58 protein-coding genes and 1 other RNA gene (1 of these 59 cut by a window edge) are annotated in these 55456 nt (G+C 65.2%); 38 read left to right on the top strand and 21 right to left on the bottom strand.

Features of this window, described 5'->3' with window-relative positions; genetic code table 11:
• Positions 1 to 50: 50 nt before the first annotated feature.
• The 3 genes from IPG14_RS02910 (at position 51) to IPG14_RS02900 (ending at position 2140) form a co-directional block, all read left to right on the top strand.
• Positions 51 to 458 (top strand): VOC family protein, encoded by a 408-nt coding sequence (locus IPG14_RS02910; RefSeq protein ID WP_343390838.1) that lies wholly within the window; start codon positions 51 to 53, stop codon positions 456 to 458.
• Between the two features lie 92 nt (positions 459 to 550).
• Entirely contained in the window at positions 551 to 1363 is an 813-nt protein-coding gene (locus IPG14_RS02905; RefSeq protein WP_343390837.1) for an MBL fold metallo-hydrolase, read from the top strand.
• A gap of 45 nt (positions 1364 to 1408) precedes the next feature.
• Positions 1409 to 2140, top strand: a complete 732-nt coding sequence (locus IPG14_RS02900) for a glycerophosphodiester phosphodiesterase (protein WP_343390836.1) — start codon at positions 1409 to 1411, stop codon at positions 2138 to 2140.
• 5 nt (positions 2141 to 2145) lie between these two features.
• On the opposite strand, the gene IPG14_RS02895 is transcribed toward IPG14_RS02900, so the two are convergent.
• Complete coding sequence (locus IPG14_RS02895; RefSeq protein WP_343390835.1) at positions 2146 to 3978, bottom strand: DUF2207 domain-containing protein; 1833 nt, start codon at positions 3976 to 3978, stop codon at positions 2146 to 2148.
• A gap of 129 nt (positions 3979 to 4107) precedes the next feature.
• Here IPG14_RS02895 and IPG14_RS02890 point away from each other — a divergent pair, with 129 nt between their 5' ends.
• The 4 genes from IPG14_RS02890 to IPG14_RS02875 are packed head-to-tail and all read left to right on the top strand — an operon-like array spanning position 4108 to position 7992.
• The gene (locus IPG14_RS02890; protein ID WP_343388025.1) at positions 4108 to 4980 is read left to right on the top strand and encodes a xanthine dehydrogenase family protein subunit M; all 873 of its coding nucleotides are present in this window, start codon (positions 4108 to 4110) and stop codon (positions 4978 to 4980) included.
• A gap of 2 nt (positions 4981 to 4982) precedes the next feature.
• Positions 4983 to 5465, top strand: a complete 483-nt coding sequence (locus IPG14_RS02885; RefSeq protein WP_343385012.1) for a (2Fe-2S)-binding protein — start codon at positions 4983 to 4985, stop codon at positions 5463 to 5465.
• Positions 5462 to 7729, top strand: a complete 2268-nt coding sequence (locus IPG14_RS02880) for a xanthine dehydrogenase family protein molybdopterin-binding subunit (protein ID WP_343390834.1) — start codon at positions 5462 to 5464, stop codon at positions 7727 to 7729. The genes IPG14_RS02885 and IPG14_RS02880 overlap by 4 nt, the downstream gene beginning before the upstream one ends.
• The gene (locus IPG14_RS02875; protein ID WP_343385010.1) at positions 7729 to 7992 is read left to right on the top strand and encodes a MoaD/ThiS family protein; all 264 of its coding nucleotides are present in this window, start codon (positions 7729 to 7731) and stop codon (positions 7990 to 7992) included. Before IPG14_RS02880 ends, IPG14_RS02875 begins: the two co-directional genes overlap by 1 nt.
• A 4-nt stretch (positions 7993 to 7996) precedes the next feature.
• Here IPG14_RS02875 and IPG14_RS02870 read toward each other — a convergent pair whose 3' ends face one another.
• From IPG14_RS02870 to IPG14_RS02855, 4 genes are all read right to left on the bottom strand, one after another.
• A complete protein-coding gene (locus tag IPG14_RS02870) occupies positions 7997 to 8461 on the bottom strand; it encodes a DinB family protein (RefSeq protein WP_343390833.1) in 465 nt (154 codons plus the stop codon).
• Between the two features lie 68 nt (positions 8462 to 8529).
• Positions 8530 to 9705 carry an acyl-CoA dehydrogenase family protein gene (locus IPG14_RS02865; RefSeq protein ID WP_343385008.1) on the bottom strand — a complete coding sequence of 392 codons (1176 nt, stop codon included), beginning with the start codon at positions 9703 to 9705 and terminating at the stop codon, positions 8530 to 8532.
• A gap of 135 nt (positions 9706 to 9840) precedes the next feature.
• Positions 9841 to 10500 carry an HAD family phosphatase gene (locus IPG14_RS02860; protein WP_343388022.1) on the bottom strand — a complete coding sequence of 220 codons (660 nt, stop codon included), beginning with the start codon at positions 10498 to 10500 and terminating at the stop codon, positions 9841 to 9843.
• Positions 10501 to 10505: 5 nt separating this feature from the next.
• A complete protein-coding gene (locus tag IPG14_RS02855; RefSeq protein WP_343390832.1) occupies positions 10506 to 11777 on the bottom strand; it encodes an FAD-dependent oxidoreductase in 1272 nt (423 codons plus the stop codon).
• Between the two features lie 129 nt (positions 11778 to 11906).
• Between IPG14_RS02855 and IPG14_RS02850 the strand changes: the two genes are divergently transcribed.
• On the top strand, positions 11907 to 12653 hold the full coding sequence (locus IPG14_RS02850; protein ID WP_343390831.1) for a dienelactone hydrolase family protein: 747 nt from the start codon (positions 11907 to 11909) through the stop codon (positions 12651 to 12653).
• Between the two features lie 7 nt (positions 12654 to 12660).
• On the opposite strand, the gene IPG14_RS02845 is transcribed toward IPG14_RS02850, so the two are convergent.
• Positions 12661 to 12960 (bottom strand): flagellar biosynthesis anti-sigma factor FlgM, encoded by a 300-nt coding sequence (locus IPG14_RS02845; RefSeq protein WP_343388020.1) that lies wholly within the window; start codon positions 12958 to 12960, stop codon positions 12661 to 12663.
• A 165-nt stretch (positions 12961 to 13125) separates the two neighbouring features.
• Entirely contained in the window at positions 13126 to 14277 is a 1152-nt protein-coding gene (locus IPG14_RS02840; RefSeq protein ID WP_343385003.1) for an acyl-CoA dehydrogenase family protein, read from the bottom strand.
• 192 nt (positions 14278 to 14469) lie between these two features.
• Here IPG14_RS02840 and IPG14_RS02835 point away from each other — a divergent pair, with 192 nt between their 5' ends.
• The 8 genes from IPG14_RS02835 to IPG14_RS02800 all read left to right on the top strand — a co-directional run bounded on the left by IPG14_RS02835 (position 14470) and on the right by IPG14_RS02800 (position 22258).
• Positions 14470 to 15090 carry an RDD family protein gene (locus IPG14_RS02835; protein WP_343390830.1) on the top strand — a complete coding sequence of 207 codons (621 nt, stop codon included), beginning with the start codon at positions 14470 to 14472 and terminating at the stop codon, positions 15088 to 15090.
• Positions 15091 to 15257: 167 nt separating this feature from the next.
• The gene (locus IPG14_RS02830; protein WP_343385001.1) at positions 15258 to 15623 is read left to right on the top strand and encodes a hypothetical protein; all 366 of its coding nucleotides are present in this window, start codon (positions 15258 to 15260) and stop codon (positions 15621 to 15623) included.
• Between the two features lie 77 nt (positions 15624 to 15700).
• On the top strand, positions 15701 to 18433 hold the full coding sequence (polA, locus tag IPG14_RS02825) for a DNA polymerase I (RefSeq protein ID WP_343390829.1): 2733 nt from the start codon (positions 15701 to 15703) through the stop codon (positions 18431 to 18433).
• Between the two features lie 180 nt (positions 18434 to 18613).
• Positions 18614 to 18970, top strand: an RNA gene (gene rnpB / locus IPG14_RS02820) — RNase P RNA component class A.
• Positions 18971 to 19001: 31 nt separating this feature from the next.
• Positions 19002 to 19403 carry a thioesterase family protein gene (locus tag IPG14_RS02815; protein ID WP_343390828.1) on the top strand — a complete coding sequence of 134 codons (402 nt, stop codon included), beginning with the start codon at positions 19002 to 19004 and terminating at the stop codon, positions 19401 to 19403.
• Positions 19404 to 19467: 64 nt separating this feature from the next.
• On the top strand, positions 19468 to 20313 hold the full coding sequence (trxA, locus tag IPG14_RS02810; protein WP_343388015.1) for a thioredoxin: 846 nt from the start codon (positions 19468 to 19470) through the stop codon (positions 20311 to 20313).
• A gap of 83 nt (positions 20314 to 20396) precedes the next feature.
• Positions 20397 to 21044: a CHRD domain-containing protein gene (locus IPG14_RS02805; RefSeq protein WP_343388014.1), complete on the top strand. Its 648-nt coding sequence runs from the start codon at positions 20397 to 20399 to the stop codon at positions 21042 to 21044.
• 140 nt (positions 21045 to 21184) lie between these two features.
• A complete protein-coding gene (locus IPG14_RS02800) occupies positions 21185 to 22258 on the top strand; it encodes a 3-deoxy-7-phosphoheptulonate synthase (RefSeq protein ID WP_343384996.1) in 1074 nt (357 codons plus the stop codon).
• Between the two features lie 54 nt (positions 22259 to 22312).
• On the opposite strand, the gene IPG14_RS02795 is transcribed toward IPG14_RS02800, so the two are convergent.
• A complete protein-coding gene (locus tag IPG14_RS02795) occupies positions 22313 to 23395 on the bottom strand; it encodes a M20/M25/M40 family metallo-hydrolase (protein WP_343390827.1) in 1083 nt (360 codons plus the stop codon).
• A 90-nt stretch (positions 23396 to 23485) separates the two neighbouring features.
• Between IPG14_RS02795 and IPG14_RS02790 the strand changes: the two genes are divergently transcribed.
• Complete coding sequence (locus IPG14_RS02790; RefSeq protein WP_343384994.1) at positions 23486 to 24223, top strand: tyrosine-protein phosphatase; 738 nt, start codon at positions 23486 to 23488, stop codon at positions 24221 to 24223.
• Here the strand turns inward: IPG14_RS02790 and IPG14_RS02785 are convergent.
• Both IPG14_RS02785 and IPG14_RS02780 read right to left on the bottom strand, forming a co-directional pair.
• Positions 24220 to 25545 (bottom strand): hypothetical protein, encoded by a 1326-nt coding sequence (locus IPG14_RS02785; protein WP_343390826.1) that lies wholly within the window; start codon positions 25543 to 25545, stop codon positions 24220 to 24222. The genes IPG14_RS02790 and IPG14_RS02785 overlap by 4 nt on opposite strands.
• 68 nt (positions 25546 to 25613) lie before the next feature.
• Complete coding sequence (locus IPG14_RS02780) at positions 25614 to 26288, bottom strand: hypothetical protein (RefSeq protein ID WP_343390825.1); 675 nt, start codon at positions 26286 to 26288, stop codon at positions 25614 to 25616.
• Between the two features lie 66 nt (positions 26289 to 26354).
• Between IPG14_RS02780 and IPG14_RS02775 the strand changes: the two genes are divergently transcribed.
• Positions 26355 to 27119: a crotonase/enoyl-CoA hydratase family protein gene (locus tag IPG14_RS02775; RefSeq protein ID WP_343390824.1), complete on the top strand. Its 765-nt coding sequence runs from the start codon at positions 26355 to 26357 to the stop codon at positions 27117 to 27119.
• On the opposite strand, the gene IPG14_RS02770 is transcribed toward IPG14_RS02775, so the two are convergent.
• On the bottom strand, positions 27120 to 27725 hold the full coding sequence (locus IPG14_RS02770; protein WP_343390823.1) for a class F sortase: 606 nt from the start codon (positions 27723 to 27725) through the stop codon (positions 27120 to 27122).
• A gap of 460 nt (positions 27726 to 28185) precedes the next feature.
• On the opposite strand from IPG14_RS02770, the gene IPG14_RS02765 reads away from it, so the two are divergent.
• The 6 genes from IPG14_RS02765 (at position 28186) to IPG14_RS02740 (ending at position 31631) form a co-directional block, all read left to right on the top strand.
• Positions 28186 to 28374: a hypothetical protein gene (locus tag IPG14_RS02765; protein ID WP_343390822.1), complete on the top strand. Its 189-nt coding sequence runs from the start codon at positions 28186 to 28188 to the stop codon at positions 28372 to 28374.
• 53 nt (positions 28375 to 28427) lie between these two features.
• Positions 28428 to 28649, top strand: coding sequence for a hypothetical protein (locus IPG14_RS02760; RefSeq protein WP_343384988.1), 222 nt, complete (start codon positions 28428 to 28430; stop codon positions 28647 to 28649).
• 160 nt (positions 28650 to 28809) lie between these two features.
• Entirely contained in the window at positions 28810 to 28998 is a 189-nt protein-coding gene (locus IPG14_RS02755) for a hypothetical protein (RefSeq protein ID WP_343384987.1), read from the top strand.
• Between the two features lie 169 nt (positions 28999 to 29167).
• Positions 29168 to 29836, top strand: a complete 669-nt coding sequence (locus IPG14_RS02750) for a metal-dependent transcriptional regulator (RefSeq protein WP_343388008.1) — start codon at positions 29168 to 29170, stop codon at positions 29834 to 29836.
• A gap of 59 nt (positions 29837 to 29895) precedes the next feature.
• Entirely contained in the window at positions 29896 to 31431 is a 1536-nt protein-coding gene (locus IPG14_RS02745) for a diguanylate cyclase (protein WP_343388007.1), read from the top strand.
• A complete protein-coding gene (locus IPG14_RS02740) occupies positions 31428 to 31631 on the top strand; it encodes a hypothetical protein (RefSeq protein WP_343390821.1) in 204 nt (67 codons plus the stop codon). Before IPG14_RS02745 ends, IPG14_RS02740 begins: the two co-directional genes overlap by 4 nt.
• Positions 31632 to 31654: 23 nt before the next feature.
• Here IPG14_RS02740 and IPG14_RS02735 read toward each other — a convergent pair whose 3' ends face one another.
• Entirely contained in the window at positions 31655 to 32560 is a 906-nt protein-coding gene (locus IPG14_RS02735; RefSeq protein WP_343384983.1) for an alpha/beta hydrolase, read from the bottom strand.
• Positions 32561 to 32718: 158 nt separating this feature from the next.
• Here IPG14_RS02735 and IPG14_RS02730 point away from each other — a divergent pair, with 158 nt between their 5' ends.
• The 7 genes from IPG14_RS02730 to IPG14_RS02700 all read left to right on the top strand — a co-directional run bounded on the left by IPG14_RS02730 (position 32719) and on the right by IPG14_RS02700 (position 39140).
• On the top strand, positions 32719 to 33039 hold the full coding sequence (locus IPG14_RS02730; protein WP_343384982.1) for a hypothetical protein: 321 nt from the start codon (positions 32719 to 32721) through the stop codon (positions 33037 to 33039).
• Between the two features lie 5 nt (positions 33040 to 33044).
• On the top strand, positions 33045 to 33623 hold the full coding sequence (locus IPG14_RS02725) for a hypothetical protein (protein ID WP_343384981.1): 579 nt from the start codon (positions 33045 to 33047) through the stop codon (positions 33621 to 33623).
• An 82-nt stretch (positions 33624 to 33705) separates the two neighbouring features.
• Positions 33706 to 34221 (top strand): hypothetical protein, encoded by a 516-nt coding sequence (locus tag IPG14_RS02720; protein ID WP_343390820.1) that lies wholly within the window; start codon positions 33706 to 33708, stop codon positions 34219 to 34221.
• Between the two features lie 169 nt (positions 34222 to 34390).
• A complete protein-coding gene (gene nrdR / locus IPG14_RS02715) occupies positions 34391 to 34993 on the top strand; it encodes a transcriptional regulator NrdR (protein ID WP_343388004.1) in 603 nt (200 codons plus the stop codon).
• A 2-nt stretch (positions 34994 to 34995) separates the two neighbouring features.
• Positions 34996 to 35316: a hypothetical protein gene (locus tag IPG14_RS02710; protein ID WP_343384978.1), complete on the top strand. Its 321-nt coding sequence runs from the start codon at positions 34996 to 34998 to the stop codon at positions 35314 to 35316.
• A gap of 84 nt (positions 35317 to 35400) precedes the next feature.
• The gene (locus tag IPG14_RS02705) at positions 35401 to 37800 is read left to right on the top strand and encodes a vitamin B12-dependent ribonucleotide reductase (protein WP_343384977.1); all 2400 of its coding nucleotides are present in this window, start codon (positions 35401 to 35403) and stop codon (positions 37798 to 37800) included.
• Positions 37801 to 37937: 137 nt separating this feature from the next.
• Positions 37938 to 39140, top strand: coding sequence for a CoA transferase (locus IPG14_RS02700; protein ID WP_343390819.1), 1203 nt, complete (start codon positions 37938 to 37940; stop codon positions 39138 to 39140).
• Here IPG14_RS02700 and IPG14_RS02695 read toward each other — a convergent pair.
• Positions 39089 to 40099: a hypothetical protein gene (locus tag IPG14_RS02695; RefSeq protein WP_343390818.1), complete on the bottom strand. Its 1011-nt coding sequence runs from the start codon at positions 40097 to 40099 to the stop codon at positions 39089 to 39091. The genes IPG14_RS02700 and IPG14_RS02695 overlap by 52 nt on opposite strands.
• A 186-nt stretch (positions 40100 to 40285) precedes the next feature.
• Complete coding sequence (locus IPG14_RS02690) at positions 40286 to 40855, bottom strand: hypothetical protein (protein WP_343390817.1); 570 nt, start codon at positions 40853 to 40855, stop codon at positions 40286 to 40288.
• Between the two features lie 292 nt (positions 40856 to 41147).
• On the opposite strand from IPG14_RS02690, the gene IPG14_RS02685 reads away from it, so the two are divergent.
• Positions 41148 to 41486: an acetyl-CoA carboxylase biotin carboxyl carrier protein subunit gene (locus IPG14_RS02685; RefSeq protein WP_343390816.1), complete on the top strand. Its 339-nt coding sequence runs from the start codon at positions 41148 to 41150 to the stop codon at positions 41484 to 41486.
• A 12-nt stretch (positions 41487 to 41498) separates the two neighbouring features.
• Here IPG14_RS02685 and IPG14_RS02680 read toward each other — a convergent pair whose 3' ends face one another.
• The 4 genes from IPG14_RS02680 to IPG14_RS02665 form a co-directional block, all read right to left on the bottom strand.
• Positions 41499 to 43115 (bottom strand): hypothetical protein, encoded by a 1617-nt coding sequence (locus IPG14_RS02680; protein ID WP_343390815.1) that lies wholly within the window; start codon positions 43113 to 43115, stop codon positions 41499 to 41501.
• 90 nt (positions 43116 to 43205) lie between these two features.
• The gene (locus IPG14_RS02675; RefSeq protein ID WP_343387998.1) at positions 43206 to 43784 is read right to left on the bottom strand and encodes a Uma2 family endonuclease; all 579 of its coding nucleotides are present in this window, start codon (positions 43782 to 43784) and stop codon (positions 43206 to 43208) included.
• 19 nt (positions 43785 to 43803) lie between these two features.
• A complete protein-coding gene (locus IPG14_RS02670) occupies positions 43804 to 45414 on the bottom strand; it encodes a carboxyl transferase domain-containing protein (protein ID WP_343390814.1) in 1611 nt (536 codons plus the stop codon).
• 80 nt (positions 45415 to 45494) lie between these two features.
• Positions 45495 to 46226 (bottom strand): sulfite exporter TauE/SafE family protein, encoded by a 732-nt coding sequence (locus IPG14_RS02665; protein ID WP_343390813.1) that lies wholly within the window; start codon positions 46224 to 46226, stop codon positions 45495 to 45497.
• Between the two features lie 75 nt (positions 46227 to 46301).
• On the opposite strand from IPG14_RS02665, the gene IPG14_RS02660 reads away from it, so the two are divergent.
• Genes IPG14_RS02660 through IPG14_RS02650 form a run of 3 tightly spaced genes read left to right on the top strand, consistent with a single transcriptional unit; the run spans position 46302 to position 49673 of the window.
• Entirely contained in the window at positions 46302 to 46994 is a 693-nt protein-coding gene (locus IPG14_RS02660) for an MBL fold metallo-hydrolase (RefSeq protein WP_343387995.1), read from the top strand.
• A complete protein-coding gene (locus IPG14_RS02655) occupies positions 46991 to 48406 on the top strand; it encodes an MBL fold metallo-hydrolase (protein ID WP_343390812.1) in 1416 nt (471 codons plus the stop codon). The genes IPG14_RS02660 and IPG14_RS02655 overlap by 4 nt, the downstream gene beginning before the upstream one ends.
• 37 nt (positions 48407 to 48443) lie before the next feature.
• Entirely contained in the window at positions 48444 to 49673 is a 1230-nt protein-coding gene (locus tag IPG14_RS02650) for a hypothetical protein (protein WP_343387993.1), read from the top strand.
• A gap of 1 nt (position 49674) precedes the next feature.
• On the opposite strand, the gene IPG14_RS02645 is transcribed toward IPG14_RS02650, so the two are convergent.
• On the bottom strand, positions 49675 to 50520 hold the full coding sequence (locus tag IPG14_RS02645) for an alpha/beta hydrolase (protein WP_343390811.1): 846 nt from the start codon (positions 50518 to 50520) through the stop codon (positions 49675 to 49677).
• A gap of 83 nt (positions 50521 to 50603) precedes the next feature.
• Between IPG14_RS02645 and IPG14_RS02640 the strand changes: the two genes are divergently transcribed.
• From IPG14_RS02640 to IPG14_RS02630, 3 genes are all read left to right on the top strand, one after another.
• Positions 50604 to 51767: an NAD(P)/FAD-dependent oxidoreductase gene (locus IPG14_RS02640; RefSeq protein ID WP_343390810.1), complete on the top strand. Its 1164-nt coding sequence runs from the start codon at positions 50604 to 50606 to the stop codon at positions 51765 to 51767.
• Positions 51768 to 51831: 64 nt separating this feature from the next.
• The gene (locus IPG14_RS02635; protein ID WP_343390809.1) at positions 51832 to 52074 is read left to right on the top strand and encodes an AbrB/MazE/SpoVT family DNA-binding domain-containing protein; all 243 of its coding nucleotides are present in this window, start codon (positions 51832 to 51834) and stop codon (positions 52072 to 52074) included.
• Complete coding sequence (locus IPG14_RS02630; RefSeq protein WP_343384962.1) at positions 52071 to 52286, top strand: type II toxin-antitoxin system PemK/MazF family toxin; 216 nt, start codon at positions 52071 to 52073, stop codon at positions 52284 to 52286. The genes IPG14_RS02635 and IPG14_RS02630 overlap by 4 nt, the downstream gene beginning before the upstream one ends.
• A 71-nt stretch (positions 52287 to 52357) precedes the next feature.
• Here the strand turns inward: IPG14_RS02630 and oxc are convergent, their stop codons facing one another.
• Both oxc and IPG14_RS02620 read right to left on the bottom strand, forming a co-directional pair.
• On the bottom strand, positions 52358 to 54013 hold the full coding sequence (gene oxc, locus IPG14_RS02625; RefSeq protein WP_343384961.1) for an oxalyl-CoA decarboxylase: 1656 nt from the start codon (positions 54011 to 54013) through the stop codon (positions 52358 to 52360).
• A gap of 925 nt (positions 54014 to 54938) precedes the next feature.
• Positions 54939 to 55456: the final stretch of a serine hydrolase domain-containing protein gene (locus tag IPG14_RS02620; protein WP_343390808.1), read on the bottom strand. The gene runs 694 nt beyond the window's last position; 518 of the gene's 1212 nt are visible here — the last part of the coding sequence; its start codon lies off the right edge, out of view; the stop codon is at positions 54939 to 54941.

The following is a 55456-nucleotide window of genomic DNA, read 5'->3' as shown; positions in this document are numbered from 1 at the left end:
GCCTCGCCACGTTTACCGCGGGCACACCACTTCGCAAGGAACACGCAACAGTGAAAAGCAAACTCGGACACATCGAACTCAAGATCGATACCGCCAACACCGGCTTCTACAAGGAGCTCCTGGGCTTCCTCGGCTGGGACACCATTTGGGAAGGCGAGGGAATGCTCGGTCTTGGCGGCAGCGACGGCGCCAGCCTCTGGTTTGGGAGCGGCGCCAACGCTGCAGTCAACGACTACGACGGCCGAGGCGTGAACCACCTCGGGATCTCGGTCGATTCCCAGGCCGATGTTGATGCATTCGCGGCGTACCTCAGCGGAAAGGGCGTGCCGGCGCTGTTCGAGACCCCTCGCCACCGGCCCGAGTTTGCGGGCGCCGAAGACCAGACGTACTACCAGGTCATGTTCGAATCGCCGGACCGCATCCTCTTTGAAGTGGTTTACTCCGGCCCGAAGCAGTAGCTCCCGACCCTCAGCAGCTAGCGGCCGGAGACCACCAGGTCCGTTCGCCTGTGCTCGCTACAAACCGTTACGCTGGAAGCCGGAGGTGGCGGTTGGCTGATGTCCTCGCACCCGGGCTTTGGTGGCTCCACGGCACTCGTGGTTCGAACGTCTACCTCGTTGAGGCCGACGACGGTCGCCTGGCTCTTGTCGATACGGGTTTCGGATCGAGCTCGGGAGCGATCCTCGAGGAGATCCAGGCTCTCGGCGGTAAGCTCGCCGCCGTACTGCTGACGCACCTCCACCGCGATCACACCGGCGCGGCCGCCGCCGTGCGAGCGGCGACCGGTGCCCTCGTCCACCTCGGGCGCGGCGACTGTCTCCAGCGCGGCGACGGCTACATCCTTCACCCGGCGGTTGGCCGGACGCATGTCCTGCGGCGAATGAGCGGCCGCACCCACCGCGTCCCGAGGGAAGATACCGTCGTCGATGTCGTGATGACCGGGGAAGTGGAAGTCCTTCCCGGCATTCGTGCCGTGCCCGTGGCCGGTCACACCCCCGGAGCCTACTGCTTCCTTGTCGACCGGCTGGATGCGGCATTCGTTGGCGACCTCGTCATCAGCCATGGGGGAGAGATCACGCGTTCGATGAAGTTCGCTAACAGCGACGATGCCGCCTACCTGGAGTCCATTCGCCAGTTCGCGGTCATCGCGCCGGGTGCAGGTCTGCCGGGCCACGGTGCTCCCGTCATGCAGGGCTTCGGCGATGCTCTCCGCGGGCTGGCGGAACTCCCCCGGCGGCGCGGGATTGCCCCCAGCATCGAGCGCGCCCTGCGGCTGGCACGTTTCACGAAGGGAATGTCGGCCACGCGCTCTGCTCCGGAGTCGCAGGGCGAAGGACGGGCGACCGGCCCCCGCGAAAACTGAGTCACTGCGTTCCGCCGATAACCGGCGCCGCGTAAAGTGCGCCGCATGAAGCCCTACGTGCTCGTGATCGGCCATGCCTGCGCAGCAGGCGAAGCCCCTGCCAACACCCTCGCCGGCCTGCGTTCCTGCCTCGAATGCGGCGCCGAAGCGATGGAAATCGACGTCCAGCTCTGCGCCGATGGCGTCCCCATCTTGATGCATGACGACACCGTCGACCGTACGACCAACCTGTCCGGGCCTGTACGCGAAAGGACGCTTGCCGAACTGCAGGCCGCGGATGCAGGCGCCGGTGAGTTCGTCCCCACACTTGACCAGGTCCTCGCCCTCGCTGCCGGGAAGCTCACCGTCATGTGCGAACTCAAGGCGACGCCGGGCGCTCCCGAGCAGGATCAGGCCTGTGTCGATGCGGTTGTCGAGGTGATCCGCCGGCACAATGCCGAGTCGTGGACCGCGATCCACTCGTTCAACCCGGTCATGGTCGAACGCGCCCGTGCAACCGAGCCGCGCGTTTCGGCGACGATCATCACCGGCCCGGTCCAGGGCGACCTGGTCGACCGCCTACTGGGTGGGTTGCTGAAACGCGATGGCCAGGCAATCTCCGTCGAGCACCATTGCGTCGACCGGTCGCTGGTTGAGAAGGCGAAACGGCGCCAGGTGAGCGTCTGGACCTGGACTGTGGACAACCCGGATGACTGGGCGCGAGTGGTGGAAGCCGGAGTCGACGGGATCATCACGAATGTGCCGCACAAGCTCCGCGAGTGGCTTGGCGCGTTGTAACGCTGTTACCAGCTCCCGCCGCCACCGCCGCCGCCACCACCACCCGACGAGCCGCCTGAGAAGCCGGAGCCCCCGCTGCTCGAACGCGTGCTGCTCAGCGTGCTTCCCACCGAGCTGGAGAAGCCCTGGAGGTCTCGCGAGAACGTCGTTGGCTGGAACGGGTGGGTCCCGCTGTACCAGGCTGCGGTTGAAGCCGCCGCCGTCGCTTCGAGCCCTTCGAATGCCTTCGCCCACTTCCCGACTGAGCCGAACACGATTGCGAACGGGAGGTAACGGGCGAAGATGTTCTCCTGCTCGTTGAACTGTTGGCGGTACTTTTCCGCGGTCTCGATATAGAGGCGGAACCCGAGCACCCGTCTGAGGATTTCGCTTCCGTGCGCCGTCCGGCGCGCCATGGACCGCGACATGAGCATCAGGAACAGCCCCGCCGGGACAAGGCCCAGGAAGAAGAGCCCGCGGTGGAGATACAACGCCGCGAAACACGAAAGGCCAACCCCGAAGATCATCATCGCGAGGGCTGCCACAACCCACATCCCCCGGGCGCTCTCTGGCCTCACTTCAAACCACTTTTGTTTCACCGCGTCGTCGTAGAGCAACTCCTTCGACTTCGCCAGGTCGTCTGCGAACTTGTACCGCAGGTCCGACATCTCGACTTCTGTCTTGGAATTGAACAGCCCTGCGAGGACGCGCCGCTCGAATGGGGTGAGGTCAGTGTCGTCCTTGAGCTTCGTCAGTTTCCAGTCGTTGCTCCCGAACCAGCCCTTCTTCGGCAGCTCGGTGATGTGGAGATACCCCCGGACGGCGAGGTCGACGATCGTCGCCGTGACGTCCAGCGTGTCGGCTCGTTCGTCCATCAGCACGCCCATCTGGGCAGGGTGGAGGCCTTCCGGTGGCAGGAACTCGACGACGATTGGCGGGCCGCCCCGGATTGGCTTGGTCTGTTGCGCCGTTTCGCTGGTGAGGTAGTGGACGGTGAGGTAGGCCTTGTCGCGTCCATACCGCCACCACGAAGCCAGGACCGCGAGGACGCCAAGCACCCCGCTCGCAATGATGCCTCCGAACTCCAGGGCGTCGAGCGTGAAGAAGTCGCGGAAGTTCGCGCGGTCGGCCAGCACCGGAGGCGCCACCTCCACGAGTCCGCGCTGCCACCCCGCCACGATGGTTACCTGTTCAGTCTCCGAAAGTGCGCGCGGCGCCGCATAGGTAATGGTTGAGCCGCTCGCTTGCGCCCCGCACTGCTCGTTGGATCCGGCGTAACCCTCGTAGCACACGGCCCGCGCATCGGCGCCTTCAGGCAGGTCCACAGTCAGGGTGAATGCCTCGATCGTGACGGGCCACTCCCCGCTCGCATCCCAGTAGAGTTCGTCATGGTCGTCGTAGGCATCGAGAGCGCCCTTGACGGTGTACTTGATGATGTAATCCTGGGCTCCCGTGATGAAGATGTCGCCGTCGCCGATCTTCACGATCACTTTGCCCTGTTCGTTGCTGACGTCGTACTTCCACTTCGAGCCGTCGGCCTTGGTGACGCTCTTGATCGAGTAGTCGTACTTCCGGTACTGCCCCGTTGGACACGGGTAAATCGGCTGCTGAGCCCCGGAGATCGGCTCTCCACAGGGCACGCTGGTGTTGAAGTACCGGAAGATACCGTGCTTCGAAAGGGAGCCGAAGTCCGCGTTGATCGTCTCGGTCGCCTGTATCGTCCCGTCCGTCTGCAGGTCGTAGACGATGTTGAAACTCGTGATGACCCAGCCTTCGTCGGCCCGCGCGATACCTGGCCTGGCGATAGCGAGCACAAGAAGCAGGGCCACGGCCGTCGCAAAGGTTGGAACCCGTCTCATCTGCCAGGATTGTAACGCCCTGTGCGCTGAGGCGAGCGTTCAAGACAACCTTCCGTCCGCCGCTTATCATTCAGCGCAACACGCGGCCCGCCGCTCTGCGGGCCTCCGCTCAATCCCGAAGGACGGTTCATGGACTCCTTTACCTACCTCGCGCCCCGCTCATTGGGCGAAGCGTTCACCGCGCTTGGCAACGGCAAACGGTCGCTGCTGCTCGCCGGAGGCACCGATGTCATCGTCCAGTTGCGAGAAGGCCGCCGTCACTGCGACCAGTTGATCGACCTGAAGCACATTCCCGAACTGATGGCCTACCGCATCACCGATGACGGCGCCCTCGAGGTTGGTGCTTCCGTCCCGTTGGCGCGGATCTACGAAGACGCAGAGATCCAGCGCCGCTTCCCCGCTCTGGTCGATTGCGCGTCGATCATCGGCGGCGTCGCCATCCAATCGAGGGCGACTCTGGGCGGCAACCTCTGCAACGCCAGTCCCGCAGCCGATTCGTCGCCAGCCCTCATCGCCCTCGGCGCGCGGGTCGTCATCGCGTCGAGCGCCGGCCTCCGCGAGATCCCGGTCGAAGAGCTGTTCGCCGGACCCGGAAGCAACACCCTGCGGCCCGGCGAGATCCTGCTCCGAGTGAAAGTCCCCGCTCCGTCCGCGAACTCCGCTGCGTTCTACCACCGCTTCATCCCCCGGAACGAGATGGACATTGCGGTTGCCTCGTCCGGTGTCTCGCTCACGCTCGATGCGGCGGGAACGATTACCGCTGCCCGGGTTGCTCTCGGAGCGGTGGCTGCGACCCCGATCCTGGCACCTGCCGCCGCGGCGGCACTCGTGGGCGCGCAGGCGACCCCTGAGACGTTCGCCGCCGCCGGGGAGGCCGCCGCTGCGGCTGCCTCGCCGATAGACGACATGCGAGGCGGCATCGCCCAGCGACGGCACCTCGCGAAAATCCTCACCATCCGCGCGCTGGAAGGCGCGCTCAAGCGTATCCGGGAGACCCGCTAACCATGGCCCGAAGCCACGTGACCACAACCCTCAACGGCATCGAAACCGATTTCCTCTGCGAGCCCCGCCAGAGTCTCCTTGAGGTCCTGCGCGACGAACTCGGCCTCACCGGAGCAAAGGAAGGATGCAACAACGGCAACTGCGGTGCCTGCGCCGTCCACCTCGATGGGCGCGTCGTGAACTCCTGCTGCGTACTCGCCGTAGAGACCCAGGGCCGGACCGTCGACACCATCGAAAGCCTCGCCCACGGCGATGCCCTTCACCCGCTCCAGCAGGCATTCCTCGATGAAGCAGCCTTGCAGTGCGGCATCTGCACTCCCGGTCTCATCATGTCGGCCAAGGCGTTGCTCGATGCCGAACCGAATCCCGATGAACACCGGATCCGCTTCTGGCTATCCGGGAACCTTTGCCGCTGTACCGGCTACGACAAGATCATCCGCGCAGTGCAGCGCGCGGCCACAGAAATGCAGGAGGCGAACAAATGACCACAATCGAACGCCCCGAATACAAGGTGATCGGCACGCGCCCCGTCCGGCCCGATGGCGTGGAAAAAGTCACAGGACGGGCCCAGTACGGCGCCGACGTCCACCCCGCGGGCCTCATCTACGGGCGGATCTTGCGCTCACCTCACGCCCATGCCCGCATCCTCTCGGTCGATACGAGCGAGGCGGAGAAGCATCCGGGTGTCTTCGCGGTCATCACCGCGAAGGACTTTCCCAGTGCCGAAGACAAGATGGAGGACCTCGGCGAGACGGCCGTGAACCTGAAGGACGCGCTGGATAACATCCTCGCTTCCACAAAGGCGCTCTATCGCGGCCACGCGATCGCTGCCGTCGCTGCGCTGAATGGCCACGTCGCCGAGGAAGCCCTCGCCAAGATCAAGGTCCAGTACGAAGTCCTCCCTCCCGTCCTCAACGTCCGCGACGCAATGCGCGAAGACGCCCCGCTCCTGAACGAGGCACGGCGCACGAAGACGCTGATGACCGGCGAACTCTCCGATAAGCCGTCCAACATCGCGACGTACAACAAGTTCGCCGGGGGCGACGTTGAAGCTGCTTTCGCCGAAGCCGATGCCGTCGTTGAGCGTGAATTCACGACGCAGATGGTCCACCAGGGCTACATCGAGCCGCATAACTCGACCGCCAACTGGAACTCGGATGACACGCTCACCATCTGGACGAGCACGCAGGGGGCGTTCGCGGTCCGCAACCTGACAGCCGACGCGCTCAAGCACCCGATCGCGAGCATCAAGGTCGTGCCGATGGAGATCGGTGGTGGGTTCGGCGGCAAGCTGCCGATCTATCTCGATCCTGTGGCCGCACTGCTCTCCAAGCGGTCGGGGCGCCCCGTGAAGGTCGTCATGAGCCGCACCGAGGTGTTCGAGGGCAGCGGTCCTACCAGCGGCGTCTACATCAAGCTGAAGGCAGCCGCGAAGGGCGACCGGCTCACCGCCGTCCAGGCCACCCTCTGTTACGAAGCAGGAGCGTTCCCCGGCTCGCCCGTCGGGGCGGGCTCCATGACGATGCTCGCTCCGTACAACATCGGGGCTTTCGAACTCAACGGGTACGACGTCGTCGTCAACAAGCCGAAGGTCGCGGCCTATCGCGCACCGGGCTCTGCCGTCGCCGCCTTTGCCATCGAGAGTGTGATCGACGAGCTCTGCAAAAAGCAGGGACAGGATCCGCTTCAGTTCCGCCTGGCCAACGCTTCGAAAGAAGGCACGAAGCAGGTCACGGGGATCTCGTTCCCTCGCATCGGCGCCGAGGAGGCCCTCCAGGCGGCGATCGACTCCCCCCACTGGAAGTCCCCTATCGAAGGCCCGAACCGCGGCCGAGGCGTCGCCTCCGGGTACTGGTTCAACGGCGGCATGCAGTCTTCCGTCGTGGTCAACGTCAACAACGACGGCACCCTGAACCTCGTCGAAGGCTCCACCGACATCGGTGGCTCTCGCGCCTCCCTCGCGATGCAACTCGCCGAGACACTCGGCGTCGGCTACGAGACCATCCGGCCTACGGTCGTTGACACCGACTCGATCGGACATAACGACGTGACAGGCGGGTCGCGGACTACCTTCGCCAGTGGCCTGGCAGTCTTCGAAGCAGGGATGGACATCCGCCGCCAGATGATCGCTCGCGCCGCCAAGCTCTGGGGCGTTCCGGAAGACCAGGTCGTGTACGAATCCGGCAAACTCCACAGCCTGAAGGACTCGACCAGGGAGCTCACCTTCAAGGAGATGGCTGGCCAGTCCGCCCGGACTGGTGGGCCGATCGCCGGGAAGGCGTCGCTCCTCGCCCGTGGCGCCGGCGGCGCATTTGCCACGCACATCGTCGATGTCGAAGTCGACCCGGATACCGGTAAGGTCACGATTCTCCGCTACACCGCGACCCAGGATGTCGGCACGGCCATCCACCCGGCCTACGTCGAGGGACAGATCCAGGGCGCAGTAGCCCAGGGCATCGGCTGGGCGCTGAACGAGGAGTACTTCTTCGACGACAGCGGCCGCATGGTGAACTCGAGCTATCTCGACTACCGCATGCCGACAGCTCTCGATGTCCCGATGATCGACACCGTCCTTGTCGAAGTGCCAAATCCCGGCCACCCGTATGGTGTCCGGGGTGTCGGCGAAGTGCCGATAGTCCCACCGCTGGGAGCCATCGCCAACGCCATCGCCGATGCGACGGGACACCGTTTTACCGACTTGCCGATCTCTCCTCGCCGCGTCGTGGAGGAGCTGAACGGGCTGGCCTAGTGGCCAACGTCATCATCCCCGCCGCTCTGCGCGACTTCTGCGCCGGGGCTTCGAAGCTCGAAGTCTCCGGCGCGACGGTCGGCGAAGTCCTGCGTGGACTGGATCGGCACTGCCCCGGTTTCTACGAACGCGTCGTCGAAGACGGTCGGCTCCGGCCGGACCTGGCCTTCGCCATCAACGGCGAGGTGTACCGGCTCGCACTCCATGACACACTCGCGCCCGGCGTCGAGATCGCCATTGTCCCGGCGCTCGGGGGCGGATGAGCCGCTACCGGAACCGCGCCAGCCACATGATGTAATCGAGGCCGGGAGCTTCGCGTCCCGCCCTGGCGATTCCGGCGGCGACGCCCGCCCGGTGCTGCACGGAGTGGGTCACTACCTGCATCAGCCCTTGCTCCACGGTGAACCTCCGGTCAAACCACTCCAGCTCGAATGTCTCCCCCAATCGGCCAATTAGGGCTGGAAGGGCGGCGCGATAACCGTCCGCGTTGGCTTCCAGCAGTGAGCGGACCTTCGCGTACGGGCGCTCTTCCCGCGGGGGACGCGCCCGGGCCGTCATCACCGCGAGAAACGCCGCTTCTACCTGTGCCGTGTGATCGAGCAGTTGAAGTGCGGAGCCGCCAAGGTCATCCATCGGCGCCGCCAATTCCGCCCCGGTGAGCAGGTCCGTGACTGCGAGGATCTCGCGGTTCGCCCAGGCGTTGTACTCGAAGAGGTCGTCGAAGCTGGTCAAGGTAGTCCTCCGGAATGGAAACGCCCGGCACTGGGCCGGGCGTCCGGGTTCGAGCTCTGCTGAGCAGGTTAACCGCGAGGCAGACCGAGCCCGCGGGTGGCGATGATGTTCCGCTGGATTTCGCTCGTACCGGCGGCGATGGTGGCCGGGACTGTCTGCATGTACTCCTGCGCCGCGTTAATGCTGTGCGCATCCTGGAGGCCGCTCGCCTTCCGTTCCTGGCCGTACATGCCGGCGAGGTGCATCTTCGTCCCCGCAATTCGCTGCGAAAGCTCCGAGCCGTACATCTTGCACATCGACGCTTCCATGTTCGGCACGCCGCCCTTGGCCTGGATGGAGATGACAACGAACGAAAGCAACTGGCAGATCGAGGTCTCGATAGCACGGTCCGCGATCTCGTTCCGGAAGGTCTGCCTGACGGCCGAGCCAGCCGCCGTCCGCGCCTGAGCGTAGCTCACCAGCCGCTCGACATTCTTGCGCGCGGTGATCGCACGGGCGATGTTCGATCGCTCGAAGTCGAGCGTCGTGGTGCCCACGTACCAGCCCCGGTTTTCCTCGCCGATGCGGTTCCGCACAGGCACCCGCACGTCTTCGAAGAAGACCTCGTTGAAAACGTGGCCGTTGGCCATGTTGATCAGCGGGCGGACGGTGACTCCCGGCGCCTTCATGTCGAGCAAGAGATAGCTAATCCCCCGGTGCTTCGGCGCGTTTGGGTCGGTCCGCGTAAGTACGAACATCCAGTTGGCCCGGTGTGCGCCGGACGTCCAGATCTTCTGGCCATTCACCACGTACTCGTCGCCGTCGCGGACGGCCCGGGTCTGGAGGCTCGCGAGGTCCGAGCCCGAACCCGGCTCGCTGAAGCCCTGGCACCAGGCGACTTCGCCCCGCAGCATGGGGGGAAGGTGCTCCGCCTTCTGCTCCTCTGTCCCGTGGAGCATGATCGTCGGCCCAACGAGGTTCAGCATCTGGCGGCTCGTCGGCGCGCCTGCTTCGTGAAGTTCCTGGCTCAGTACGAACTGTTCGAGCACCGACATGTCGGCGCCTCCGTACTTCCGCGGCCACGCCGGCGCAAGCCAGCCGTTTGCACCGAGCTTGTCGAGCCACTTCTTGGCGCGATTCTCGTCGCGTGGGCCTTCCATGCCCTCGTCTTCGTCCCTGACGCCCGCGAGGCGCCAGTTGTCGTCCACGAACTTGCGGACGGTGCCTCGCCACTCGGCGAGTTCAGGTGTGTCCTGGAATCGCATGCACGTTCCTCCGAATTGTTGCGGGCCGATTCTAGCCCGAACCGGCTCGCCGTGCGACACGCGTGTACGAAATGCGCGGTCCGCCGCCTGCGCCGCTCCCGTGTCGGCGGCCGAGACGCGAGCTGAGCTCGGCGGTCACCGTGTTGTGATGCCGAAGCTGCCGAGGTGCCGCAATAGCTGAGAAGCAGTGTCACCCGCGTGGTCGATCTGCCGAGCGTGCCAGCCGGCACGACCGGCGCCGAGGACGTTCTCCGTCCGGTCATCGAAGAAGAGGATGGACGAAGGCGGGAAGCCAGTGGCATTGCCGAAGGCGGTGAAAATGCGGGGATCGGGCTTCGCGACACCGAGCAGGTGGCTCGCATGCGCGTGCTGGAGCCGCGCCACAGTCGGATACTCCGGGCTGTCCGACCCCTGTCCGATGAGCCGCGGCCAGTGCGCGGGGTTCGTGTTGGAGAGGACGCCTGTGCTGACGCCGGCTGCCTGGATGGTGTCGACGATCGCTCCTACCCCCGGGTACTCGTCCATGGAGATGGCATGGTGCACACGCGCAACCTCGCCAGGGGTGTAGGCGCCGCCAGAGGAGGCGGCGACCCGCTCTTCGAACTGGTCCGGTGAGAGCTCGCCGGCGTCGTACGCGCGCGTGAGGTTCGCGAGCTGCTCCGCGAAGTCGGCGTCGTCCAGGATCGCGTGATTCGCGAGGCCCGCGGCCGCATGCGCCTCGGCCCAGCTCTGGGCGATCCGGACCAGCACGCCCCCGAGGTCGAACACGACAATCCGGATCCCGTGTGGCGTCATTGCGCCTAGCCCGGCCCGAACGCTTCGGCTGCTGCTTCGCCTGAGCGGACCGCGCCTTCGATGCACGCCTGGTGCGTCCAGTCCCCGGCGAACACGACCGGGGGCCGCCGCGTGTACGCGGCCATCCGCGTGAAGTGCCCCGGAGCCATGGTCGGCACGGCGTGGCGCCACTTCACCAGGTGCCGCACTTTCCAGGCTCGCAGCGGCGGCAGTTCCGGCACGATTGCGGCAGCGTCCGCCCAGAGCCGTTCAATCGCCTCGAAGTCCGGCAGGTCGATGAGGTCGTTGTTGTATGCCTCGTTCGCGCACACCAGCACCCACTGCCATCCTGGCGGGCAAGCCCCCCACGCCCCGTCGCTCCCGGACTGCCATTCGACGCTAGCGATTCGCCCCATCGGCAGGGGCCGCCGGTGAATCCGCACGGGCGCGTCGCCGGGCATCGCCAGGTAGAGGCGGCACTGCCCGGAATACTCGACGTGCTCGTAGTTGAGCTGCGCGACCCATCGCGGTTCGATCGCCCGCGTGACGAACGCCGCACCTTGCGGCGGAGGCACGGCAACCACGACTCCGTCGACCGCCGCGCCGACGCTGTTGGCCACCACCTCCAGCCTGGAGCCGCCCTGTCGAATCATCTCGACGCGCGCGTTCAGCCGGACATCGACGTGCATGGCGATGCGTTGCCATGGCGCGTCCATTCCATCGCGGACCTGGAAATACCGCGCGCGCGAGGCAGCGATCCACGAACGCAGGAACTCCGCCGATTGCTCCGAGAGCGGTGCAAACAGGCCCTCGAACATCGGCGCGAAGAGAAACCGCTCGGCCGCCGGGCTCACCGGCATCATGTGTTGGCTGGCTGTTTCGTTGTCATTGAACGTGCGAAACCCGAGCGGGGGGTACCCTTCGAGCCAGTGCAGCCAGTTCCGGAGGCGCTCGCGTTCCTCTCCCGGGATGAGGTGTTCGCCCGCCGGAGTCCGAGGCAGACCCGCGCCAATGAACGACTTGCCATCGATCATCAGTTCTGACGGCGCGGATGCTTTCATCGGCTGGAGCCGCCCGGTCTCGCCGAGTTCTTCGAACAGCCGCAACGTGCGCGTGTAGGCGCTCGTCAGCCAGCCTGCTCCAGTATCGAGATAGTGCCCCGGTGCGAACTGCGCACTGTGCGTCCGCCCGCCGACGTACGGCTGTGCTTCATACACCACCACGCGGTGGCCGGCCTGCACGAGCCGGTACGCCGCCGTTAGACCAGCCGCGCCTGCGCCAATCACGGCAATCTGCATCAGTTCGAGTATACGGACAGGTCGATCCCGGTTGACCACCAACAGGGCAATCCGCGGGTAACAACTCGGGAAACATAGGAATTGCCCGTGGCTTAGACTCCTTCCACACCACGCGAATCGGAGGCCCTCATGCACTGGTCAGCAGGCGCGCAGGTCGCCATGGGCGTCTCGGAACGGCCATTTGTCGTCACCCGCGAAGGGGACCGGTTGCCCGGCATTCTCTGGATGCCCGAGCACGCTTCCGGCCCCGTGCCGCTCGTGCTCATCGGACACGGCGGACAGAGCGAGAAGCGAAACCCAAATGGCCTCGCCCTGGCGCGCCGCTTTGTGAGGCGCCACGGCTTCGCCGTCGCTGCCATCGATGCGATCGATCACGGCGAACGCGGACCAATTGTCGTCAGCGAAGATCCGGCAGGACACCCGGACTACATCGCGCTGTGGAAGAAGCCCGAGACCTTCGACCGCATGGTCGCCGACTGGAGTGCGACCCTCGACGCGCTGGTGGTGCAGCCAGGGATCGACGGCTCTCGCGTCGGTTACTGGGGACTCTCGATGGGGACGATGCTCGGACTGCCGTTCGTGGCCGCAGAACCACGAGTGAAGGCGGCCGTCCTCGGGCTTTGTGGCTTCGCTGGCAGGAGCGCGATTCGTGGCCGCTTTGGCGAACGCCACCGGGTCGATGCGCCGCGCGTCACCGTGCCCACGTTGTTCGTCGTTCAGTGGGATGACGAGCGGTTCGACCGGGACGGTGCGTTCGAGCTTTTCGGCCTGCTCGGTTCAGCCGATAAGCGGATGCACGTCTATCCGGGCCTGCACGCGGAAGTCCCGCCGGAAGGCACCGACGCCACACGCGAGTTCCTCGCCGCGCATCTCTAGCAGCAGTTCAGGCCGAACGCGCCTCGTCCGGCTCTGCGTTTGCCTCCCCACTCGCGACGAGGAAACGCCCCGCCGCCGCATGGCGTTGCGGAGCGGTCTCGACCACGGGGACCGCAACATTCGTGCCGAGGGCATCGCCGTTCGCGATCCATTCGCGAAGGATGGCGCGCGCTACCTCGGCAGGGTCGGGCTGATACGTGCCCTCCCGGACCTGCTTGCGGAGTTCCATCACGCGGCGGGTGCGGTCGTCGAACGGGACCGGGTCGTTGGCCGGGTTGCCGTCCGGTGTATGCGTCGTGTCTGCCATGTGAAGTCCCTCCAGAAGGGTTACACCTTAGGAAACGGCAGGTGTTCACGGTGTCTTGAGGGTGTCTAACGCGTTTCTGTCGGTTTCTTCACAAACGTATGCAAGGGTCTGCCCTCATACAGGCCCGTCTGCCTCCCGGCCGCGCACGCCCGGAGATTCGTGATTTCACTCGCGCGGCAGTCCGAGACCGCGTGTGGCGATCACCGAGCGCTGGATCTCGCTCGTGCCGCCCTCGATCGTGTTCGCGACGCTCCGCAGCAGCCCGTAGCGATAGGACGCCGCCCTGGAAACCGGCCGGTGCGCCTGCCCCTCCATCCCGAACACTTGCAGCGCCGTCGCCGCGATCCGCTGCTGAAGCTCCGCCCCGAACAGCTTCGCCATCTGCGCTTCCCGCGTTGGCGCGATCCCGGTCTTCTCCTGCCGTGACGCGATGTAGTACGCCATGTTCCTCAGCAGCGCGACGCCGATCGCCTCATCCACCAGCCGGTGCTTGACCGCGTTGTCAATTCGCGGCTTCTCCGTGCGCAGGTAGGTCACGAGGTCATCGACCATCCGCCGCGAGTTGGAGGTCGCACCGATTGACGAGCGTTCGAAGTCGAGACCGACCGCGACGTTGTACCAGCCCCGGTTCTCTTCGCCCACCAGGTTGGCAGCCGGGACACGCACATCTTCGAAGAAGATCTCGTTGAACTCGTGCGTGCCGGCCATGTTCACCAGCGGTCGAATGGTGATTCCGGGAGTGTCCATCTTGATTGCGAAGGTCGAGAGGCCCTTGTGCTTCGGCACGTCCGGGTCGGTGCGGACTGCCAGCCAACCCCAGTCGGCGTAGTGCCCGAACGACGTCCAGATCTTCTGGCCGTTGATGATGTAGTCATCGCCATCGCGGACCGCTCGTGTCTGCATGGCCGCCAGGTCGCTCCCTGCGCCAGGTTCACTGTAGAGCGTGCACCAGAGGTCGCTCCCGTCGGCAATGCGCGAGAGGTACTGCGCCTTCTGGTCATCGCGCCCGTAAAGCATCACGACCGGGCCTACCCACGCAACGCCCATGTTCATCGTCCCGGGGACGCCGTGGTAGGCCATCTGCTCGTTGAAAATCAGTTGTTGCATCGGCGAAGCCCCAAGCCCGCCGAATTCCTTCGGCCAGGGCAGGGCGAGCCAGTGCTTCGCCGCCAGCCGTGTCATGATCTGGCGCTCGATCCTCAGCGCCTCTGCGAACGACTCGTGCTCGCTGTCCCATCCGTCGGGAAGCCCCTGCTCGATGAAGTCGACCACTTCCTGTTGGAAGGCGGTCTGATCGGCGTCGAGGTGGAAGTTCATGTCGTGGCTCTCTCAGTCAGCGTGTTGCTTCGACAAGTCTACGCGTCACTCCGCCCCTCGGACGCCCGGCGAATGGAAGCTTGCTCGTCGAAGCCGTGTTCGCCGGATCCTGGTCCTCCGGTGGCGGCCCCGTGCGCGAACGCTCTCTCCAACCGCAATCGCCCGTCGATTCTCACTGTAGGAGCGCAATGTATGGAATGCGGCGAATGTGGTTCTTCCATCCGTGACGAGGCGCGCGTGTGCCTTTCCTGCGGGGAGATCGTGCGCCGCCGGGTGGCGGCCGCCGACCGTCTCCAGGCGATTCCCGCCGGGGTACCCCACTGGATCGCCTTCGATGATCCGCGCGGCGCCGAAGTTGGCTTCTACGGCGCCTCTCGTGTCCAGCGCATACTGGCTGGCCTCATCGACGCGCTGATTCTCGGCGCCATCGCCTTCGCGCTCTCGTTCGTCGTCGGCCGCGAGGCCGCAACCCTCAACAGCGATGGGACCGTCACCTTCGACTGGGTCCGCATCGTCCCCTTCGTTGCCATCGGCGCCATCTATCACATCGCCTTCCCGGCTTCGGCCTGGCAGGCGACCCCGGGCAAGAAGTTCATCGGCCTCCGCGTCACCACCCTGGAACACGAACGTCTCACGCTCGTCCAGGCGATAGGCCGCTGGGCAGCCCTGCAAGTTTGTTTCTGCATCGTGTTCCCCCTGGCGGCGATGGTCGCGGTCCTGGGATGCATCGCCGTCCCCCTCGCTTTTCTCATCCTCATGGGCGACGGGCGTTCACCCTGGGACGCCATGGCCGGTACCCAGGTCGTGGACTGAAGGCTGGCCCGCCGCATTGCCGGTCAAATCGCCGCCTCACAGTGTGAAGATTTCGCCCAAATCACGGATTCGCATTGACAGTAGTGGTAGCCTCTCCGATGGCCACGGGGTGACCCGCGACCTGGCGATGAGGTGTTCTGAGGGCGCCAGAATCGAGGTCTTGGTCAATGTCCGTCTATCTTGGGTACTACCGGCCCACCGCAACCTATCGTGAAGCGAACGAAACGCGCGCCCGCCAGGGCGACACAACACTCGATCCGAAGTTCGCCCAGATCGTCGTCGATCTTCCCTTGAAGCTGCCTGCGGGCTGCTCCATCCTCGGGTCCTTCGCGCCGGCCGGCGGCTCGCCCGACAACCCGCCGAACGTGATGATCATCGAGACATCCGACACCGCCCACCTGGGCTTCATTTCCAACTACTACGCCGGATACCTGCAATTCCAGTGGTTCCCGGCCACTTCCGTCGGAGCGAACAAGAACCAGCGCGAAGAGTGGCGGCAGGCTGCGGCCGCGCCGCCGGCTGTCACCCGCTAACGTCACCGCCCTCAGAACACCGCCACCTCCTCGCACCCGAGCACAGATTCAGTCCTCCGCCCGCCTATAATCCCACGGTGCCGTCTCCATCCACCTCGAAACCCCGCCTCGTCGTGCTCGACTCGCATGGCATCCTCTACCGCGCCTTCTTCGCGATGGCGAACTCCGATAACCCGCTCATGACTTCGAAAGGCGAACTCACTTTCGCCACGCACGGTTACGCCGAAACCCTCATCCGCGTGCTCGATCTCTTGAAGCCCACCCACATCTGCGCCGCCTGGGACGCGCACGGGCCGACTTTCCGCCACGAGGCGAGTGCCGCCTACAAGGCAACCAGGCGCGAGACGCCGTCGGAGCTCATCGTCCAGATGAAGCGCGTCCGCGAGATGCTGGACGCCTTCGGCATTCCGGTTTTCGAGATGCCCGGCTACGAGGCCGACGATGTCGCTGGGACCATCGCGAAACAGGTTGCTGCGAACGGCATGGAGACCTACATCGCGACCCTCGATACAGACCTCGTGCAGCTCATCGGCCCCAACATCAACCTCTTCATGTTCCGGCCTTACCAGCGCGATACCGTCGACTACAACGAAGCTCGTGCCGCCGAACGCTACGGTTTCAGCCCGAAGCACATGATCGACTACAAGGCACTCAAGGGAGACACGAGCGACAACGTCGAGGGCATCAAGGGCATCGGCGAAAAGACGGCCACCGACCTCATCCGCCAGTTCGGCGGAGTCCCCCAGATCTACGAAAACATCGAACTGACGAAGGGCGCGCTCAAGCAGAAGCTCGTCGACGGCCGTGAAATCGCCTTCCGCAACCTGGACCTGGTCACCATCCACACCGATCTGCCCATCGACTTCGACCTCGATAAGTGCCGCGTAAAGGACTTCGACCGCGAGAAGGTAATGGCACTCTTCCGCGAGCTGGAATTCCGGATGCTCGCCCAGCGGCTTGATGAAGTGCTCGGTTCGAAACCGGCCCAGGAGCTCGTCGAAGCCGAAACCGACTACGTCACCGTCGGCACCGATGCCGGCCTTGCCGAGCTTGCGGTCAACCTCCGGAACGCCGGGCACTTCGGCGTTGCCACCGTCTCGTCGACTGGCGACACGGCCCATCCCCTGTTGCTCGGTCTCTCCTTCGCCACGGAACCGGGCAAAGCCTGGTATGTACCGGTCGGTCACGCCCCCCGGCTCGATGCGTCCCTGGAACAGGTCCCCATGGCGAGTGTGCGTGCCACGCTCGGGCCGCTTCTCGCCGATCCTGCGCTGAAGAAGACCGCCTACAACACCAAGTACCTCATGCACCAGCTCGAAGCGAACGGGATGTCACTCGCCGGCTACGAGTTCGACATCGCCATCGCGGCCTTCCTCCTCGGGGAGACCTCGTCGACGCTTGGCGCCCTCGTCAACGAACGGCTCGGCGTCGAGCTGGTGACGGTGGCATCGCTCACGGGCAGCGGCCGGAACGCCATCCTGCTCTCGCAAGCCGATCCTGAGCAGGTCGCACGCCACGCCTGCCAGCAGTCCGAGACGCTGCTCCGCGTCCGCCCGCCACTCGAGGCCCAGCTGAACGAACGCGGCCAGTGGCCTCTCTTCAACGACATGGAAATGCCGCTCATGCCCGTGCTTTATCGCATGGAGCAGGCGGGCATCGCTGTCGATGTGAGCGTCCTGCGCGACATCTCCCGCACGCTGGCTACTGATGCTGAGAGGGCAGAGCGAGAGATCTACGCCATCGTCGGGCACGAGTTCAACATCGGCAGCCCGAAGCAACTGAGCGACATCCTCTTCGGAGAGCTCGGCCTTCCCAAGACGCGCAAGACGACGCAGGGCTACAGCACCGACCAGCGCTCGCTCGAGAGTCTCCGCTCCGTTGCGCCGATTATTGACCTCATCTTCAGCTACCGGGAGCTGACCAAGCTCAAGTCCACTTACACCGATGCGCTCCCGGCTACCGTCGCCGCTGACGGGCGCATTCATACGGACTTCCAACAGACCGTGGCGGCCACGGGGCGCCTCAGCAGTACCAACCCCAATCTCCAGAACATCCCCGTCCGCACCGATACCGGCCGCGACATTCGCCGCGCCTTCGTTGCTTCGACATACGACGACCCGTGGTTCGTCGCCGGCGACTACTCCCAGATCGAGCTCCGCGTGCTCGCCCATGTCACGAAGGATGAGGGGCTCGTCTCCGCCTTCCTCGCCGACCAGGACATCCACCGTGCGACGGCCGCCACGGTCTACGGTGTGACCCCGGGAGATGTCACCCGGCAGATGCGTGATACGGCCAAGATGGTGAACTTCGGCATTGCCTACGGCATGGGCGAGTTCGGGCTGGCGAGCCGCACCGGCATGACTCGTGAAGAGGCCGAGGCGTTCATCACCACCTACTACCGGAACTTCCCCGGCATCGCTCTCTGGCAACAGCAGACGCTCTCCTCCACGCGCGAGAAGGGTTACGCCGAGACGCTGTTCGGCCGCCGCCGCTACCTCCCCGCCATCCGCAGCACGAACTTCCAGGTGCGCTCCGCCGCGGAACGCGAAGCCATCAACATGCCCATCCAGGGCACCGCCGCCGACATCATCAAGGTCGCGATGATCGGGGTGGACGCCGAACTGCGCGAGCGCGAACTTCGCAGCCGGATGATCCTCCAGGTCCACGACGAACTCATTTTCGAATGCCCCGCCGATGAGGTGGACGCCATCCGCGAACTGGCAACCCGCATCATGCCCGCCGGCCTGGAGATGAACGTCCCCCTGAAGGTGGACTTGAAACAGGGTAAGAACTGGGGCGGGATGGCGTAGCGCTAGTGCGCAAATTGGGCATGTTCACGTGGAGAGTCGTGTGACGGAGATCAGGTTCAGCCAGCTTCTTCGCGCGGAGTGACCGTTGTGGCTTCGGCCGCAGCGGAAACAATCCCACCCCGGACTCGACTTATGCCCTCGAATCGACAATCGCCGATCGCCAATCAACAATGGTCAGGTTCAGTGGGCCGGGTGACCGCTGGGGAGCGTGCTCCTCAGAGGAAAGTCCGGACTCCTGCGGGCAGGGTGCCAGGTAACGCCTGGGCGGCGTGAGCCGACGGAAAGTGCAACAGAAACATACCGCCTGTCTTCGGATGGGTAAGGTTGAAATGGTGCGGTAAGAGCGCACCGGCGTCCTGGCAACAGTACGGCCGTGAAAACCCCACCCGGAGCAAGGCCAAATAGGGGAGAAGGGCTGCCCGCCCCGTTCGTACTCCCGGGTTGGCTGCTAGAGCGCCGCAGCGATGCGGCGTCGAGAGAAATGGTCACACAGCCCTTCGGGGTGGACAGAATCCGGCTTACAGGCCCGCTGAACCTCTCTATCATTCGCTCCTCAACGGAGGGACCCATGGCACTCGAAGACCTCAAACCTGGAGCGACCGCGTCGCGCTCTGTCACCGCCGCGCCCGAACACTTCGCCAGCAAGATCGTCGCGGGCACGCCCGACGTCTTCAGCACACCCGCGCTCGGCGCCCTCGTCGAAAAGACCGCCGCCGAGTGGGTTGGCGCGCACTTGAACGCGGACCAGATGACCGTCGGCGCCCAGATCGTCATCAATCACACCGCCGCCACGCCCGAGGGGCTCACCGTCACCGCCACGGTCACCCTCGCTGGCGTCGAGGGCCGCAAGCTCGATTTCACCTGGACCGCCACCGATGGCATCGATGAAGTCGGCAACGGGACACACCAGCGCTTCGTCGTCGACCGGCCCCGGTTCGAACAGAGGCTGGCGACCAAGCGCCAGGGGTGACGCCTGACACTCCCGCGCCGGTTCGCTACGATCGGATCACCTGACCCTTAGCCGGAGCCGCTGCATGTTGCCCCACACCTACGTTGAAGTAACCGATGGCAACTTCGCCATCGAGGTCCAGGAAAAGTCGAAAACCGTCCCCGTTGTCGTTGACTTCTGGGCGCCATGGTGCGGGCCGTGCCGTGTGCTCGGGCCGATCATCGAGAAAGTCGCCGAGGAGAACCATGGCAAGGTGGTCCTCGCGAAGCTGAACACCGACGAGAACCCGAAGGTCGCCGCGCTCTTCCGCATCCAGGGGATCCCCGCCGTGAAGGCGTTCAAGGACGGCAAGGTGATCGCTGAGTTCACCGGCGCCTATCCGGAACCCCAGGTCCGTGCGTTCTTCGAAAAGGTCGTCGGCGCGCCGGCCATCCGCGTGACACAGGACGCTGACGACCACCTGCGGGCGGGCAACGTCGATGCGGCCGAGGCGGGTTACCGTGCCATCCTCGCGAAGCAACCATCGCAGCCCGATGCGCTCGTCGGCCTGGCCGCCATCCTCGCCGGAAAGGGCGAAACGGCCGCCGCGGAAGACCTCCTCGACCGCGCCCCGACCGACCGCCGGGCGAAGATCTTGAAGCACCGCATCTTCCTGAACGGCTTCGCCGAGAAGCACGCGGGCGAAGATCTGGAGAGCGCCGCCGCGGCAAACCCCCGTAACCCGCGGGATCGGTATCGCTGGGGTGTGATGCTGGCCGCACGGGAGCAGTACGAGGATGCCCTCGACGAACTGGTCGAATCCGTCCGGATCGATCGGACGTTCGCGGACGGCGCTGCCCGAAAGGCGATGCTCGCGATCTTCGACATCCTCGGACTGGATTCGGAAGTGACGAAGGACTACCAGCGGCGGCTCTCGGGCGCGCTCTTCTAGGACCTGTCTTTCCCGTACCTTTCTCACGAATTTCCAATATGCGCTTGCCGGGCGGATGCCCCCGCGAATTGGAGGAGGTTCGGATGTTTCTGATTTCAACCAGTCGGGGCCTGAGAGTTCTCGCCCTGGTCGTCCTCATGGCGGCTACGGGGCTTGCGATGTTGCTTGCAGCCGCGCCCACGACGAATGCCCAGGCTGGCCGTTCGGCCACCATCAAGCAGGTCACCCTCACCCCCGGCGAAGAAGTCCCCGCCGTCACCGCCAATGCCATCGGTTACTTCAGCGGCACGCTCACCGATGGCAACCTCGAGTTCGACCTCAGCGCCGTCGCGCCCGAGATCACGATGGCCCACATCCATGCCGGTGCGAAGGGGGCGAACGGCCCGGTTGTCGCGTTCCTCTACGGCCCGGTCGACCCAGGAGTTGGCGCGATCCATCCAACTGGCGACATCAAGGTGGCGAACCTCAGCGGGCCCCACGCGGGCAACTGGAAGGCGTTCACCGACGCCATGGCGAAGGGTGAGCTCTACGTGAACGTCCACTCAAAAGCGAATCCGGGTGGTGTCGTCCGCGCTCAGATACCGGCCACAACGCTCGTCCCTGGAGCGCCATCGGCGGGCGATAGCCTGATACCCGGGGGCGGTAACGGGTTTACCTACGCCGCCGGCGTCGCCCTGGTGCTGGCCTCGGTGGTCACGCTCGCGTTCGGTGTTTCGCGCCGACGGGCCTAGACGGCTGAGGTAGTTCGCATCTCTCGGGCGGCCCGATTCGGGCCGCCCGACTTCTTTGCCCTGCTTCGCCTCTAACTCCGAGGCGTTGCACACTGGCTCTCCCAACATAACCATCGCGAGCCAGCTTCATGATTATTCACATGGCCCCCGGGGCCTCTATCGAACAAGTCGAGCGCGTCATCAACCGGATCACCAGTGACTACGGCCTCCGGTGCGAGACCATTGTTTCCGGGACCACGGTCATCGGCGTCAAAGGAATCGCTTCTGTCATCGATGATGGCCGGATCACTGAGCTCCCTGGCGTCGACCGCGTCATCCGCATAACCGAGAAGTACAAGGACGCGAGTCGCAACTTTCACAAGGACGACTCGATCGTCACCATCGGTGGCCGCGTCAACGTCGGTGGCGGGAACCTCACTTTCTTTGGCGGCCCCTGCGCGATCGAATCCGAAAAGCAGTCCATCGAATCCGCCATGATGGCGAAGGAAACGGGCGTCGACGTGCTCCGCGCATTCGTCGACAAGTCCCGTACGAGCCCCTACGACTACCGCGGTCTCGAACTTCAAAAGGGCCTCGAGATCGCCGCGGCGATGAAGCAGGCGACGGGGCTCCCCACGGTTTCCGAACTCATCGACCTCCGCCACCTTGATGCGTTCCTGAATGCGGGGATCGATGTCATCCAGGTCGGCGCCCGGAGTGCGCAGTACTCGCCCCTGCTCGAGGAACTCTCTCGCATAGACACGCCGGTCGTTCTCAAGCACGGTTTCGGCAACGACCTGAATGAGTGGCTCTGCGCCGCCGCCTACATCATGTCCGGCATCGACCGCGAGGGCCGCGTCACCGGGTCCGGCAACCGGAACGTGATCCTTTGCTACCGCGGCATCAAGAGCTTCGAATCCGAGACCCGTTTCGGCGCCGACGCCGGCATGATCCCGCTGGTCCGCATGCGGTCGCACCTTCCACTTCTTGCCGACCCGAGTCATAGCGGTGGCGACCGGAAACTCGTGGAACGCATGACCTACGCGTTTGTCGCGGCCGGCGCCCAGGGTGTCGAATTCGATATCCACAACAACCCGGCCGAAGCCCTCTGCGATGGCAAGCAGGCCGTTCAACACGAGGCCGGACGCATCATCCAGACCGCCCGCAAGATCCACTCCATGCTCGACGGGATCGGGATAGAGACAGGGTCGTCGATAGCCGTCGCGGCGAAGTAGCGCCCGCGACGGTGGCCCACAGGCCCACGAGTCCGGGTCTGGCCCGGCCGGCGCTCAGAGCCGGACGCACCCCTCGACGACCGCTGCGCATTGCAGCATCTCCGGAATGACCAGGTATTCGTCCCTGGTGTGCTGGTTGTAACCACCGCGGCCAATGACGACGCTTGCGATACCGTGCCCTCGGAAGACGTTGCCGTCGGTCCCACCCCCAACCGGGTGAGGATCCGGTCTGTATCCGAGCCGTTCGAGCACAGGGAAGAGCAGCTTCACCGCCGGGTCGTCTGGCGTGAGCGAGTAGCCGGGGTAGGCCTGGCCGAACTTCGCATCGATGCGCGCATCCGGGTGGGCGCCCGCGACCTCGTCGACATGTTTCTTCGCGTTGGTCATCAGCGTCTCGAGCTTCTCTTCGACCATGCTCCGCATCTCGCCCTGGATGAGCGCGTAGTCTGGGACAGCATTGCGGACGAGACCGCCCTGCACCTTACCGACATTCCCCGTCGTCTCGGCATCGAACCGGCCCTGGGGCAACCCGACGATGATCTCCGCCGCGATCGAGATGGCCGGCACGCCCTTCTCCGGTTCGAGCCCCGCGTGCGCGCTTCTCCCGTGGACCTCGATGTCGTACGTGCTGTGGTAGGGAGCCTGGCCCTGGATGCTGGAAGGTGGCCCGCCGCTATCGATCACGATCGCTACCCTGGCCGTGATCCGGGAATAGTCCATCTTCGTGGCCCCCAGTAGACCGACTTCCTCCCCGCGGCTGATCGCGACTTCGATGGTCCGGGTCTCGGCGCCGTCTTCGATGGCCGACTGGATCACTTCGAGAATGACCGCGCAGCCCGCCTTGTTGTCGGCCCCGAGGATGGTCGTCCCGTCGCTCCGGATGATGTCGTCGCCGTCCCAGACGGGCTTGATACCCCGGCCGGGCTCAACGGTGTCCATATGCGCCGAAAGCAGAATGGGCTCCCCCCGCCCCTCACGCCTGGCGAGCACGTTGCCTGCGGCGTCCTGGCTGGCGTCGAGCCCGAGCGCCCGAAGGCGTCGTTCGAGTTCAGCGGCGATGGCGTCCTCATCACCTGAAGGCGAATCGATTGCGACGAGGTCAAGGAATGTTCGAACGATACGGTCTCGGTTGATCACGACGGAACGCTACCAGCATTCCGCGTCTCCGGGCGAGCGATGCCTCCCGGCGTTAACGCGCGGTTCATCCATGCATGTCAGAATGTTTGCATGACGCTAACTATCACGAATCGCGAGTTGAGGCTCGAAGTCGCCCACAACGTCCGCCACATGGGCGGCTATACCACTCCCGAAGGCCGCACCACCACCGACACCGTCATTCGTTCCGCCGGACTCCAGCGGCTGACTCCTCACGGCCTCGGCACGCTCGCCGACCATGGCGTGAAGGCCATCGTCGACCTCCGCTCGCGGGCCGAGAGGGAACGCGACGTCACCCCCGATCCTTCCGTTGCCGGGATTCGCCACGTCTTCGCACCCGTGTTCGAAGAGGACCAGTCCCCTGTGGGGTTGGACGCCGAGTTCCCCGGCTACTTTGTCGTCTACCAGCGCATGCTCGAAACGGGCCGTGACGCCTACCGCGTCCTCTTCGAAACGGTTTCGGACACCGACGGCAAGGTCGTCTTCCACTGTGCTGCCGGCAAGGACCGGACCGGCGTTGCGGCGGCCCTGATGCTCCGCCTCGCAGGCGTCGACGAGGCTACCGTCATCGAGGACTACGCCCATTCGTTTCACCTCCTGCGTCCACTCCTGGACGAGTGGCTCCCGCGGATGTCCGAGCAGGGTATCGACCAGTCGAGAGCGCTCCAGCTCATGGCGTCGCCGCCGGAAGACATGACCAACACACTGGCCCACATCGAGCGTCTCTACGGCGGTGCAGCCGCCTACCTTGAGAGCGTCGGCGTCAGCGCCGCGACTCTCTCCGCCGTGAGAGCGAAGCTGGTCGCCTAACCAGGCATCGCCCGCATGATCTGTTGGATCGGTCTGCCGGTGATGATCGCTGTCCGGATGCAGACCGCAGCGGTCAGGCCCAGGGCGGCCATCGCCAGCACGCCCGCGAGCGCCATTGCACCTTGGGCCGCGTCGCCTGGTGCATCACCAGCGAGGGCCGGGATAACCCGCAACGGCCATGCCGCAACCAGCAGGAGAAAGCCCGCAGTCAGCAGGTTCTGCCACGGGATGTATCCCGCCCCGAACCGTGCCAGGACGATGTGGGCCATCGCCAGCATCAGCGGCAGGACGAACCCGAGCAGGAAGATGTGCCGGATAGCCCCTTCCTGGTACAGGTTCAGCTCGTCTCCCGCCGGGGCGAGGCGCACCAGCACGAGCGTCGCCGCATAGACGACCGCGCCAAGCCAGGCGATAGGGGCCGCCCACTCGTACCGCTCGCCGCGATAGCGTCTCTTGAGGTTGGAGAAGATCCGCAACCAGTATGTGAGCAGCAGAAGCGCCACTCCCAGCGCGATGTCTGCGACACGCACGAGCATGAATGCCCCGGGCAACACCCAGACGTCCTGGCCGGCGACCCAGAGAGCCGTGCCTGCATTGACAGTGACCAGCAAGAAGATCTGCTTGCGCGCATCAATCAGAGGCAGGCCCATGTGTCCGCCGAGGGCGCGCGGCCCGATCGCCAGGATTACCTGCAAGAGGAACCCGCGCAGGAACACTTCGGCTACGAGATGCGATTCGGCCGGCAATGCCGTGCCCATTTCCCAGTTCAACGAGGCGATCAGTGCCATCGCCGAGGCGGTTACGAGCCATCCCCCGGCGAACCAGACGAACCACGGCTGTGGGTCAAGTTTGAGGCTGTGCGGCGGCTTCACACGCACCACTGCCACCGCAAATGCGCCCGAAGCAGCCAACATGACCACCCCGCCGATCGGGCCGAGGAAGTCCGCCTGGTCGTACCACAGTTGCCCCGCGGCCTGGAGCAGTCCCCCACCCGCGAGCCCGGCCGGCACCCCTATCCGCAGCCAGAGGCTAAATGGTTGCCTCCCGTTCATCCGCACCAGGAACTCGAACGCCAGCGCGACGATGAACACGCCCGCGAATGCCCAGAGCTGGAGACGCCCATGAGCCTGCACTGACTGTGTCCAGCGGTCGAGGCCGTAACCTGTTTCTAATGCGGCGAGAAGGCCGAGGACGAGACCGGCACAAACCGAGATAGCCGCAGAGACTGCCATCCACATCGCGAAGATCCAGGGGAAACCCGGTCTTCGCACCCGGCGTGTCGCGACCTGGGCGAGGGGGATATCACCGGCATGAGGGCGCATGGGCGAATGCTGGAGTGTCGCTCTGGTAGCCGATGTGACAGTTGTCACGGGATCGCTGGCGCTCGGTGCTACTCCAGCCATCCTGCAGGCGGCGTGGGCTGCCACGCGACGCCAAGGAGGGAATCGCCATTAGAGCGATCCACGGGCTTGAACATTTCCCACTCGTCGGCCGTCGCTTCAATCTCGATGACCGGCCAACCGATTGGCACGCCGCTGCCTTTGACGACGAAGGTCTCCGCGTCGAACCCCGTCGATCCGTATGCTGCCGCGATGGCGGTGCCCACGGCTTTCTGCCACTCGCTCGGCTGTCGCCCCGGGTGTGGCACGGCGGCCGGGTTCGCGAAGAAGTTCCGGAAGCTCGCGGGATGTGCCGTCCGTCCGCAAGACAGGAAGCGATCCTTCGGTGGCAATGCGTTCGCAGCCAGGGCCGCAGCTTCCAGCTTCCCGAAAAGGCCGTGCCGCCGGTAGTCCATTCCGACGCAGCACAATCCCGCCAGGCGGACGTTGGTTCCTGGTAGTTGCGGGAGATCGATCACCCGGGATTCACCCAGCGCGAACCCCGCCACCGCCCCGTCACGAGCGGTCGCAAGGGCCAGGTGGCGGAGCTTCCCGAGGTTCTTCTCCAGGTAAGCCGTGTTCGCGTCGCGGTAGTTCTGCTGAAACAGGCGCATCACGTCGCTGAGCACACCTTGCGGCAGTGCACTGGTCTCCAGCACCGCGATTGCGAAGTCCGATGCCTCCATGCCCGCGCCTCCCCTGCTCAAGCCGACTTCCGATGGCTACCATTGTTCCACAACAGGAGGCTCGACATGGTGGTCCACTACGAGACCGACGGCCCGCTGGCCATCGTGACTATCGACCGTCCGGAGGTCCGTAACGCGGTCGACCGCGAAACGGCAGCAGCGCTCGCCCGGGCTTTCCGCACCTTCGAAGATGATGATGCGCTTCGCGTGGCAATCCTGACAGGCGCGAACGGCACGTTCTGCGCCGGGGCGGATTTGAAAGCTGTTGCAACCGGAGGCGGCAATCGGGCCGCCACAGATGGCGATGGTCCTATGGGGCCTTCACGCATGCGGCTCTCCAAGCCGGTGATCGCTGCAGTGGAGGGCTTCGCCGTCGCAGGCGGACTGGAACTCTCGCTCTGGTGTGACCTCCGCGTGGCCGCCCAGGACGCCGTCTTCGGCGTCTACTGCCGCCGCTGGGGCGTCCCCCTCGTCGATGGTGGGACCGTCCGGCTCCCTCGCCTCATCGGCGAGAGCCACGCGCTTGATCTGATCCTGACCGGCCGGGGCGTGAGCGGCGAGGAAGCGCGGGCGATGGGGCTCGCCAACCGGCTCGTGCCGGCGGGCGAGGCCCTCTCCGGCGCAAGGGAACTGGCGGCCCAAATCGCCGCCTTCCCCCAGCGATGCCTGCGCAGCGACCGCCTTTCGGCGCTCGAACAGTGGGACCTCGAGTTCGAGGACGCCCTGGCGAACGAGACCCGGCGCGGCATCGAGGTCATCAACTCCGGCGAGACGCGCGAGGGTGCCGCCCGTTTCGCGGCGGGAGCAGGCCGTCACGGCTCGTTCGCTTGATCAGGCTCGCACGGCGAGTACGACCGTCCGGAAGGCGTATTCACCCTCATCGGGCGGGCCGCTGCAGGTCATCAGCGTGATGCTTTCGAATCCTTCGCGGCCCTTGAGCAGCGCCCCCATGTCGATCGTGCCCAGCGCGTATTCGACGGCCGAAGTGACGCGGTAGCCATGTTCGCTCCCATCGCTCAGCACGATCCGGATGTCGTCATCTGCGGAGAGTGTGGATAGCCGGGAGAACACCCCCGGCTGCCCGTTGAAATACACGTGGGCTGCCAGGAAGGTCGATCCGCCTTCGCCGGGCAGCGCGCAGTACGCCGGGTTCCAGCCAATTGTGCTCGTGTCCTGCGGCACATCGAGCCGGCCGAAGGCGTCCAGGCCGTAGCGTCCGACCCTCGCCTGCCTCAGGCCAAGCCTGGGGACGGACACCGAAACGATGTCGACCGGGCCCGCAGGTGGCGGCGGAACCGGTTCGCTGGCGTCCTGGCCGTAGCGCTCGATGGCTTTCTCAGTTTCGGCGATGAACGTGTCGTTAACGCGCGCGGGAAGGCCCGTCGCGCCATCGCGCCCGATGTACCGGAGATGTTCGCCGAACCCTGGCTGCGTCACTCCAGTCCCAGTCTACAGTGCGCGGTGCACCCCCGGGTATGTGTGAACTCCTGCACGGATGGTGGCAGGAGAGCCCGTGAATTCCGTTGACAGTTAACCTTTTGCCGGCCAACATCGTTACTTAGAACAAGCGCGGCAAAAGCCGGTGAGGAGAGCCCAATGGTCACGAACATTCGCACCTCGGCAATCGCGCGTGGAGCTGCGTCGCCAGGCTAGTGTCCTTGAATAAGAAGGACGGCCTCGACGCCGTACCGCCAGGCGGTACGGCGTTTTCATTTAGCCGGCTACTCGCCGGTGCAGGGTGAGCCACTAGAGCGCCCGTACCAGAGATTCGCCTTTAGCCGTCTAACTGTCGGCCCAGTTTGTATTCGCCGGTTACTGCATCGGAATTCCTTCAAGAAGAGATGCACAGTACTCGTGTGCCATTCGTGGCGGCACAAGTGTCAAGGAATGTAGAGCCATGTTGAACCTCGTAATGACTCACTCGCCGCGCATCGCGGCGATGGCGACCAACAAGCGGTTTGGCCCGGACCTGGTGAAAGCTCCCGCACGCCAACACCGGATTGACTGGCTGCGCGGCCCCCGCGCCAGCCGATTTCGCAACCAGCCCCGCGGCGCCGAACCGGCGTTCCGCGGGCGCACCGCCTGAAGCTACCATCCCCGGCCCGCTCCGCTGGCCCCAACCCGAAAGGAAGCTCGGAAATGTTCCAGACTGTTTACTACTCGTTCCACGGCCAGTTCCAGGTCCTCCGCGACGGCCGTATCGCCGGTTCTGGTCAACCGGAACCGGAATTCCTGCGGCGCCGCTACGAGCACGCCCAGGTCCTCCGCGAAATCAATCGCGAAACTAGGATTCGCGAACTCATCGCCAACGACTCGCAGCGCTTCGTCGACCGGGTCCGCGCCGCCCTCGGCATCGCGTGAAGGCGGCAAGCCGAGCGGGCAAAAACAGGGGCTCCCTTCGGGGAGCCCCTCTCTCGTTTGGTAAAGGCGGATGCTCGCCAGGATGAAACTCACTGCTCACCCCTCATCCACTGGACGTGATCTGTCGATAGCTCAAGCAGAACCGCTGAGGGTCACCGAAATGTCACGTTACGACGAAGCCTGCCCGTTCGATTCTTCCGCTCGCGCCAACCGCTGCCAGCCCTGTTGCGCGGCGAACAGCGTCCCGCCTTGCGTGGCGGCCTACCTCGATGGCCGAAGCCTGCAGTTGGCATCGAACGTCATCCCGCTCTACCGCGCCGACGCTCTCCCGGTCCGCAAGGCGGCCTGAACTCCGGCCGCCCCGCGCGGTCGACTGGCCGACACCATCTGGGGCCGCGGCGCCCTGTTGGGTTGCCGGGTCGCGTCCCGGCGGCTTGCGGCCTTCGCGGAGATGCCCGGCCCCCGGCTTGCGCCCTCAAAGTGGCGGCATCTGCCACATTCGTGGCACGATCGCGAGCATGCCAAAACAGGTCTCGAACGTCGCCAGCGATGACTACCTGACCGCGATCTACCGGCTTGACCACGATGAAGGACAGGACGTGATTGCGGTCCGCCTCGCGGACCGGCTGGAGATCACCCCGCCATCGGTCGCGGGCATGCTCAAACGGTTGCTCCGCGACCACCTCGTAACCCTGGACGGAAAGAAGATCATCCGGCTCACGCCCGAAGGGCTCCGGCGCGCAGAACAGATGGTCCGCCGGCACAGGCTTGCGGAGTGCCTCATCACAGATGTGCTTAAGGTTCCATGGTGGCAGGCCTATGAAGAGGCCCACCTCCTCGAACACGGGCTCTCAGACGTTACCGAACCCAGCCTCTTCGAGACGCTCGGCCGCCCCGAGCGCAGCCCTTTCGGCTATCCGATTCCCGGGCACGGCGCGCCTCCCAAGCTCACCATGATCACGCTCACCGACATCCAGGAAGGCGAACAGGTCACGATCGACCGCGTCTTCGAAGAAGACGAACAACTCCTCAAGTTCTTCGATGAGGAAGGTATCCGGCCCGGCGTCACCGTCCGCCTTGAGGCTGTCGCACCCTACCGAGGGACAGTGACAGCCCAGATCGCGGGAAGGTCGATCGTGATGGGCACCCAGGTTGCCAGCCGAATCTGGGTCAATCGCTCGAAATAACCCCGCTTCAGCTTCGATCGGGCTGTGCCGCCTGACCCGCCTGCCGACAATCTTGGAGGATGGAGCCCACGGTACTCTGGCAACCGGTCCGAGAGGCGCTGCGCGTCCTCGTCATCGAAGATGACCCCGCCCTGGGCCGCCTGATCCAGCTCGTGCTCGGCCAACACACCAATCACGTGACGGTTGCGAGGAGCGGAGCCGCGGCGATCAGTGCCATCCGAAATCAAGAGTTCGACGCAGTCGCATCAGACATCTCGCTCCCGGACGTTTCCGGGCTCGATGTCATCGCCGAAGCCCGCTCCCTGGCGCCCGCGGCAGGTATCGTGGCGATCACCGGATTCGTTGATGTCGATGTCGCCGTCCGGTCTATGAAAGCCGGCGCCGACGACTTCCTCGGGAAGCCTTTCGATGCCGAGATCCTCTGGCACATGCTCAACAAGGCGGTCGATACCCGCGCCCGTCAAATCGAGGCGGAACAGGCTGCCGTCTACCGCACGCTCGCCTACACCGACGCCCTGACCGGTTCGCCCAATCGCCGTTTTATCGACGAATTCATTGTTGAGGCCGTTTCCAACTCGCAGCGCCTGGGCAAGCCGCTCGCCGTCGCCTACCTGGACATCGACAACTTCAAGCTTCTCAACGACTTCGTGGGACACGAAGAGGGCGACCACGTCTTAAAGAAGGTGGCGACAGCCCTGACCAGGCACATCGGCCGTCCGGCTCAGTTCGCCCGCTTTGGCGGCGATGAGTTTGTGGTCGTCTTCCCTGAATGCGACGAGGTTCGGGCTCGCCAGGTGATGGATCGCGTCTGCCGGGCAGTCTCGGAGATCGAGGTCATCAACGGTGCACGCATCTCCCTGCCCACCCGTATCAGTTGCGGGATCGCAGAGTTCCGCGGGTTCGAGTCTCCCCGCGACCTGATCGCGGAGGCCGAGGACCAGATGTACCTCGACAAGTCCATGTCGCCTGCATCGGTCCTCGGGCAGGCCGGCGATGAGCCAGCCGACGGCCTCCTCAAGGTCAGCAACCTGAAGGCCCTTCGCAACCTGGTGAAGGCCATCGACCGCCGCGATAGCTACACGCGCTTCCATAGTGACCACGCCACCCAGCTCGCGCTTGCTGTTGCGCGCTCCGCGGGACTCGACGACACCCAGGTCAACGCCATCGCCATCGGTGGCCCCATCCATGACCTCGGGAAGATCGTCGTCGCCGATGAGATCCTGCGAAAGCCTGGACCACTCACCCTCGACGAGCGCAGGAGTATGGAGGAGCACCCGCTCCTCGGGGCCGCCATCACTGCCGCCGTCACCGACTACGATAGCGTCGTCGACCTCGTCCGCCATCACCACGAACGGATCGATGGAGATGGGTATCCGGGGCGCCTCAAGGGACTCGAAATCAGCGCCCCAACGCGGCTCTTCACCCTCGCCGACGCCTACAGCGCCATGACCACTGACCGGCCCTACCGAAAGGGGTTCAGCCCAGAACGCGCGATCGACGAGATCCATAAGGGCAGTGGGACGCAGTTCGACCCGGACTTCGCCGTTGCCTTCGTCGACCTCATCGAGCGGATGTACCAGGAGGCCGCAGCATGAGATCTCAGGCCTACCTTCTGTTCGAGATCGTCGCCTGGCCGGCCCTCGCCTGGTGTGGCGCCGAAGTCGCCCTGCGGATGGCTGCGGGCGCCTTCGATGGCCTCGCCTCGACGGCGATCACCGGTGCGATGGCCGGTCTCACCATCGCCGCGTGCCGTCTGCGCACGGCTCAACTCGCGGCAGCCGTGGTACGGCGGTAGCGCGCGGCCGACTCACCGGACGTTCAGCGGCGAACGGCGCCCTGCGCCTTTCCGCCGGGCGCCCCCGCGATCATCTGAACGAGCGTCTCCGTCACCCTCGGCTCCAGCCCTTCCGTATGCCCCTTGTCGAGCCGGACGACATCCGCGATGACTTTCCCCCCGCGCCCGTTCGGGTATGAGAACACCTGGGCCGTTCCGGGCCGCGGCGAAAGGCCCCAGCCGGGCGTCGATTTCCCTTCCCGGCTCGTGTCGTGGATCTGTCCTGGCTGGTCGTCCACGACATCGGCCAGCCTCGTCCGAGGCCCTGCGCCGTACTTCTCCGCCCACGGCGAACTCTCTGGGAGAGCTACCATTTCGTGCTCGCCAGTCGCGAAGATGAACGAGATGTCGCACTCCGGCGTGACCGCCCGTCCCGGACGCGGAGCGTCTCCGCCCGGAGTCGCCGCCTGCGCCGGTGGCGGAGTCCCACGGCTCGGCGGAAAGAACGAAGCGGGGATCTCGACGGGCCCGATTCGCCCGCCCGAAAGGCTCAGCCAGCCATCAACCCGGTCCTTGAAGTAATCCTGGCTCAAGAGGCGATTGCTCGTCATGCCGCCCTGTGAGTGCCCGACCAGCCAGAACGCCCGGATGTGCTCGACCCCGTACTTCTCGAAGACGTATTCCACAATGTTCCGGAGGTGGTCGTCGTCGGCCTCCGCGACCCACCGGCGCATGGGTTCCTTCGTCGCTGCGGAAGGCGTGGCGATCACCAGGCGGTAGCGCTCCTTGTAGTCGAAGGCGGGAAAGTACAGGCGCTGCCACGCGCCGACCGAACCGCCCCCGTGAAGGTTCAGCAGGAACACGAGTTGCTCTCCCGGCTTCATGTCGTCCGGGTCATCGAGGTAGAACTTCCTCCCCGTTTTCTCGTCAGTAGCGACTGTGCTGCCCATTTTTCTCTCCTTCGCCCCTGCCGCCCCTCCGGGCTGCCGAGGACCGATTGCATGTCTGGACGTCGAATGTGGCGTAACGCGCGGCAGTGTACAGGAGGGGCCGGATCGTCGCAGTCCTGCCGGCATGCAGCCGGTCAAACCGATACGATTGTTCGACGATGGGCCACCGGAAGAACCGCAAACGCGAACGGCGCCAGGAGCAACAGGTCCGCGACGGCTGGCGTCACGAGCCACGGGTCACCGAAGAGGACTTCATCCAGCCGGAACCCATCTCGCTGATCGAGTTGGCGGGCCTGCGGCCGTCTTTCGGCCCCAGGGGGGAACTGCCGAAGACCTGCGGAAACTGCCGCCAGTTCATCGAGGACCACGACTTTGGCCGGGGGACCTGCCTTCACATCGCCAGCGGTTTCCTCAACCCCTACACCGATACCGCCGCCTGTGACTTCTTCGAACGCACGAAGTCGTCAGCCCGGAGATAGCCGGCGTGGAACCTGAACGAGGCAGTTCGGTGGACTTGTTCTGGATCCCGGTCGGCGCGGGGACCCACTTTCAGCGCTACAGCCTCGTGCTCTATGAGGAATTGGTCGCACGCTGGGCACGCAGGCGGCGCCTGGGACTGCTCCATGCGGCATTGAAAGTCTGTGTTGCGGGAGACCGCTTCACGATCGAGGCCGCGCCCGCATCGGGAGGGCCCAATCCCTCGGGAGAAGTGACTGGCCCGGTGGGCTCGACGTGGGCTGGCCGGCTGCGACTGTTTCGCTACCAGGTCTACGTCCGCCCCGGCGACCGCCTCTCCGATCAGGCGTGGGCCGTCGCACCGCCGATCCCGCTCACGCACGATGCCGGCGTGGCATCCCGCATCCTCGACCTGGCCACGCAGGTTCCCGGTTACACCTGGGGTCGCCGCCGCCCCGGACACTCCGAAATGTGGACATCGGACTCGACCGTGTCGTGGCTGCTTCTCCGGGCCGGTATCGAGAGTGGGGAGATTGGCGTGCCGGCCGGCTACCGCGCTCCGGGCTGGGTTTCGGGGATAGAGGAAGCCAGTCACGGAGGGCCCTGAACTCGGTCGGGCTCCCTGTTCCGCTGGTGGATGTTGCAGTCCGGCCCTCGCCGGTAGCCCGCCCCCTGAGTACCCTGCCGTCGTGTTTCGGGTCGTCGTGTCAGTCGCTGCAGCGCTCTTCGTCCCGCTCGTGCTCGCAGGATGCGGCGACGGTCCCACCCCGCCTCAGCCGACGCCCACCGTCGACTCCACTGCTGGACCGGTCGAGGGACTGCCGGTCCTCGGCCCCGCTCTTCAGGCTCTGGAGTTCGCCGGCGTGACGACCGGCGCCATGAGTGAGGCCAACGCCACGTGCGCCTGGATCCACGGCACCACGGCCGGCAGCGGCCGCCTCCAGGTCACGCTCGACGGCATGGTCGATGGCGCGCGACACCGCCTCCGGATCATCATCAACGGCTACGACGGCCCCGGGGTTTACGAATGGGATGGAGCGCCCGGTTCCGGTCCCGAGGTCTCGGTTGACCTCGACGGCCAGAAAGGGCACGCGCTTGTGGTGGTTGCCCCGACTGGCGATGCCGGCGAGATCGAAGCTGCCCTCAGCAATCCTTACCAGGGACGAATCCATGGCATCTGGCAGTGCCCCGGCGTCCCGCGATAGACCGGATTCGAGCTTGTCGCAGATGAACTCGGTTCGGGCTCACGTTCACACGGACGCCGTCTCAAATCTGGACTGTTCATAAGACTGGTACAATATCTTGTGGCCATGCTCTTGACGAGCCACAAGATGTTGATCGATACTCCGCGTCGCACCGCTTTCAATTGCTAAGGTGCCTAGACGCTTCAAGGAATTTACGTCAACCGTGCGCTGCCCCTACTGCCACTTCCGCGACTCCAAGGTTACCGATAGTCGGGCCAACGATGACGGCATCCGCCGCCGCCGCCAGTGCATCGCCTGTGGCGAACGGTTCTCCACCGTGGAAACTGTCCAGTTCTCTTCGGTCCAGATTCTGAAGCGCGATGGCCGCCGTGAGGAGTTCTCTCGCGAGAAGCTCCTCCGCGGGTTGCGTAGCGCCTGCGCCAAACGCGATATCTCCGTGGCCCAGCTCGATGCCATCGTCGGGGAGATCGAAGCGAAAGTGAATGCCGACGGCAGGCCCGAGGTGCCCTCGCAGGTCGTGGGAGAACTCGCGATGGACGCGCTCCGCCGTCTCGATCACATCGCCTATATCCGGTTCGCCTCCGTGTACCGCTCGTTCACCGACATCGAGTCACTCAAAGAGGCCGTCGACGCCCTCGAACAGGGCCGCGTGCCCACCGCCGAAGAACGCGAACTCCAACTCGGGCTCCCCGAACCCGCACCCTCCGAGCCCCGCGGCCCGCGCCTCCTCCAGGATGTCGAAAGCCGCCATTACGTCGAGTCGATGCGTTAGCCATGAAAATCTGGGAAGTCCACGCCATGCATACAGGGGGCCGCGTTCGCACCACCGCCGACGGCCACTGCGAGATCGACGGCCTCCTCCTCTCGGAGCGGGCGTACCTGCTCGCCGTCCGTGACATCCGTCCCGCTCAACTCCTCCGCCTCGTCGAGGAGCTCGGCGCCGAGGAAGCGGCCGCGCAGCTGCTCGCTTACTACACATCGCCCGCGCCTGGGCAACCTGGCCAGTCCCTCGCCTCCGGCCGTTCCAGGCTCGGCGACCCGATGCTGCTCCGGAGCGATGAAGTGCGGGTTCCCGCCCGGGAGTACGCCACCTGAACGTATCACTGGACAAATAGAACGCTTGTTCGTAATCTCAGCAACCCCGTCACCCCGGCGGACGATCGAAATGGGAGGAACATCATGGTCACGACTTCTTCAGAGACTCACGGATTTGGCGGTTCGGGTGATTTCCAGCCGGCTGAACTCTCTGAAAACGCGAAGGTCGTCATCGAGCGCCGCATCGCACGTCGCGACGATCAGGGCGACGCCGTAGAGACCCCCGACCAGGTCTTCCTCCGCGTTGCCCGCAACCTCGCTGAAGCGGAGACGCGCTTCGGCGGCACCGAAGGAGACCGTGCTGCCGCGGAAGCATCGTTCTACCGGCTCATGGCCTCACTCGACTTCCTCCCGAACTCTCCCACGCTGGTAAACGCCGGCCGCGATCTCCAGCAGCTCTCTGCCTGCTTCGTTCTCCCGGTTGAAGACTCAATCGACGGCATCTTCGAGACCGTCAAGAACACGGCCATCATCCACAAGTCGGGTGGTGGCACCGGCTTCTCGTTCTCCCGCCTTCGTCCCTCGAACGACCGCGTCCGCTCGACGATGGGCGTCGCCAGCGGCCCCGTCTCGTTCATGCGCGTCTTCGATTCGGCCACGGAAGCGATCAAGCAGGGCGGTACGCGCCGCGGCGCCAACATGGGCATTCTGCGCGTCGATCACCCGGATATCGATGAGTTCATCAAGATGAAAGCCGACATGACGACGCTCCAGAACTTCAACATCAGCGTCGCCGTCACCGAAGCCTTCATGAAGGCCGTCGAGGCCGGCACTGACTTCGACATTATCAACCCCCAGACCGGCTCGATCGTCGGCCAGCGCGACGCCCGCCAGGTATGGGAGACGATGTTCGCCAACGCCTGGAAGAACGGCGACCCGGGCGTGGTCTTCATCGACCGCATCAACGCCGGCCGTGCGAATCCCGTTCCGAAGCGCGGCCCGGTCGAATCGACCAATCCGTGCGGAGAGCAGCCGCTCTACCCCTACGACTCCTGCAACCTCGGTTCGATCAACCTCGGACATTTCACCAAGGGACCCGCGGGCGATAAGACCGTGGACTACGAGCGGCTCGGTACTGTCGTCCGCCGCACGGTCCACCTCCTCGACAACGTCATCGAGATGAACAACTACCCGATCCCTGAAATCGCCGAAACATCCCACGCGATCCGCCGCATCGGCCTCGGCGTCATGGGTTGGTCGGACCTGCTCATCGATCTGCGCATCCCTTACAACTCTGAAGAAGCGCTCGCCGTTGCCCGCGAGGTGATGTCGCACATCCAGCGCGAATCCGATGCGGCTTCCCAGCAGCTCGCCCTGGTGCGCGGGAACTTCCCCGATTGGCCGGAGTCCATCTACGGGCCCGGTGGCCAGGAAGGCCCGCGGCCGATGCGAAACTCCACTCGCACGACGATCGCTCCCACCGGAACTCTCAGCATCATCGCCAACTGCTCCGGCGGTATCGAGCCGGTGTTTTCGCTGGCATTCATCCGAAGCCACTACCTGGATAAGGACGACCCAACGAAGCGCACCGAGTTGGCCGAGGTCAACGAGCAGTTCGAGTCCGCTGCCAGGGCCGAAGGCTGCTACAGCGAAGAGCTCATCCGCTTCCTCGCCGAAGGCGGTCACCTCGCCGAGCGCCCGGAGGTCCCGCAATGGATAAAGGACACCTTCGTCACCGCCCACGACATCGCACCGGAATGGCACGTGCGTATGCAGGCGGCCTTCCAGGAGTTCACCGACAACGCCGTATCGAAGACCATCAACTTCCCCAATACGGCCACGGTCGATGACGTCCGGACCGCCTACGAACTCGCCTATCGGACGGGATGCAACGGGATCACCATCTACCGCGATGGTTCGCGCGAACTCCAGGTCCTGAAGCACGCCGAGAAGTCCGACGGCGAAAAGGCCATCGAGGCGGCCCAGGCTATCGTCACCGCCGGATTAGGCCCGGTCCGCCGGAAACTCCCCGATGAGCGCCAGGCCATCACGCACAAGTTCCGCGTCGGCGAACAGGAAGGCTACATAACAGTGGGCCTGTTCGAAGACGGTACACCGGGCGAGGTCTTTATCAATGTCAGCAAGCAGGGCTCAACCGTCTCTGGCCTCATGGATACGCTCGCGATGATGACGAGCTATTCGCTGCAGTACGGCATCCCGCTCAGTGTGCTCGCCGCCAAGCTGAAGAACACGCGCTTCGAGCCGAGCGGCCCGACCAGTAATCGCCAGATCCCGATCTCCACGAGCATCGTCGACTACGTCTTCCGCTGGCTCGAACTGAAATTCGATGGAGCGAACGCCTCGATCCAGCCAACCCTCATCCCCGCGGAGGACCTGGTCGATAGCACGAACGCCAGCGTCAACCCGATGAAACACTCGGATGCGGTCGCCAGCGGTGTGGGCTGCCCAGAATGCGGCGCTGTCCTCTACTACGCCGAGGGCTGCCTCATTTGCCACAACTGTTTCTATAACAAGTGCGGCTGAGATAGCACCTCGAAGCGGCCGGGCCGGGGTCGGCCGCTGATTCCCCGGCCGCCACTTCTGTCGGCGCGGCCCACACGCGGGCCAGCCTCGACCGCATGCCCGTAGAATGTGGCCGCAGTTCACCCCAGGAGGCGCGAATGGCCGGTCCACTCGCAGGCATCAAGGTTGTTGAAATGGGGGTTTGGGTCGCGGGGCCGTCGTGCGCCGCGATCCTCGCCGACTGGGGGGCAGAGGTCATCAAGATCGAACCGCCGGAAGGTGATCCCTTCCGCGGTCTGGGCGCCCTCCTGGGTGCCTCGATAAACCCGCCGTTCGAGCTCGACAACCGGGGCAAGCGCAGCATCGCCCTCAACCTCGCCGTCGAAGACGCCCGCAACATCGCCGGTGACCTCATCGACGCCGCGGACGTGTTCGTCTCGAACATGCGCCCCGGCGCCCTGGAGCGGCTCGGCATGACCTATGAAAAGCTCTCCGACACGAATCCCGGGCTTATCTACTGCAACGTGACCGGCTACGGGCCTGAAACGCCAGAAGCGAACCGCGCCGCCTACGACGTTGGCGCCTTCTGGGCTCGCGCCGGTGTCGTCATGGGCCTCACTCCCGAAGGGGGGTCGCCACCACTTCAGCGGGGCGGAATGGGCGACCACATGACCGGTGCCAACGCCGCGGGCGCCATCTCCGCCGCCCTCTTCAATCGCGAAAAGACCGGCCGCGGGCAGCGTGTGGCCGTCTCCTTGACGCGGATCGGCGTTTACATGATGGGCTGGGACACCAACACCCAATTGCGCACTGGCATGCCGTATGCGCCTCCTGCGGACCGATTTCACGCGCCGAACCCGCTGATCAACCCGTTCCAGGACAAGGACGGGCACTGGTTCTACCTGCTCATGCTCCAGGGCGACCGTCACTGGCCGGACTTTCTCCGCGCACTGGGCAATCCGCCCGAGCTCGCGGACGACGAACGATTCCGCGATATACCGAACCGCTTCGCGAACGCTCCGCTCCTTGTCGGCATCCTCGACCGTATGCTGGCGACGAAGCCCCTCGCCGAGTGGGGCCCGGTTTTCGACAGCAACGATGTCTGGTGGGCTCCAATCCAGAACGTGACCGAAGTCGTCCAGGACCCCGTGGTCCGCGCCGCCGGCGCATTCGTCACCATGGATGGCCCCGACGGCCCGGTAGAACAGGTGAACACACCCGTTGACTTCTACGGTACTCCCACGAAGCCCGGCGAATGGGCGCCCGAGCTCGGCCAGCACACCGAGACCATTCTCCTGGAGGACCTGGGCTACGACTGGGACCGGATCGCGTCGCTGAAGGAACTGGGCGCCATCCCGTAGGCGTCTAGCGGGCGGGATTCCGGACTGGAAGCTACTATCGGTGGATGCAGGGCCTGCGTTTCCAGTGCAACGCGTCGGAACAATTCATCGTCTGGGAACTGCCTGCCTGGGTGAAGCGCCAGGGGTTCCCAGCCGATGAGACGGTGACCGTCGAAGTCCTCCACCCCGACCGCGAAATGGATGGTTCCTGCCGTTGGTGCGGGGGCCGAAGGAACGAGACCGTCGCCGTCCGCGGTGACCACATCCTCTAACAGGGTGCCCCGGCGCCCAACTCGTGCTTGAATGCGCGCCACATGTTCGAAAGCGTCCTCATCGCCAACCGCGGCGAAATCGCCGTCCGCATCGCAAAGACCCTGCGCAAGATGGGCATCCGCTCGGTCGTCGTCGCCTCTATCCCCGACCGGCGTAGCCTGGCCGTACGCACGGCCGACGCGTGGGTGCTGCTCGAAGGCTACTCGGCCGCTGAGAGCTACCTCGATGTCGATGCCGTCATCGCCGCAGCGAAGGCCGAGGGTTGCCAGGCGATCCACCCCGGCTACGGCTTCCTCAGCGAACGCGCCGACTTCGCCGAACGCTGCGCCGCTGAAGGCATCACCTTCATCGGCCCCCCACCCGCAGTCCTGCGCGGTGTGGGCGACAAAGTTGCCGCCCGCCAGCTGGCCATCGCCAACGATGTCCCCGTCGTCCCTGGCTGGGACGGCGACGACGACCCCGAGACGCTTGTGGGTGAGGCTGCAAGCATCGGCTACCCGGTGATGTTGAAGGCCCGCGGGGGTGGCGGCGGGCGCGGCATGCGCGAGGTGTTCACGGCGGAAGACCTTCCCGAGGCCATCGAATGCGCCCGCCGCGAAGCCATCGCCGCCTTCGGCGACGGTGGCCTCCTGCTCGAAAAGCTGGTGACTAACGCCCACCACGTCGAGGTCCAGGTCCTCGCCGATACCCAGGGCAACGTCATCCATCTGGGCGAGCGCGACTGCTCAGTCCAGCGCCGGCACCAGAAGCTCATCGAGGAGTCGCCCAGCCCGGTCGTCGACGACGCCCTCCGCGAGCGCCTGACCGGCCACGCCCTCAAGCTCGCGCGAGCCATCAACTACGTGAACGCCGGAACCTTCGAATTCCTCGTCTCCGCGCCGACCGAAACGTCGTCACTCCCCCTCTCCCAAGCTCGGGAGAGGGGGCGGGGGGGTGAGGGACCGGACGTCTATTTCCTCGAAGTGAACCCCAGGCTCCAGGTCGAACACCCGGTCACAGAGATGGTCACCGGCCTGGACCTGGTCGAACTCCAGCTCCGCATCGCCGCCGGCGAACCGCTGCCGCTGAAGCAGGAGGACGTGCAGTTCTCCGGGCACGCCATCGAGTTCCGGATTAACGCGGAGGATCCGTGGGATGGGTTCAAGCCGAGTTCGGGGCGGATCGATGCGCTGTCGACCGGTCCGGTGGCTCGCGCCGACTTCGGCTTTGCCGCCGGTGACACGGTGCCTGCGAATTACGATTCGCTTCTCGGCAAACTCATCGTGGACGGCCGGGATAGAGCCGCGGCGCTGGAGACGATTGAAGAGGCGGCACATCACGTAGAACTGCATGGCCCAACCACGAACCTTGAATTGTTGCGTCGGGCCGTTCTCCACCCGGACTTCGCGCTGGGCGCCGCCACCGTGGAGTGGCTTGAGGGGTGTCAGGAGGAACTTCTCGCCGCGGCACCCCCGCAGGAACACTGGGCGGCCGCCGCCGCGTCCGTTGCCATGCTCGAGAACACCTGGTGGGAATTCCGCCCGTGGAAGGCGGCCGTTTGGATTGGCCCAGGCCCCACCACCATCTGGCTTTCCGACGGCCAGGCCGTCAAGCGCGCGACCGTAAGCCGGGGGAGAGATGGTCTCCTCGTCGCCATCGCCGACGAGGAGACTGAGCTCAGGATTCTCGAAGGCAACAATCAGGGGTTCCCTGCAGAGATCACCTGGCGAACGAATTCTGAATCGCGCCCGCTCGTGTCGGTTGGAAAAGGGGACGTTGGCGAAGGGCGGCCGTTCCTGGTCCGAGACGAATACGGACACCCTCGAGAGCTACCAGGCGAGCGCGATCTACCTCGTCCCTCCCCCTCCCCTCCCGCGCCGCATGCAAGCAGCCACTGCCGGCGCCACCGCCATTACCGCCCCGCTCGCCGGTACCATCGCCGCCGTCCGCGTGGCCGAAGGCGACGAAGTCGCCGAGGGCCAGCTGCTCCTCGTCCTCGAAGCGATGAAGATGGAGCACCGCATCACCGCCCCGTCGGCGGGAGTCGTGAAAGCGGTCCATGTCCGCGAACGGGACGTGGTGCGCGAAGGCGACACGCTCCTCGAACTCGCGTGAGGCTATGGACGCTTAGCGGCTCGACTTCTCGGCAGGCATTGGAGCCGGAAGGTCGATGCCGTCCGGTTGCTCGTCCAGCTTCGAAAGGTCGAAGGTCGGGTCCATGCTCTTCGCCACCGCTACCAGGTCGTCCTTGTCCACGTCCGGACTTATGCCTTTGGAGTAGGCGTTGACGGAGAACTGCGTGCCACCCCGGGAGGTCCACGAAAGGTAGTTGGAGGATTGATAGCCGGCGCCGTCGCTGGAGCCCGAGGTCCCGTAGCGGTTGGCCGAAGCCTGGATGACTGTCGCGCCGCCCAGGAACGTCCAGTTGAGGCTGTAATTGGGTTCCCAGCCGTCAGGTTTGGGGCAAGCGGCGCCGATTTCGGACGCCATCAGGTTCGAAGACTCGAGTTTATAGCCAGCTGGCGCCTTCGCCGGCGAGAAGCCGAGCCCCGCGAGTTCGCCTTCCGCCAACTTGCGTTCACGGATGAAGCAAGCTTCGTTGAAGCCCGGGTCGAGGGCCTTCGCGATGGCGCGGATCGTGTCGATGCCCAGTGCGCTGTCCGACTTGCCGTAGACCGAGAACTGGAGGCCGTCCCTGGACCAGTTCGCACCCCAATCACCGATCTGGCCGGGATAGCTGGCCTTCTCTTCCGAGCCGTATACCGAGACCCCCAGGTAGGCGAAGTTCTTGCCATCGATCTGCTGCCAGTTCGCGTTGAAGCTGAAACCTGCGCTCGGCTCCAGGCCGGTGTCGCAGCCAGCGGGCGGCGGCGTGAAGGCCGTGACATTCACATCTTGAAGACTGAACCCGGCGGGAATCGCCGGGCGGGGGTCGCCAATCCGGAGCGCTCCCAGCGAACTCCAGTCGCCCTCTCCGAGCGTCCAGAAGCACTTCAGGTCGACCGCCGGTGCTACCTGGCCGACCAGCTCTCGCAGCACCGCGGCCGCCGCCGGGTCCGGCTGGGGTGGTCGCGGACTCGCCGCCGGCGCGGAACCGCTCGTCCTCGAACCGTCGGAGGAGTTGCCCGATGCGGTGTCATCGGCCATCGGTACGGCACTGAAGGCACTCACGCCGACCGTGAACTGGTAGCCGTTCGCCCAGAACGTGGCGGATTCCACGCGGAGGACGCTGGCCACTCTCTCCTGGCTTACTCGCTGGGTGATGTAGGCCTCAATACCGCTCGCGTCGTGCTTCCACGTTGTGCTCAGCGTGAGGGCGCCGCTGATGGCGACTCCCTCCTTGGTGCAATCGCCGGTCGCGGCAAGCCCTACTGACTGGGCCGTAAATCCGTTGGCAGGGAGCGCAGGGACGAAACCCGCCTTCGCCGGGTCGATGCCCGCAGCGGAGACCACTCCCGCCGGGATTGGACCGGTGCAGCCCCCGTAGGCGACATCCCCCCTTCCCGCGGAGTCCTTTCCGTCCACACCCACGGCAACGGTGCCCGGGAACGACGAGGCGCCGGACGGCTCAGCGGGGAGGTCTGCGCCGGGAGAAGATCCGGCCTGGCTGGGTGCCGGCGCTGGATCGTCGCCCTCGTCGGTAGCTCGGGCCACAACGACCCCGGCGGCAAAGCAGGCGGCTGCGATTGCCGCAGCCCCTGCCCAAAACAACGGTTTGCGCGGATTGAGTGTGTTCGAAGACACAGAGCCCTCCAGGTGCTATCTCCCTGCGACACCAAACGTCCATTCGTTCAGAGAAGTTCCCGGAAGGAAAACAAGTGGAAAGGGGCCGCATCAGGAGCCGGGTTCGAGGCCCCGGTCGAGCACGCTGAACAGGTCGTGAAGAGGAAGGCGGAATGCGCTCAACACCGGGGCCGCATCAGCAGTGTCGGCTTCGCCGAATACGGTCGGCGGCCTGCCGGGCGTATAGGCCGTCAGCGTCCGCTCGTCCGGGTCGACGATCCACACCAGCGGCACACCCGCCCGGAGGTAGAACGCCAGCTTGTCGGCGATGCGCGCCGGCCGGTCGTCGGGACTCGCAATCTCGATTGCGATATCCGGTGTCTGCTCGATGGCGCCTTCGCGCCGTTGACTCGCGGTTCGCGGCGCCCGCTCCCAACGTGCGATCGAGACATCAGGGACGTAGGCGCGCCTCTCCTCCCTCGAAGCGTGGCGCAGTTCGACATTCACATAACCTTCGTCATGCGCCATGAAGTAGATCTCAAACAGGGCTGCCAGGCGCGCGGCCAAGCGGCTGTGGAACCACGTCGGCGTGGGCTTCTCCACGATCCTCCCGCACGCGAACTCCGACGGAGGCTCGGTCTCCGGGAGCGCGAGGAATTCGTCCAGCGTCATCGTCGTCGCTGTTGCCACGCTGACAGTATAGCCGTACCTACATCCGGAAGATGCCCCAGTCGGTCTCGCCGAATGGGGCGTTGAGCGCGGCGGCGATGCCGAGGCCGAGTACCCGGCGCGTGTCCAATGGGTCGATGACGCCGTCGTCCCAGAGGCGGGCGGTGCTGAAGTAGGGCGACCCCTCGGCTTCGTAGCGGTCGATCGTCGGCGCCTTGAAGCGCTCCTGTTCCTCGGGCGAGAGTGTCTCGCCGCGGTCGAGCCGCACCTGCAGGAGGACCGAGGCCGCCTGTTCGCCGCCCATCACGCTGATGCGCGCGTTGGGCCACATCCAGAGTTGGCGCGGACCATAAGCGCGGCCGCACATCGCGTAGTTGCCGGCACCGAAGCTCCCACCGATGACGACCGTGAACTTCGGGACATCGGCGCAGGCCACGGCGGTCACCATCTTGGCGCCGTCCTTGGCGATCCCGGCGTTTTCGTATTGTTTGCCCACCATGAAGCCGGTGATGTTCTGGAGGAAGACGAGCGGTGTCTTTCGCTGGGCGCAGAGCTGGACGAAGTGTGCCCCCTTCAGGGCGCTCTCGCCGAAGAGGATGCCGTTGTTCGCCACGATGCCGACGGGGTAGCCCATGATCCGGGCGAAACCGCAGACAAGCGTGGCACCGTAGCGAGCCTTGAACTCGTGGAAGCGTGAACCATCGACGATCCGGCCGATGACCTCGCGGACGTCCATCGAGTGCCGAAGATCGGCCGGGACGAGCCCGTAGAGCTCCTCTGGGTCGTGGTACGGCTCTTCGGGCTCGGTGATTTCCCACGGGGGCGTCCGGCCCGAGGGGATGCTTTCGATGATGCTGCGGACGATACGGAGTGCCTCGCCGTCGTCCTCGGCGAGGTGGTCCGCGACTCCGCTGATGCGAGTGTGGACGTCGGCGCCGCCGAGCTCTTCCGCGGTCGTGACCTCGCCCGTCGCCGCCTTCACGAGAGGGGGTCCGCCAAGAAAGATCGTGCCGGTCCCCCTGACGATGACCGTTTCGTCGCTCATCGCCGGGACATAGGCGCCGCCTGCCGTGCACGAACCCATGACCGCGGCAACCTGGTAGATTCCCTTCGCGCTCATCCGTGCCTGGTTGTAGAAAATGCGCCCGAAGTGTGTCCTGTCCGGGAAGACATCGTGCTGGAGCGGCAGAAACGCGCCTCCGGAATCGACCAGGTAGATGCAGGGAAGGTGGTTCTCCTCCGCGATCTCCTGCGCCCGTAGATGCTTTTTCACGGTCATCGGGTAGTAGGTGCCGCCTTTGACAGTCGCGTCGTTCGCGATGACGACGACTTCGCGTCCGTGCACCACACCCATCCCGGTAACGATCCCGGCGCTGGGCACGTCGTCTTCGTAAACGCTCGCGGCGGCGAGCGGGCTCAGTTCGAGGAAGGTTGTGGCAGGGTCGATGAGGCGCTGGATGCGTTCGCGGGCGAGCAGTTTGCCGCGTTCGTGGTGTCGGGCGATGTACTCCGGCCCGCCGGCGAGGGCGACGACGTCCAGCCTGGCGCGCAGGTCTGCGGCGAGTTCGAGGTTTCGCGCGCGGTTCGCTTTGTACTGCGGGTCGCGCAAATCGACGCGGGTGGGAAGCTCGGGAACATCGTGCCAGCGCATGGGCGAAGCTTACGGCGGGAAGGGAGGAAAGAGGAAAGACGAAAGAGGAACGCCGGGGCGCTGATCAAGCCAGCCACGCCCTACCCGGTGACCGCACCCACGATAGCGACCGATCCGCTGACCAGCAGGATGGCGTAGACCATCTTGCGGAAGATGGCCGCGTTTACCTTCTCGAACAGGCCGTTGCCGATGCGCTGGCCGATGAAGACGGCGGGTACCGAGAGCGCGAATGCGACGAAGACGTAAGGCTCCGCTGTCCCCGAAGCGAGGAGGAGGAGTACCGCCACCGCCGACGTCACGGCGAAGAACGTGGCGATGGTTGCGCGGAACTGGAGCGGCGGTAGTCCCCGGCCCTGGAGGTACATGACGACAGGCGGCCCCGACATGCTGGTGCTGGTGTTCAGGATGCCGCTGGTGAGGCCCGCCGCGAGGTCGCCGAGGACACCCGCCCGGTGCAGTTCGAGCCCACGCATGAGGAGCAAGGTGAACACGATGACCATGATGGCGATCACGAGCTTTAGCGCCGTCGGGTCGAGGAGCAGAAGGACGGCGAGTCCGATCGGCATCCCGGCGAACGAACCGGCCATCAGCGTCACCGCCGTACGCCGGTCGGCCGAATGACGAAGGGTGCGGGATTGCATGCCGCTCGCAACCGTCGACATCAGGTTCGAAAGCAACACCGTATCGCGAGGGCCAATCAGGATGGCCAGGAATGGGACGATAAACAGGGCGAAGCCGAACCCCGAGAGCGACTGGATGATGGCCGCTGTTGCGGCGAGTGCGACGATGGCGACGGCGGTCGGCCAATCCATCTGCCGGTTATAGATGAGCGAGCCGCTACAGACCTTGCGTTCGACATTGCGTGGGCGCCAATCGACAATCCGCCCATGGAAGTAGCGAACGAACTCATGGTCCGCGGGATCGTCGTCGGTGTGTTCCAGGAAAACTGCTGGGTTGTCGGCAACCGGCGGACGGGCGAGGCGATCTGCATCGACCCCGGCGATCAACCGGCGGAGATCCTGGCGCTGGCCAAAGACATGGGTGTGACGATCAAGTACATCGCGAACTCGCATGCCCACATCGACCACGTGATGGGCGTCCATGGCGTGCATGCGGCCACCGGTGCGAAGTTCCTGTTGCACCGGGGCGACCTGGACCTGCTGCGGAACGGCTGGAAGGGCACCGCCGCGCGCTTCGGTCTCGATGTGAGCCAGGGGCCGCCGGACCCGGATCAGTTCGTCGCCCACGACGACATCGTGGAGGTCGACGGGTTGCGGCTGCGCTGCATCGAAACCCCCGGCCATACGCCGGGCAGTGTGAGCTTCTACGCAGAAGAGGGCATGCTTTTCAGCGGCGACACGCTCTTTCGCGGTTCAATCGGCCGGACCGACCTGCCCGGTGGCAGCATGGATCACGAGATGAACAGCATCTGCGAAAGGTTGCTGGTGCTGCCGGAAGAGACTGTCGTCCTCCCCGGGCACATGGAACAGACGACGGTCGCGTTCGAGAAGAAGCACAACCCCTTCGTCCTCGAATGGATGCGGCGTGGGACCGATTCCCCGCCGTGGCCGCGGCAATGACCCTCTCGATCGCCTTTCATGGCGCAGCCGGCACCGTCACCGGGTCGAGGAACCTGGTTACCGCCGACGACACCCGCGTACTCATCGATTGCGGGATGTTCCAGGGCGTCCGCGAACTGCGGGAACTGAACTGGCTGCCCGCCCCTTTCCCGCCGAACTCGCCAGACGCCGTCCTCCTCACGCACGCCCACGTTGACCACACCGGCTGGCTCCCGCGGCTGGTGAAGGAGGGCTACAGGGGACCGGTCTACACCACACCGGCCACCGCGGAAATGACACGCATCCTCCTCCTCGATTCCGCCAAGCTGCAACAAGAAGACGCCGAATACGCGAACCGCAAGGGCTTCAGCCGCCACCGCCCCGCCCTGCCGCTCTATACCGAGAAGGACGTCGAGCGGACCCTGGGCCTGTTCCATACGGTCGAGTACGGGGACCCGGTGCACATCGGGAAGAATGTCACGGCCCGCTTCCGGAATGCCGGACACATCCTCGGGTCGGCGTTCATCGAACTGGAATGCACGACCCGCGAAGGTAAAGCGACCCTGGTATTCAGTGGAGACCTCGGCCGCTACAACGCACCGCTCCATAGCGACCCGGACCCATTGCCCGAGTGCGACATGCTCGTGATGGAATCGACCTATGGCGACCGAAGCCACAGCGACGAGCCCATCGCGGATCAGATAGCGGAGGCTTTCGGCCCGGCCATCGAACGCGGCGGGGTCATCCTCATTCCGTCGTTCGCGGTGGCGCGCGCGCAACTCGTGGCCCTGATCCTGCGGGACCTCATCCACGACAAGCGGCTGCCGGAGATCCCGATTCACGTCGATTCGCCGATGGCCTCGGATGTGACCGCGATCTACAACCGCTACATCCGGTCGGAATCCCTCGACCAGGGTATCCCGCACACGACGGCCCATTCGCTCTTCCCTTCGAACGTGCGCTTCCACAGGACGGTGAAGGAATCGATGCAGCTGAACGACATGGCGGGTCCGCGGATCATCATCTCCGCGAGCGGCATGCTGGCTGGCGGGCGCGTGTTGCACCACCTCAAGCGCCTTGCGCCGGACCCGAAGAATCTCATCGTCCTCGTTGGCTACCAGGCGGTCGGTACGCGTGGACGTGACCTCGCCGACGGCAAGCGCACCGTCCGCATCCACGGCCAGGATGTACGGGTCCAGGCGCAGGTGGAAGACATCCACGGGCTCTCCGCACACGCAGACCGTGACGAACTGTTCCGGTGGATCGAGACGCAGCCGAAGCGCCCGCGGGCGGTCTACCTCACTCATGGTGAGGGCGACCAGCGCGAGGCACTGCGGGCGGCGCTGTACGAGCGGCTCGAGGTCGTCGGCTTGCTCCCCGAGATGAACCAGGAACACGACCTCCACTGGCTGTTCAAAGGCGAACCTGCATAGCCCCGACCCTTTCCCGGCGGACGGGTAGGCTAGTGGTGTGGGGTTTCGCTTTGTGCCCGCGGGTGTAGTCGAGTACCGGCCGTGGAGGCCCCCGGCATGGGCATTGCTGCTGGTCGTTGCGTCACTCACCGGCACGTGTCTTGGCATCGGCATCGCGGCCCTCTGGCCGAAAGGGCCCGTCGGCGACGATGAATACCAGCTCTGGCGCTGGGAGGCGAACACGTTGCTCGACAACGCGTTCGCGCGTCTCGGCATCGGCCCCGACCCGGACGAGGAGGACGGTGAGTCCGCGCTTGCACGCTACTTCGAGTTGACGAGCCAGATTCGCGGCCTCTACACCGCCGCCGACCCCGACGAAGTAGCGATCGAGGCGCTCACAAATGAGCGCGCGACGTTCGAGAACGACGTGGAACGGTTGCTCGAACGGTACATCGATGAGGCGGTCGACAGCGTCGGGCTGGAACGCGGGCTCCCGCTCTTCAACGCCGTCCGTATCACATGGCCCCCCGTCGACTTCGAACTGACCAACCCGCCCCAGTTGCTGGTCCGTTCGCCCCGGGACGAGATAAAGCGCGATGGGGACACGTTGCTGAAGAACGACCTGACGCTCCGCGACATCGAGCGGTTGGAAGCGAAGACCACGGATGAGGACACGGTTTCGATCGTTGTCTCCATCGGCGGGCTGGCGGCTTACCCGGCGATCGTCCGCGATGACCGCGCCTTCGATTCGGTCCTGGAGACGGCTTCCCACGAGTGGGTGCACCACTACCTCGCGTTCTTTCCTCTCGGCGAACAGTGGGGCAACGGGGGAGACGCGGAAACGCTGAACGAGACGACAGCCAGCATCGCCGGCCGCGAGATCGCCAACCTCGTGCGGTTGAACCACCCGATCGTTCTCGCCGAGGGCGCCGATGGCCGCGCCCCCGCACGTCCCGCACCGACTGTGGACTTCGGTGCGGAAATGCGGGCGCTCCGGCTCACGGTCGATGACCTGCTCAAACAGGGAAACGTGACCGGCGCCGAGCGCGCTATGGAAGAGAAGCGCGTCTATCTCAACGCCAACGGCTTCAGCATCCGCAAGATCAACCAGGCGTACTTCGCCTTCTACGGCACGTATGCCGATAGTCCGCAGTCATCGAACCCGGTCGGGCCAAAAATCGAGAAGGTCTGGGAATTGACCCGGGACGTGGGGCTCTTCCTGAGGATCATGCGCGATGTGCGGGACGTGGAAGGCCTCGATGAGGCCATCGCCGACCTTGGCGGTTGAATCAGGCCATTCGGTTCGTGCGGAGGTGCGCCATGATGGCGTCGCTCACGGCTTCGAACTTCTCCTGGATCAGCCAGTGGCCCGCGTCGAGCTCGACGAACGTGTAAGGGCCTTTCATGAACTGCGCGCTGTTTTCGACGGCGGCGCGGCCGATGGCACTGTCCTGGTTCCCCCAGATCAGGAGCGTCGGCGTCTCCACGTCACCGAACGCGTCGGAGGGTGCGATGCCGCCCGAGCCGCGATACCAGTTGAGCGCGCCGGTGAGTGCTCCCGGCTGGGTGAAGACCGAGAGGTACTCGCGGCGTTCTTCTTCCGAGCTGGCGCTCCAGATGTTCTTCAGTCCTGCGAAATCGTTGGCCGAAAGCGCCGCTTCGGCGACGCCCGGGTCCTGGAAGAACGTGACGTAGGTACTCCGCTGCGCCTGGTCGGCGTCTTCGCGAATGGCCCGGCCGAAGGCACCGACGTGCGGCACCGAGAGGGCCGACCAGCTAACGATGCGCTCGGGGTAGAGCGCGACCGCCGACCATCCTGCGCCGGCGCCCCAGTCATGGCCGACGAGGTGGAACTTGTCGACGCCCCAGGCGTCGGCGAGTGCGATCACGTCGGAGGCCATGTCTTCGTAGCGGTAGTTCTGGATTCCATCGGGGCGGGCGCCGGGCGAGTATCCGCGCTGGTCCGGCGCCATGCAGCGGTAGCCCGCCGCTTCGAGCCGGGCGAGGAGGTCGACCCACATGTGTGACGTCTCCGGGAAGCCGTGGAGCAGGATCACGGGTTCTCCCGAGCCGCCGGCAAATCGGCAGCGGAAGGTCATGTTGTTGGCAACGAGTTCTCGGTGTGTGGTCGGCACGTTGTGGCTCCTCGATGGGCTCGCCGGAGTGTAGCGGGCCGCGTCCTCCGCGGCACTCCCGCGTGCCGTGGTAGCCTCAACCCGTGTACGACGTGGTCGTCCTGGGCGCCGGTGCTGCCGGGTTGATGTGCGCGATGGAGGCCGGCCGGCGCGGTCGCCGGGTGCTCGTACTCGAGCGAAACGATCAGCCGGGGAAGAAGATCCTTATCTCGGGTGGCGGGCGCTGCAACTTCACCAACCTGTACGCGGGCCCGGAACACTACTACTCGGAGAACCCCAACTTCTGCCGCTCCGCGCTCGCCAGCTATCCCCCAGCGGCGTTCATCGCCCTCGTCGAATCGCACGGTATCCCCTACCACGAGAAGGCGCTGGGCCAGTTGTTCTGTGACGGCTCGGCGCGCGAGGTCCTCGACATGCTGCTCGATGAGTGCAGCGCGGCCGACGTCGAATTGCGGTTCGGTCGCCAGGTCCTGGAGGTTTCGAAGGACGACTCCTTCCGGGTCGTGACAGACTCGGGCGTGGTTGAAGCGGAGTCGCTGGTGGTCGCTACCGGCGGGCTTTCAATCCCCCAGCTCGGCGCCAGCGGCCTGGGCTACGAGATTGCTGCGCAGTTCGGTCTTCGCCGCGTAGCGACGAGGCCCGGGCTCGTGCCCTTCACGTTTTCGAAGCAGGACCTGGAGTTCTTTCAGATCCTGAGCGGCATCTCGCTCGAAGTGACCGTTCGCTGTGGCGACGAGGCCTTCAGCGAGCACATGCTTTTCACGCACAGGGGCCTCAGCGGCCCGGCGATCCTCCAGATCTCCAACGTCTGGAAGCCCGGCCAGGCGGTCGTCATCGACCTGTTCCCGAAGGTCTCGATGCGGGACGCGTTGGCGGCCGCGCACGAGAGCACTCGCGAACTGGTGAGCATCCTCGCTGACTACGTGCCGAAGCGCTTCGCGCAGGCGTGGTGTGCGAGTTTCGCGCCCTCGCGTCCGATGAATCGTTTCACCAGCGAACAACTCCAGGCCATCGCGGCACGCCTCCACGCGTGGGAACTTCGGCCCGCCGGCACCGCAGGGTTCGGAAAGGCTGAAGTCACGCTCGGGGGCGTCGACACACGCGACCTCAACTCCAGGACGCTGGAGTCCCGAAACGTCCGCGGGCTCTTCTTCATCGGCGAGGTGGTGGATGTCACGGGCTGGCTGGGCGGGTACAACTTCCAGTGGGCCTGGTCCTCGGGGTTCGCGGCGGGTCAGGTTGCGTGAATGGGCTTGCCCGCGCAGGAACTCCGGCTGCGATGTATACCCAACGTACATAAGGAGGCCCGCGATGCACACAAAGGTTTCGAAGTGGGGCAACAGCCTCGCAGTGCGGATTCCCGCCGCGATAGCCGAACAGGTCAATATCACCTGCGGCGGCACGGTCGATCTCAAGGTCGTCAACGGCCAACTCGTCGTTGTTCCAGCACGCGTCCACGTGCCGACCCTCGATGAGCTGCTGGATAAGCTCGATCCCGGGAGGCTCCATGGAGAAGTGAACTGGGGGCGCCCGGTTGGGAATGGAGCCTGGTGACCGGCCTCGCCGTCTGTTGCCCGGTCACCTCGCGGGTCAAAGGCTACGTCTTGGAGTACCTCCTCCCCGGAGACGCGCCGGCCCGCGGCGCGGTGCTAACGGACCAGATCCGGTCCCTGGGTTGGCGCCGCCGAAACGCGGAACTCATCGGCCGGTTGGACACCACGTCTCTCGAAACCGTGCTCGGCATGGCGAGAGAGATGCTCGCCTGAAGGCCGGCTGGAGTGCACGAAGGCCCCGCACTGCGGGGCCTTCGCACTGTTCGTCGAACGGTCCGATTCGCCTATCGCGTGAGCCAGGCGAACTGCTGGGGTTTCCGCTGGGCGCGGGCGCTGATCATGATGTTCACGATGGCCGGCTTGTCGGAGTTGACTGCCGCTTCGAGCGCGGGCCGAAGCTGGGCCGGCTCGGTTACGAAGAAGCCCTTCCCGCCGTAGATCTCCGCCATCTTCTCGTAGTGAGCCCTCGGTGTGTAGGCGCTGGGCGGGACCTTTTCCGGGTCCAGCTCATCGGGGCCGCCGCCGACGCCGTTGTTGTTGATGATGATGAAGACGATGTTGTTCAGGCCGTAACGGGCGGCGGTTTCGACTTCCATGCCGCTGAAACCGAACGCCGAGTCGCCTTCGATGCAGAAGACCTTCTTGTCGCGGTGGACCATGGCCGCCGCGATCGCCTGGCCGAGCCCGACGCCCATGGTGCCAAACGAACCGGCATCGAGGCGGTGGCGCGGGAGGAAGTTCGGCATGAGCGTCCGGCCGATGTCCATCGTGCTCGCGCCCTCGTTCTGGATGATCGCATCGCGCGGGATGAAGTCCCGGATGTCCTTGTAGACGCGGTAGTAGTTCATCGGCGTCGAGTCATCCGCCATGTACTCGTCGACCTGCGCGCCGTTCTCTTCGATCTTCTTCCGCAGGCCGGTCCACCAGGTTGTCTCCGAGGGGTACTGCCACGGTGACTGCTTGAGGTGCGCGTTCATCTGGGCGGTGATTGCCCTGGCATCGCCGACGAGTGCGACTTCGGTTGGGACGTTCGTGCCGATCTCCTCGGCGAGGATATCCATCTGGATGACCCGGACGTTCTTGTCGAAACGCGGAGGCTGGCCGAAGTGCATCATCCAGTTCAGGCGGGCGCCCATCAGGAGGATGACATCCGCGCCCGCGAGGGCGGCCGAACGGGCCGGCGCAATCGAAAGCGGATGGTCGTCGGGCATCACGCCTTTGCCCATCGGCGAGGCAAGGTAGGGCAGCTGGGTGGACTCCAGGAACGCGCGTACCTCGTCCTCAGCGCGCGAGAACGCGGCACCCTTGCCGACGATCACCAGCGGCCGCTCGGCCGTCTTCAGGGCGGCCATGGCCTGGTCGATGCTGTCTTGAGGAGCCATTGTGCGGGGCGCATCCGGGCACTTCGGCGGGAATTCGAGTTCCTCCTCCTCGACGGTGCCGGTGATGATGTCTCCGGGCAGATCGAGGTAGCAGGCGCCGGGTCGCCCATACATGGAGGTGCGGACGGCCTGCTCCACATAGAACGGCAGGCGCTTCACGCTGTCCGGCCGGGCGGCGTACTTGGCGTACGGCCGCGCGGTCTCGATCTGGGGGGCTTCCTGGAAAGCGCCCTGGCCGTTCTGGTAGCTGTCATTGGCGCCACCGATCAGGATCATGGGCCAGCAGTTGGACCATGCGTTCGCCATGCCGGCGATCCCGTGGATCATGCCCGGGCCGGAAACGCCGAGGCAGACGCCCGGGCGGCCGGTGAGGTAGCCGACCGCGGCGGCGGCGTAGCTCGCCGACTGCTCGTTGCGGAAGCCCAGGAACTTGATGCCCTCGCGCTGGGCGTGGACGGCGATGGGGATAACCGGGATGCCGACGATCCCGAACATGTACTCGACCCCCTGCTGCTTAAGCGAGCGGGCGACGATCTGCGCGCCAGTCATTGCTGCCATGAAGTGTCCTCGAATCTGTGTTGGGTATGGCGCAGAATCATACGGGATGCGAGACAACAGCGTTGAGGGTGAGACTCGGGACCGGCCGTCGGGCGGAAGTGTGAAGCCCACGTCGCATCGTTCAGATTGGAGGTTCGAGATGCCGACTGGATTTCATCGGATCGCCGCTGCAATGGTGGCTGTGGCCGTGGCTACTACGTCTTGCTCGCGCCTCGCTCAGGCGCAGAGCGCGCCCGCCTGGGCCTACCCGATCGGCACCCGCACGGGTGTCCCAGCCGTCGACGCGGTGCTTCGAGCCACGGAAACGCACGATGCAGCGGCGCTCTCGGCGCTCTTCCGGTTTACCCTAAAACCATGTACGGAACCCGGCGTGGGAGAGATTGAGTGTCCTGTCGGCAGGCCCGTCGGTACGCCGGTGGAGATCTTCCCGGTACCGCAATGGGGGGGGCTAGCCTCCAACGAGGCGACCCTGTGCTAACAGAAGTCGCGAGTTCGGTCGCGTCGAGGCCGTTGCTCGTCTTTGCGGTGGGCGAGCTCTCGCCCGCACAATGGCCGAATTCCAGCTACGTTATCTTCCTCGGCTCGCCGAACGATCCGGGCAGCTCGGCCCAGCTTTCCGCCAGGGACCAGGCGGTGATGGTATTCACCGATGCCGAGGGAGTGCGCGCCATCAACACCGGGTGCGGTAGCTCTGCGGCTCGACGCGTGTCTGAGATATCCCCCGTGGGGTTCGTGCTCGCACCGAGATCCGCTCCCGGTGCCCCGAACACGGGCACAGGGGATACGCGTGACTCCGATTCGCCATGGGTCCTTGCATTGATCACGTCGGTGGTCGCTGGATGCCTGGGTGCGGTAACCTCTCAATGGATGCGGAGGGAGCCGGGCGGGCGTCACGTGCGGAGCCCAGGATCGCGCAGGCGGTCCCTCAGTCCACGATCGCCGAGTAGATGATGTTCTTGAGTTGGCCGCGGAAGTTGAACGTGGCCGAGGGCATCAGCTGGGTCATGAAGATCGCGACAAGGTCCTCTTTCGGGTCCACCCAGAAGATGGTGGAGGCGGCGCCACCCCAGTAGTAGTCGCCTTCGCCGAGGGTCCCGGCCTCGACTTCGCCGAGGGTCATCGCGAAGCCGAGTCCGAAACCCACGCCTTCGTAGGCCGTTTCCGAGAACGCGCCGATGGCCATCCCGGCCAGGTCGCGGCCCCCGGCAAGGTGGTTCTTGCGCATGAGGTCGATGGTGCGCGGCCCGAGGATGCGGGCGCCATCGAGCTCGCCGCCGCGCCGGAGCATCTCGCAGAAGCGCAAGTAATCGGCCGTTGTGCTCGTCAACCCGCCGCCGCCGGAGAAGAAGCCGGGCTTCGTGAGGTAGGCGCTGCGCTCCGGGTCGTCGATGAGCTTCAGCGTCTTGTCCGGGTTGCGCTGGTAGTTGGCGGCGAAGCGCTTCT

This window comes from Candidatus Amarobacter glycogenicus, from assembly GCF_016704105.1.
Lineage (GTDB): Bacteria > Chloroflexota > Dehalococcoidia > Tepidiformales > Tepidiformaceae > Amarobacter > Amarobacter glycogenicus.
Note: the sequence above shows the minus strand (reverse complement) of the source record. Positions and strands in the feature narration are given on the sequence as shown.

What these genes read in the sequence shown, in the direction of transcription:
- IPG14_RS02730 (WP_343384982.1), top strand. Translation starts at nt 32,719, where the DNA reads ATGGGCCACCGGAAGAACCGCAAACGCGAACGGCGCCAGGAGCAACAG.
- IPG14_RS02765 (WP_343390822.1), top strand. Translation starts at nt 28,186, where the DNA reads ATGTTGAACCTCGTAATGACTCACTCGCCGCGCATCGCGGCGATGGCG.
- IPG14_RS02775 (WP_343390824.1), top strand. Translation starts at nt 26,355, where the DNA reads ATGGTGGTCCACTACGAGACCGACGGCCCGCTGGCCATCGTGACTATC.
- IPG14_RS02830 (WP_343385001.1), top strand. Translation starts at nt 15,258, where the DNA reads ATGTCCGTCTATCTTGGGTACTACCGGCCCACCGCAACCTATCGTGAA.
- IPG14_RS02670 (WP_343390814.1), bottom strand. Translation starts at nt 45,414, where the DNA reads ATGCGCTGGCACGATGTTCCCGAGCTTCCCACCCGCGTCGATTTGCGC.
- IPG14_RS02655 (WP_343390812.1), top strand. Translation starts at nt 46,991, where the DNA reads ATGACCCTCTCGATCGCCTTTCATGGCGCAGCCGGCACCGTCACCGGG.
- IPG14_RS02815 (WP_343390828.1), top strand. Translation starts at nt 19,002, where the DNA reads ATGGCACTCGAAGACCTCAAACCTGGAGCGACCGCGTCGCGCTCTGTC.
- IPG14_RS02855 (WP_343390832.1), bottom strand. Translation starts at nt 11,777, where the DNA reads ATGCAGATTGCCGTGATTGGCGCAGGCGCGGCTGGTCTAACGGCGGCG.
- IPG14_RS02885 (WP_343385012.1), top strand. Translation starts at nt 4,983, where the DNA reads ATGGCCCGAAGCCACGTGACCACAACCCTCAACGGCATCGAAACCGAT.
- IPG14_RS02740 (WP_343390821.1), top strand. Translation starts at nt 31,428, where the DNA reads ATGAGATCTCAGGCCTACCTTCTGTTCGAGATCGTCGCCTGGCCGGCC.
- IPG14_RS02660 (WP_343387995.1), top strand. Translation starts at nt 46,302, where the DNA reads ATGGAAGTAGCGAACGAACTCATGGTCCGCGGGATCGTCGTCGGTGTG.
- IPG14_RS02735 (WP_343384983.1), bottom strand. Translation starts at nt 32,560, where the DNA reads ATGGGCAGCACAGTCGCTACTGACGAGAAAACGGGGAGGAAGTTCTAC.
- IPG14_RS02755 (WP_343384987.1), top strand. Translation starts at nt 28,810, where the DNA reads ATGTCACGTTACGACGAAGCCTGCCCGTTCGATTCTTCCGCTCGCGCC.
- trxA (WP_343388015.1), top strand. Translation starts at nt 19,468, where the DNA reads ATGTTGCCCCACACCTACGTTGAAGTAACCGATGGCAACTTCGCCATC.
- IPG14_RS02805 (WP_343388014.1), top strand. Translation starts at nt 20,397, where the DNA reads ATGTTTCTGATTTCAACCAGTCGGGGCCTGAGAGTTCTCGCCCTGGTC.
- IPG14_RS02695 (WP_343390818.1), bottom strand. Translation starts at nt 40,099, where the DNA reads ATGGATGACGTTGCCCTGGGTATCGGCGAGGACCTGGACCTCGACGTG.
- IPG14_RS02665 (WP_343390813.1), bottom strand. Translation starts at nt 46,226, where the DNA reads ATGGATTGGCCGACCGCCGTCGCCATCGTCGCACTCGCCGCAACAGCG.
- IPG14_RS02710 (WP_343384978.1), top strand. Translation starts at nt 34,996, where the DNA reads ATGAAAATCTGGGAAGTCCACGCCATGCATACAGGGGGCCGCGTTCGC.
- IPG14_RS02750 (WP_343388008.1), top strand. Translation starts at nt 29,168, where the DNA reads ATGCCAAAACAGGTCTCGAACGTCGCCAGCGATGACTACCTGACCGCG.
- IPG14_RS02635 (WP_343390809.1), top strand. Translation starts at nt 51,832, where the DNA reads ATGCACACAAAGGTTTCGAAGTGGGGCAACAGCCTCGCAGTGCGGATT.
- IPG14_RS02890 (WP_343388025.1), top strand. Translation starts at nt 4,108, where the DNA reads ATGGACTCCTTTACCTACCTCGCGCCCCGCTCATTGGGCGAAGCGTTC.
- IPG14_RS02900 (WP_343390836.1), top strand. Translation starts at nt 1,409, where the DNA reads ATGAAGCCCTACGTGCTCGTGATCGGCCATGCCTGCGCAGCAGGCGAA.
- IPG14_RS02780 (WP_343390825.1), bottom strand. Translation starts at nt 26,288, where the DNA reads ATGGAGGCATCGGACTTCGCAATCGCGGTGCTGGAGACCAGTGCACTG.
- IPG14_RS02840 (WP_343385003.1), bottom strand. Translation starts at nt 14,277, where the DNA reads ATGAACTTCCACCTCGACGCCGATCAGACCGCCTTCCAACAGGAAGTG.
- IPG14_RS02860 (WP_343388022.1), bottom strand. Translation starts at nt 10,500, where the DNA reads ATGACGCCACACGGGATCCGGATTGTCGTGTTCGACCTCGGGGGCGTG.
- IPG14_RS02700 (WP_343390819.1), top strand. Translation starts at nt 37,938, where the DNA reads ATGGCCGGTCCACTCGCAGGCATCAAGGTTGTTGAAATGGGGGTTTGG.
- IPG14_RS02845 (WP_343388020.1), bottom strand. Translation starts at nt 12,960, where the DNA reads ATGGCAGACACGACGCATACACCGGACGGCAACCCGGCCAACGACCCG.
- IPG14_RS02835 (WP_343390830.1), top strand. Translation starts at nt 14,470, where the DNA reads ATGGAATGCGGCGAATGTGGTTCTTCCATCCGTGACGAGGCGCGCGTG.
- IPG14_RS02705 (WP_343384977.1), top strand. Translation starts at nt 35,401, where the DNA reads ATGGTCACGACTTCTTCAGAGACTCACGGATTTGGCGGTTCGGGTGAT.
- oxc (WP_343384961.1), bottom strand. Translation starts at nt 54,013, where the DNA reads ATGGCAGCAATGACTGGCGCGCAGATCGTCGCCCGCTCGCTTAAGCAG.
- IPG14_RS02865 (WP_343385008.1), bottom strand. Translation starts at nt 9,705, where the DNA reads ATGCGATTCCAGGACACACCTGAACTCGCCGAGTGGCGAGGCACCGTC.
- IPG14_RS02880 (WP_343390834.1), top strand. Translation starts at nt 5,462, where the DNA reads ATGACCACAATCGAACGCCCCGAATACAAGGTGATCGGCACGCGCCCC.
- IPG14_RS02785 (WP_343390826.1), bottom strand. Translation starts at nt 25,545, where the DNA reads ATGCGCCCTCATGCCGGTGATATCCCCCTCGCCCAGGTCGCGACACGC.
- IPG14_RS02895 (WP_343390835.1), bottom strand. Translation starts at nt 3,978, where the DNA reads ATGAGACGGGTTCCAACCTTTGCGACGGCCGTGGCCCTGCTTCTTGTG.
- IPG14_RS02745 (WP_343388007.1), top strand. Translation starts at nt 29,896, where the DNA reads ATGGAGCCCACGGTACTCTGGCAACCGGTCCGAGAGGCGCTGCGCGTC.
- IPG14_RS02800 (WP_343384996.1), top strand. Translation starts at nt 21,185, where the DNA reads ATGGCCCCCGGGGCCTCTATCGAACAAGTCGAGCGCGTCATCAACCGG.
- IPG14_RS02790 (WP_343384994.1), top strand. Translation starts at nt 23,486, where the DNA reads ATGACGCTAACTATCACGAATCGCGAGTTGAGGCTCGAAGTCGCCCAC.
- IPG14_RS02850 (WP_343390831.1), top strand. Translation starts at nt 11,907, where the DNA reads ATGCACTGGTCAGCAGGCGCGCAGGTCGCCATGGGCGTCTCGGAACGG.
- IPG14_RS02760 (WP_343384988.1), top strand. Translation starts at nt 28,428, where the DNA reads ATGTTCCAGACTGTTTACTACTCGTTCCACGGCCAGTTCCAGGTCCTC.